Source organism: Pseudomonas farsensis, assembly GCF_014268805.2.
Taxonomy (GTDB): Bacteria; Pseudomonadota; Gammaproteobacteria; order Pseudomonadales; family Pseudomonadaceae; genus Aquipseudomonas; species Aquipseudomonas farsensis.
This window is the reverse complement of record NZ_JABWRF020000002.1, coordinates 977,592-1,034,743: the sequence shown is the minus strand read 5'-3', so window position 1 is coordinate 1,034,743 and position 57,152 is coordinate 977,592. Positions and strand designations below refer to the sequence as shown.

The 57,152-nt window shown below is 62.9% G+C and carries 49 protein-coding genes (2 of these 49 cut by a window edge); 16 read left to right on the top strand and 33 right to left on the bottom strand.

What is annotated here, in order from left to right:
• Positions 1-502 carry the 3' portion of a 1-acylglycerol-3-phosphate O-acyltransferase, YihG family gene (yihG, locus tag HU719_RS13955; RefSeq protein WP_186522445.1) on the top strand. 407 nt of this gene lie to the left of the window's left edge, so only the last 502 of its 909 coding nucleotides appear in the window; its start codon lies beyond the left edge, outside the window; it ends in the stop codon at positions 500-502.
• A 213-nt stretch (positions 503-715) separates the two neighbouring features.
• Here yihG and HU719_RS13950 read toward each other — a convergent pair whose 3' ends face one another.
• A complete protein-coding gene (locus HU719_RS13950) occupies positions 716-1,279 on the bottom strand; it encodes a DUF2780 domain-containing protein (RefSeq protein ID WP_186537221.1) in 564 nt (187 codons plus the stop codon).
• Positions 1,280-1,492: 213 nt separating this feature from the next.
• On the opposite strand from HU719_RS13950, the gene HU719_RS13945 reads away from it, so the two are divergent.
• Positions 1,493-2,392, top strand: coding sequence for an RHS repeat-associated core domain-containing protein (locus HU719_RS13945; RefSeq protein WP_186537222.1), 900 nt, complete (start codon positions 1,493-1,495; stop codon positions 2,390-2,392).
• Positions 2,393-2,437: 45 nt separating this feature from the next.
• Here HU719_RS13945 and fdhA read toward each other — a convergent pair whose 3' ends face one another.
• A complete protein-coding gene (fdhA, locus tag HU719_RS13940; RefSeq protein ID WP_186522442.1) occupies positions 2,438-3,637 on the bottom strand; it encodes a formaldehyde dehydrogenase, glutathione-independent in 1,200 nt (399 codons plus the stop codon).
• Positions 3,638-3,863: 226 nt separating this feature from the next.
• On the opposite strand from fdhA, the gene HU719_RS13935 reads away from it, so the two are divergent.
• Positions 3,864-4,817 carry an RHS repeat-associated core domain-containing protein gene (locus tag HU719_RS13935; RefSeq protein WP_186522441.1) on the top strand — a complete coding sequence of 318 codons (954 nt, stop codon included), beginning with the start codon at positions 3,864-3,866 and terminating at the stop codon, positions 4,815-4,817.
• A gap of 73 nt (positions 4,818-4,890) precedes the next feature.
• Here HU719_RS13935 and purU read toward each other — a convergent pair whose 3' ends face one another.
• From purU to HU719_RS13905, 6 genes are all read right to left on the bottom strand, one after another.
• Positions 4,891-5,748 (bottom strand): formyltetrahydrofolate deformylase, encoded by an 858-nt coding sequence (gene purU / locus HU719_RS13930; protein ID WP_186537223.1) that lies wholly within the window; start codon positions 5,746-5,748, stop codon positions 4,891-4,893.
• A gap of 12 nt (positions 5,749-5,760) precedes the next feature.
• Positions 5,761-6,393: a sarcosine oxidase subunit gamma gene (locus tag HU719_RS13925; RefSeq protein ID WP_186522430.1), complete on the bottom strand. Its 633-nt coding sequence runs from the start codon at positions 6,391-6,393 to the stop codon at positions 5,761-5,763.
• Between the two features lie 143 nt (positions 6,394-6,536).
• The gene (locus tag HU719_RS13920; RefSeq protein ID WP_186537224.1) at positions 6,537-9,554 is read right to left on the bottom strand and encodes a sarcosine oxidase subunit alpha; all 3,018 of its coding nucleotides are present in this window, start codon (positions 9,552-9,554) and stop codon (positions 6,537-6,539) included.
• The gene (locus HU719_RS13915; RefSeq protein ID WP_186537225.1) at positions 9,551-9,886 is read right to left on the bottom strand and encodes a sarcosine oxidase subunit delta; all 336 of its coding nucleotides are present in this window, start codon (positions 9,884-9,886) and stop codon (positions 9,551-9,553) included. Before HU719_RS13915 ends, HU719_RS13920 begins: the two co-directional genes overlap by 4 nt.
• Positions 9,887-9,902: 16 nt before the next feature.
• Positions 9,903-11,153 carry a sarcosine oxidase subunit beta gene (locus HU719_RS13910; protein WP_186522423.1) on the bottom strand — a complete coding sequence of 417 codons (1,251 nt, stop codon included), beginning with the start codon at positions 11,151-11,153 and terminating at the stop codon, positions 9,903-9,905.
• Positions 11,154-11,168: 15 nt separating this feature from the next.
• On the bottom strand, positions 11,169-12,422 hold the full coding sequence (locus HU719_RS13905) for a serine hydroxymethyltransferase (protein WP_186522421.1): 1,254 nt from the start codon (positions 12,420-12,422) through the stop codon (positions 11,169-11,171).
• Positions 12,423-12,662: 240 nt separating this feature from the next.
• Between HU719_RS13905 and HU719_RS13900 the strand changes: the two genes are divergently transcribed.
• Complete coding sequence (locus HU719_RS13900) at positions 12,663-13,703, top strand: threonine aldolase family protein (RefSeq protein WP_186522419.1); 1,041 nt, start codon at positions 12,663-12,665, stop codon at positions 13,701-13,703.
• Between the two features lie 331 nt (positions 13,704-14,034).
• Here HU719_RS13900 and HU719_RS13895 read toward each other — a convergent pair whose 3' ends face one another.
• Together HU719_RS13895 and HU719_RS13890 are read right to left on the bottom strand one after the other, a co-directional pair.
• Complete coding sequence (locus tag HU719_RS13895; RefSeq protein WP_186523601.1) at positions 14,035-14,337, bottom strand: cell division protein ZapA; 303 nt, start codon at positions 14,335-14,337, stop codon at positions 14,035-14,037.
• Positions 14,334-14,564, bottom strand: coding sequence for a hypothetical protein (locus HU719_RS13890; protein ID WP_186537492.1), 231 nt, complete (start codon positions 14,562-14,564; stop codon positions 14,334-14,336). The genes HU719_RS13895 and HU719_RS13890 overlap by 4 nt, the downstream gene beginning before the upstream one ends.
• 276 nt (positions 14,565-14,840) lie before the next feature.
• On the opposite strand from HU719_RS13890, the gene HU719_RS13885 reads away from it, so the two are divergent.
• Positions 14,841-16,466, top strand: coding sequence for a methyl-accepting chemotaxis protein (locus HU719_RS13885; protein WP_186537491.1), 1,626 nt, complete (start codon positions 14,841-14,843; stop codon positions 16,464-16,466).
• A gap of 318 nt (positions 16,467-16,784) precedes the next feature.
• On the opposite strand, the gene gbcB is transcribed toward HU719_RS13885, so the two are convergent.
• The gene (gbcB, locus tag HU719_RS13880; protein WP_186523439.1) at positions 16,785-17,885 is read right to left on the bottom strand and encodes a glycine betaine monooxygenase reductase subunit; all 1,101 of its coding nucleotides are present in this window, start codon (positions 17,883-17,885) and stop codon (positions 16,785-16,787) included.
• 297 nt (positions 17,886-18,182) lie between these two features.
• On the opposite strand from gbcB, the gene gbca reads away from it, so the two are divergent.
• Positions 18,183-19,475 carry a glycine betaine monooxygenase oxygenase subunit gene (gene gbca, locus HU719_RS13875; RefSeq protein WP_186523435.1) on the top strand — a complete coding sequence of 431 codons (1,293 nt, stop codon included), beginning with the start codon at positions 18,183-18,185 and terminating at the stop codon, positions 19,473-19,475.
• A 3-nt stretch (positions 19,476-19,478) separates the two neighbouring features.
• On the opposite strand, the gene HU719_RS23605 is transcribed toward gbca, so the two are convergent.
• From HU719_RS23605 to HU719_RS13835, 8 genes are all read right to left on the bottom strand, one after another.
• On the bottom strand, positions 19,479-20,255 hold the full coding sequence (locus tag HU719_RS23605; RefSeq protein ID WP_225917231.1) for an RHS repeat-associated core domain-containing protein: 777 nt from the start codon (positions 20,253-20,255) through the stop codon (positions 19,479-19,481).
• 920 nt (positions 20,256-21,175) lie between these two features.
• The gene (gene etfB / locus HU719_RS13865) at positions 21,176-21,946 is read right to left on the bottom strand and encodes an electron transfer flavoprotein subunit beta (protein ID WP_186537421.1); all 771 of its coding nucleotides are present in this window, start codon (positions 21,944-21,946) and stop codon (positions 21,176-21,178) included.
• A 10-nt stretch (positions 21,947-21,956) separates the two neighbouring features.
• Entirely contained in the window at positions 21,957-23,189 is a 1,233-nt protein-coding gene (etfA, locus tag HU719_RS13860; protein WP_186523424.1) for an electron transfer flavoprotein subunit alpha, read from the bottom strand.
• A complete protein-coding gene (dgcB, locus tag HU719_RS13855; protein ID WP_186537422.1) occupies positions 23,189-25,141 on the bottom strand; it encodes a dimethylglycine demethylation protein DgcB in 1,953 nt (650 codons plus the stop codon). Before dgcB ends, etfA begins: the two co-directional genes overlap by 1 nt.
• 205 nt (positions 25,142-25,346) lie before the next feature.
• Complete coding sequence (gene dgcA / locus HU719_RS13850) at positions 25,347-27,407, bottom strand: dimethylglycine demethylation protein DgcA (RefSeq protein ID WP_186523306.1); 2,061 nt, start codon at positions 27,405-27,407, stop codon at positions 25,347-25,349.
• 15 nt (positions 27,408-27,422) lie between these two features.
• Positions 27,423-27,953: a DUF5943 domain-containing protein gene (locus HU719_RS13845; protein ID WP_186523308.1), complete on the bottom strand. Its 531-nt coding sequence runs from the start codon at positions 27,951-27,953 to the stop codon at positions 27,423-27,425.
• Positions 27,954-28,031: 78 nt separating this feature from the next.
• Entirely contained in the window at positions 28,032-29,009 is a 978-nt protein-coding gene (locus tag HU719_RS13840; RefSeq protein ID WP_186535645.1) for a dipeptidase, read from the bottom strand.
• A 177-nt stretch (positions 29,010-29,186) separates the two neighbouring features.
• Positions 29,187-29,678: a hypothetical protein gene (locus HU719_RS13835; protein ID WP_186535647.1), complete on the bottom strand. Its 492-nt coding sequence runs from the start codon at positions 29,676-29,678 to the stop codon at positions 29,187-29,189.
• Between the two features lie 191 nt (positions 29,679-29,869).
• On the opposite strand from HU719_RS13835, the gene HU719_RS13830 reads away from it, so the two are divergent.
• Entirely contained in the window at positions 29,870-30,298 is a 429-nt protein-coding gene (locus HU719_RS13830; RefSeq protein ID WP_186535649.1) for a lysozyme inhibitor LprI family protein, read from the top strand.
• Between the two features lie 24 nt (positions 30,299-30,322).
• Here the strand turns inward: HU719_RS13830 and HU719_RS13825 are convergent, their stop codons facing one another.
• Positions 30,323-31,264 (bottom strand): GlxA family transcriptional regulator, encoded by a 942-nt coding sequence (locus tag HU719_RS13825; protein ID WP_186535651.1) that lies wholly within the window; start codon positions 31,262-31,264, stop codon positions 30,323-30,325.
• Between the two features lie 143 nt (positions 31,265-31,407).
• On the opposite strand from HU719_RS13825, the gene choX reads away from it, so the two are divergent.
• The 5 genes from choX (at position 31,408) to HU719_RS13800 (ending at position 35,670) form a co-directional block, all read left to right on the top strand.
• Entirely contained in the window at positions 31,408-32,352 is a 945-nt protein-coding gene (gene choX, locus HU719_RS13820; RefSeq protein ID WP_186523321.1) for a choline ABC transporter substrate-binding protein, read from the top strand.
• 407 nt (positions 32,353-32,759) lie between these two features.
• Positions 32,760-33,644, top strand: a complete 885-nt coding sequence (gene cdhC / locus HU719_RS13815) for a 3-dehydrocarnitine:acetyl-CoA trimethylamine transferase CdhC (RefSeq protein ID WP_186523322.1) — start codon at positions 32,760-32,762, stop codon at positions 33,642-33,644.
• Positions 33,645-33,685: 41 nt separating this feature from the next.
• On the top strand, positions 33,686-34,651 hold the full coding sequence (locus HU719_RS13810) for an L-carnitine dehydrogenase (RefSeq protein ID WP_186535652.1): 966 nt from the start codon (positions 33,686-33,688) through the stop codon (positions 34,649-34,651).
• An 11-nt stretch (positions 34,652-34,662) separates the two neighbouring features.
• The gene (locus HU719_RS13805) at positions 34,663-35,136 is read left to right on the top strand and encodes a thioesterase family protein (RefSeq protein WP_186523324.1); all 474 of its coding nucleotides are present in this window, start codon (positions 34,663-34,665) and stop codon (positions 35,134-35,136) included.
• Positions 35,137-35,412: 276 nt separating this feature from the next.
• The gene (locus tag HU719_RS13800; protein ID WP_186523326.1) at positions 35,413-35,670 is read left to right on the top strand and encodes a hypothetical protein; all 258 of its coding nucleotides are present in this window, start codon (positions 35,413-35,415) and stop codon (positions 35,668-35,670) included.
• Between the two features lie 139 nt (positions 35,671-35,809).
• Here HU719_RS13800 and HU719_RS13795 read toward each other — a convergent pair whose 3' ends face one another.
• The 7 genes from HU719_RS13795 to HU719_RS13765 form a co-directional block, all read right to left on the bottom strand.
• Positions 35,810-37,477, bottom strand: coding sequence for an ABC transporter ATP-binding protein/permease (locus tag HU719_RS13795; RefSeq protein WP_186535653.1), 1,668 nt, complete (start codon positions 37,475-37,477; stop codon positions 35,810-35,812).
• Positions 37,474-40,260 carry a M16 family metallopeptidase gene (locus tag HU719_RS13790; protein ID WP_186535654.1) on the bottom strand — a complete coding sequence of 929 codons (2,787 nt, stop codon included), beginning with the start codon at positions 40,258-40,260 and terminating at the stop codon, positions 37,474-37,476. Before HU719_RS13790 ends, HU719_RS13795 begins: the two co-directional genes overlap by 4 nt.
• Positions 40,261-40,287: 27 nt before the next feature.
• Positions 40,288-43,017, bottom strand: coding sequence for a TonB-dependent receptor (locus HU719_RS13785; RefSeq protein WP_225917229.1), 2,730 nt, complete (start codon positions 43,015-43,017; stop codon positions 40,288-40,290).
• A gap of 408 nt (positions 43,018-43,425) precedes the next feature.
• Positions 43,426-44,385, bottom strand: coding sequence for a FecR family protein (locus HU719_RS13780; protein WP_186535656.1), 960 nt, complete (start codon positions 44,383-44,385; stop codon positions 43,426-43,428).
• Positions 44,386-44,473: 88 nt separating this feature from the next.
• A complete protein-coding gene (locus HU719_RS13775; protein ID WP_189659849.1) occupies positions 44,474-44,989 on the bottom strand; it encodes a sigma-70 family RNA polymerase sigma factor in 516 nt (171 codons plus the stop codon).
• A 180-nt stretch (positions 44,990-45,169) separates the two neighbouring features.
• Positions 45,170-46,276 (bottom strand): choline metabolism transcriptional regulator GbdR, encoded by a 1,107-nt coding sequence (gene gbdR / locus HU719_RS13770; RefSeq protein ID WP_186521266.1) that lies wholly within the window; start codon positions 46,274-46,276, stop codon positions 45,170-45,172.
• Between the two features lie 390 nt (positions 46,277-46,666).
• Positions 46,667-48,043 carry an L-serine ammonia-lyase gene (locus tag HU719_RS13765; RefSeq protein WP_186535657.1) on the bottom strand — a complete coding sequence of 459 codons (1,377 nt, stop codon included), beginning with the start codon at positions 48,041-48,043 and terminating at the stop codon, positions 46,667-46,669.
• Between the two features lie 445 nt (positions 48,044-48,488).
• On the opposite strand from HU719_RS13765, the gene HU719_RS13760 reads away from it, so the two are divergent.
• From HU719_RS13760 to choV, 3 genes are all read left to right on the top strand, one after another.
• A complete protein-coding gene (locus HU719_RS13760; protein ID WP_186535658.1) occupies positions 48,489-49,436 on the top strand; it encodes a choline ABC transporter substrate-binding protein in 948 nt (315 codons plus the stop codon).
• An 81-nt stretch (positions 49,437-49,517) separates the two neighbouring features.
• The gene (gene choW / locus HU719_RS13755; protein WP_189659850.1) at positions 49,518-50,363 is read left to right on the top strand and encodes a choline ABC transporter permease subunit; all 846 of its coding nucleotides are present in this window, start codon (positions 49,518-49,520) and stop codon (positions 50,361-50,363) included.
• On the top strand, positions 50,360-51,538 hold the full coding sequence (gene choV / locus HU719_RS13750; protein WP_186521270.1) for a choline ABC transporter ATP-binding protein: 1,179 nt from the start codon (positions 50,360-50,362) through the stop codon (positions 51,536-51,538). Before choW ends, choV begins: the two co-directional genes overlap by 4 nt.
• Positions 51,539-51,659: 121 nt before the next feature.
• On the opposite strand, the gene hisF is transcribed toward choV, so the two are convergent.
• From hisF to HU719_RS13720, 6 genes are all read right to left on the bottom strand, one after another.
• Positions 51,660-52,430, bottom strand: a complete 771-nt coding sequence (gene hisF / locus HU719_RS13745; RefSeq protein ID WP_186535659.1) for an imidazole glycerol phosphate synthase subunit HisF — start codon at positions 52,428-52,430, stop codon at positions 51,660-51,662.
• A gap of 9 nt (positions 52,431-52,439) precedes the next feature.
• Complete coding sequence (gene hisA / locus HU719_RS13740; RefSeq protein WP_060494680.1) at positions 52,440-53,177, bottom strand: 1-(5-phosphoribosyl)-5-[(5-phosphoribosylamino)methylideneamino]imidazole-4-carboxamide isomerase; 738 nt, start codon at positions 53,175-53,177, stop codon at positions 52,440-52,442.
• 27 nt (positions 53,178-53,204) lie between these two features.
• Positions 53,205-53,465 (bottom strand): DUF2164 domain-containing protein, encoded by a 261-nt coding sequence (locus HU719_RS13735; RefSeq protein WP_186521272.1) that lies wholly within the window; start codon positions 53,463-53,465, stop codon positions 53,205-53,207.
• On the bottom strand, positions 53,466-54,104 hold the full coding sequence (hisH, locus tag HU719_RS13730) for an imidazole glycerol phosphate synthase subunit HisH (RefSeq protein ID WP_186521273.1): 639 nt from the start codon (positions 54,102-54,104) through the stop codon (positions 53,466-53,468).
• A complete protein-coding gene (gene hisB, locus HU719_RS13725) occupies positions 54,105-54,698 on the bottom strand; it encodes an imidazoleglycerol-phosphate dehydratase HisB (protein WP_186521274.1) in 594 nt (197 codons plus the stop codon).
• A 245-nt stretch (positions 54,699-54,943) separates the two neighbouring features.
• Positions 54,944-56,593: an OFA family MFS transporter gene (locus tag HU719_RS13720; protein WP_186521275.1), complete on the bottom strand. Its 1,650-nt coding sequence runs from the start codon at positions 56,591-56,593 to the stop codon at positions 54,944-54,946.
• A gap of 336 nt (positions 56,594-56,929) precedes the next feature.
• On the opposite strand from HU719_RS13720, the gene HU719_RS13715 reads away from it, so the two are divergent.
• Positions 56,930-57,152, top strand: the start of a protein-coding gene (locus HU719_RS13715; protein ID WP_186535661.1) for an AsmA family protein. It continues 2,027 nt past the right edge of the window; 223 of the gene's 2,250 nt are visible here — the first part of the coding sequence; its start codon is at positions 56,930-56,932; its stop codon lies off the right edge, out of view.

Sequence of the window (57,152 nt, the reverse complement as noted above, 5' to 3'; positions counted from 1 at the left end):
GAAGCGCTACAGCAAGGCGTTTCTTGAGAAGCACCCCGAGCTCAAAGGCAAGGACCTGGAAATCACCAAAGCGGCCTGCGAGCTGTTCAAGCGCCAGCCGGTCACCGTGGTCAACTACCTCGAAGGTACCCGTTTCACAGAGGCCAAACGCGCCCAGCAGCAGTCGCCCTACCGTAACCTGCTCAAGCCCAAGGCCGGTGGCGTGGCCTTTGTGCTGGCAGCACTGGGCGAGCAGCTCGATGCGTTGCTGGACGTCACCATCGTCTACCCCGGCAACCAGGCGCCGGGGTTCTGGGCACTGCTCGACGGCAGTATCAGCCGGGTGATCATCGACATCCGCGTGCGCGAGCTTGAGCCTGCGCTGTGCAGCGGTGATTACGAGAACGACCCGGCGTTTCGCCAGACGCTGCAGGCCTGGGTGAACGAACTGTGGGCGCAGAAGGATCAGCGGATCGACCAATTGCGTGCCGAGCAACGTGGGAGCGGGCTTGCCCCGCGATAGCGGCATATCAGCCAACGGGTGCGCACCTCTGGCGGGGCCCGCTCACATCGGTTATCTGCAACCCTGCGCCGGCCTCATCGCAGGCTAGCGCCAGCTCCCACAAAGACCGCGCACGACCACACTATCAAGGGCTGGCCCGGGTTCCTGTGGGAGCTGGCGACAGCCTGCGATGAGGCCAGACCGGCTGCACAAAACCATGGATCCCACAGCAGTTCAGACCGACGGCTGAGCTGATGGCGCTGGAACGGTCCACAGGCTCCCAAGGTTCTGCAACAACGACGCTGCGACCCCCTGCTGCCCCAGATACTGAAGAATCAACGGCGCAAACTGCCCGATCATGCCAGTGTCCATGCCCAGTGCCTTGAAGGCACTGTCGAGGTCGCTGCGGTCTTCCACTTCACTTCCCAGCGCGTTGCCCAACAGCGACGCGCTCTTGTCATCGCCCAGCAACTGCCCCAGCCCGCCCAGTGCGTTGGCGCCGGAGAGCAGGTCCAGCCCCGGTACCGCCTTGGTCAGTTGAGCATACTCGTCGCCGTTGAGGTTGTTGCGCGCCAGCCCCAGCATGGCCCCGGCACCGCCGATAGCTTGTTCGGGGGTGATTTTCAGCTCGCTGCCCAGCGTGTTGAGCAGGTTGGCCTGGGCCGCCGGGGCCTGCACCTGGGCGCCCTGATTGTGGTTTTGCGTCGCCGACACCGCATTGGCGACATCGCTCAGGTTGAAGGCGAACACTGGGCTTGCGGCCAGGGTCATCAGGGTTGCCAGGGTGAATGCTTTCATCGGGAAGGACCTCAACGGCCGGAATGGCCGGGAAACGAGGCATTCGACTGAGGGGCCGGACCTTTGTTCCAGGCCGGTGGTCGGCGGTGCCAGCGCGACAGCGGGCTTGCATCGCGACCACGCCTACCTAGCATTTTTGTCAGTAGCCGCAAGCCTGTTCCCTGTTCAATATCCTCTTGTAACGCCGCTCACCCACTGCAGAAGGAGATTCCCATGAAAGGGCAGTCGAATAATATGCTCTTCTTTTACAAGGGCAAAAATTTGGGCACTGTCATCCAAGGCCTGCAGCGGCGCTCCATCGTTCGCACTCGCGATATGTTGCTGGCCGAGCAACAGACTACAGATGCCGGCGGGGCGAATTTATTAGCTACGGACCAACAAGGGTCGGTCCTTACTGTGCAGGCAGATACCGACGATGAACACCACAGGTTCACGCCATACGGACACGATCCAACGTTAAATTCCGAGAAAAATCTCACAGGCTTCACGGGTGAGTATTTAGAAGCTCTGTCGCATTACTACTTGCTGGGTACTGGTTACCACCGTAGCTATCACCCAGCACTCATGCGCTTTGTGTCACCCGACAGTGTCAGCCCTTTTGCTGAAGGCGGAATAAATGCATATGCCTATTGCGGCGGCGACCCTGTGAACCGCATAGATCCCTCTGGCCAGAACTGGTTTACTAGCCTATTCAAAGGAATAGGAAACGCTTTACATTTCCGCAGGCCTGGCTCCTCCAAGGTTTCACCCACTGTTGGCCCGACGGCCGAGCAAAAAATAGCAACAGGCCAAAATAGCCCAAACTCTCGCGCCTTGCCGTCTTATACAGAACAACCCGGGGCCAATGAAACAACCATCACTAAAGCAAAAGACCTTCTACAGAAAGATCTAGACGCAAATCAAAAAGAACTACACCAACAGCAAATATCCAACAATAGATCTATACTCAAAATCCTGATAAAGGATCATAAAGGAAAAAAAATCAGCAAATCAGAAATAGCAGAACTAAACGAGCGTCTCAATGCTTCGAAAATTGCAAAAGATAAGGCAGCCATTATTAGGAGCAGGACTGACCCGGTACCACCTCCGCCCTATAGCCCCAATAATCGATAGGCCCGATAATAAAGCCCCTCAACAGAGGGGCTTTATTACTTCACATCACGCCGCACTAAACGTCTTGTGCGGATCAATCACAAACTTTTTCGGCACGCCGGCATCGAACTCGCCGTAGCCTTCCGGCGCCTGATCCAGGCTGATCACCTGCACGCCCACCACTTCGGCAATGTTGATGCGGTCCCACATGATCGCCTGCATCAGCTGGCGGTTGTACTTCATGGTTGGGGTCTGGCCGGTGTGGAAGCTGTGCGATTTGGCCCAGCCCAGGCCAAAGCGGATGCTCAGTGCGCCGATTTTGGCAGCGGCATCTACCGCGCCTGGGTCTTCGGTCACATACAGGCCCGGAATACCGATGTTGCCGGCTACGCGGGTCACCTGCATCAGCGAGTTCAGCACAGTGGCGGGGGCCTCGTGCTTGGCGCCTTCATGGCCGTGGCCGCGGGCTTCGAAGCCGACGGCGTCAACGGCGCAGTCCACTTCTGGCTCGCCCAGAATGTCGATGATCTGCTCGTGCAGCGGGGTGTCCTTGGACAGGTCGACCACCTCAAAGCCCTGGGACTTGGCGTGGGCCAGGCGCAGCGGGTTGAGGTCGCCGACGATCACGCAGGCCGCACCCAGCAGGCGCGCCGAGGCGGCAGCGGCAAGGCCGACGGGGCCGGCACCGGCTACATAGACGGTGCTGCCAGGGCCGACGCCTGCGGTAACTGCGCCGTGGTAACCGGTGGGCAGGATGTCTGACAGGCAGGTCAGGTCGCGGATTTTCTCCATGGCCTTGTCGCGGTCAGGCAGTTTCAGCAGGTTGAAGTCGGCATACGGTACCAGCACGTATTCGGCCTGCCCGCCGGTCCAGTCGCCCATGTCGACGTAGCCGTAGGCGCCACCGGCGCGGGCCGGGTTTACAGTCAGGCAGACGCCGGTGTGCATTTCTTTGCAGGAGCGGCAGCGGCCACAGGCGACGTTGAATGGCACCGACACCAGGTCGCCGATTTTCAAACGCTCGACGTCGCGGCCAAGCTCGATGACTTCACCGGTGATTTCGTGGCCCAGCACCAGGCCGACCTGGGCAGTGGTGCGGCCGCGGACCATGTGCTGGTCGGAGCCGCAAATGTTGGTGGAAACCACCTTGAGGATCACGCCGTGCTCGATCTTCTTGCCGCGCGGGTCCTGCATCTTGGGGTAGTCGATATTCTGTACCTCGACCTTGCCAGCGCCGCGATACACCACTCCACGATTACCAGACATGCTCTTACCTCGCTTGATTTGTATTTATGCAGCGTTGGTTGAACCCGCCGCCATCCATGGGCGGCATGTGTTACTGGATAAGGGAATTGTGGGCTTGATGGGGGACGGGGCAGTGACTGGTTGCGACAGGGGGATGCCTGTTTGCGGCGCGCCGCGCTGGCGCAGAGAGCGGGGACACGAGGCTGGCTGACTAGCATTTCTATCAGTACCCACTGGCCAGGCGTGCATGTACCATCCGACCAAGACCGCAAAGCGCCGCGGCAACAATCAGGAGCCTCTGGTGAAAGCGCAAGCGTGCATCACACAAGTTTTCTACCAGAATGGTATTCCGGTAACTGTAAGGCAGCAGGACCAACACCATGTACTCCTACGCGCCGCCAATATGCTCCTGGCCGAGCTGGCGGCCGGTGCCAGGCAGGCCACAGCCCTTCTGGAAAACGACCATAACGGCTCCGTCCTGCATGTGCAGCCCGGCAGCGGCGAGGGTGAAAACCATTGCTTCACAGCCTATGGGCATGCCGCGTCACAGCCTTCGACGCGCACGCTGGCAGGGTTCAACGGCGAATGCATCGACGCCCTGACGGCAGGTTACTTATTGGGAAATGGCTACAGGCTGTACATGCCCGCGCTGAGGCGATTCAACGCGCCGGACAGTTGGAGCCCTTTTGATGCGGGTGGCATAAATACTTACGCCTACTGTGGCTGTGACCCTGTCAATCGTGATGATCCTTCAGGCCACGTTATTGGATTCAAAACGCGAACCCATGGCTACAGGACGCAATTCCGTCCTTCTCTAGTACGAGCGCGCTCGCCCATCAAGATAAATGTCCCCAGAGAAATGGCCTTGCACGACGACCACTTGCTCGACAAGGTACTGGACTACCTGCCGGACGGAGCCCTCAACAATTTGAGCAAGGCCGACCCAGCACTAGAACCATGGATCGCAAAACGCTCTTCAAGAAACCTTGACGTTTTCATGGCGTCACCTCAATTCGAAGACCTCGCCTCAGTCATTGAAAACCCGGGGCTCGGCATCCGTAAAGAGGAGGCACGTGAAAGAGTGCATAGCCAGATCATGAAAAACCAGAACCCTGAGCTGACTGCTTATCTAAATCTGTTCAACCCGGCCGCCAACACATTGTCTCGAGGCACGAGCCGTATACGGGACCCGTCCCAATAATTCACGCTGGGCCGTGATAACGTGACAGCGCAAAACAGGACTCCATTAACCGGATCTGCTCGCGCCCCCAATTTCAAAGAACAACCGTCCGATTGGCGTTCAAGAACACCCGCTTCTCAATGTGATACCCCACCGCCCGCGCCAGGGTCAGGCATTCGATATCGCGCCCCTTGGCAATCAGGTCTTCGGGGTAGTGGCTATGGTCCACCACCTCGACGCCCTGGGCGATGATCGGGCCTTCGTCGAGGTCGTTGTTGATGTAGTGCGCGGTGGCACCGACCATCTTCACACCCTTGTTGTAGGCCTGGTGGTAAGGCTTGGCGCCCTTGAAGCCGGGCAGCAGCGAGTGGTGAATGTTGATTGCCCGGCCATCGAGCTGGCGACACAGCTCCGGCGACAGCACCTGCATGTAGCGGGCAAGGATCACCAGCTCCGCACCGGTATCCTCGATCACCTGCAACACCTTGCGCTCCTGCGCCGGTTTGTCATTGGGGTCGAGGGCGAAGTGGTAGTAGGGAATCTTGTGCCAATGCGCCAGGGGCTCAAGGTCGGGGTGGTTGGAGACCACCGCCACCACGTCCATGCCCAACTGGCCGATGCGCTGGCGATACAGCAAATCGTTCAGGCAATGGTCGGCCTTGGACACCATGATCACCACCTTGGGGCGGTGATTGGGCGCGATCAGCTCGAACGCCATGCCGAACGCTTCACTGCGCTCGGCAAGGCCTGCGCGAAACGCATGTTCGTCGAAACCGTCCGGGGCGCGGAATTCCACGCGAATGAAAAACCGCCCCGACAGCCGGTCGTCGAAGGAGTGGTGCTCGGTGACGTAGCAGCGCTGCTCATAGAGGTGACGCGTCACCACATCGACGGTGCCGAGCATGCTCGGGCAGTCGGCAGTGAGAATCCAGGTGTCCGGTGCCCGACTCATGCTGTGTACTCCTTAGGCTTCGATGGCCAGGCCGTACTCGGCCGAGGCGTCCTGCAACCACAGCCACCAGTAGTCGGAGAAGCTGCGGCGCACCACCAGTTCCCAGGTGTCTTCGCCGGTGCGGCGGATCACCAGTTGCGACTTGGCGAACACCGTGCCCACCGCCTTGCCCACCGGGAAGTTGTTTGGGTGAACATCATAGCTGGTGGATTTCATCAGCACTTCGCGTACGTTCGGGCCGCGCAGTTCCAGCAAGCTCTGCCCGCCACTGACGTTGACGATCTGAATGTGCTGGCCGTCGAGGGCCTCGCGCAGCTTCTGCTCGACCGCAAACTCCTGGCCGCCAGGCACGATCAACAGCCACTCGTCGGGGCCGACCCATTGCAACGACGTGTCGCCGTTGGCAACCACGGTCAGCGCCACCGGTAGCTCAAGGCCCAGGGCCTTGTGCACGCCGCCGGCGAAGGCCTGGTCATGGCCATCACCACGCAGGGTCAGGTGGCCGAGGAATTTCTTTTCACGCAGGGTCACGCCTGCGTTGTTGCGGCCTTTGCCGACCAGGCTGGCCAGGTCGGCGTGGTGCAGTGGCGACTGGGCCTTGGCGTCGGCGCCGGGGTTTTGCTGGTAGACGTTGATAGCGCTCATTTGTTACCTGCCTTGAATTCTTGTGGGTCAGATCGACATCGGCACCGTGGGAGCGGGCTTGCCCCGCGATGGGGGCGTCGAGGCCTCCATTGCATCGCGGGTCAAGCCCGCTCCGACAGTGTCCGCTGTCACCAGCCGGGGCCTTAGACGTTCTGCCGCTCACCCTTCGGATCGAAGAACACCGAAGACACGATTTCTGCCTCGATCACGCTGCCATCGGCCTGCGGCGAATACACCCGCTCGCCCATGCGCTTCAGGCCGCCCTTGACTACACCCATGGCGAACGAATAGCCCAGGGAGTTGGAGGCGTAGCTGGAGGTGACGTGGCCAACCATGTCCATCGGGATCGGCTGCTTGGGGTCGAACACCAACTGGGCGCCTTCGGGCAGCCACACGTTCGGGTCCACAGGCTTGAGGCCGACCAGCTGCTTGCGGTTCTCGCGCACCACGTCCTCACGGTTCATGCCACGCAGGCCAATCCACGAGTACGGTTTGTTGCGGCCCACACACCAGCTCATGTTGAGGTCATCGGCGGTCATCGAACCGTCGGTGTCCTGGCCAACGATGATGAAGCCCTTCTCGGCGCGCAGTACGTGCATGGTCTCGGTGCCGTACGGGGTCAGGTTGTACTTCTTGCCGGCCTCGACGATCTTTTCCAGTACGCCCATGGCGTAGTTGGCCTGCACGTTGACTTCGTACGACAGCTCGCCGGTGAACGAGATGCGGAACACCCGGGCCGGCACGCCGCCGACCTTGCCTTCCTTCCAGGTCATGAACGGGAAGGCTTCCTTGTCCATGTCGATGTCGGTCAGTTCGCTGAGCAGCTTGCGGCTGTTCGGGCCAGACAAGGTCATGGTCGCCCAGTGGTCGGTCACCGAGGTGAAGTACACCTTCAGCTCCGGCCATTCGGTTTGCAGGTACAGCTCCATCCACTGCAGTACGCGGGCCGCGCCGCCGGTGGTGGTGGTCATGATGAAGTGGTTGTCGGCGACGCAGGCAGTGACGCCGTCGTCGAAGACCATGCCATCTTCCTTGCACATCAGGCCGTAGCGCGCCTTGCCCACATCGAGCTTGGTCCAGGCGTTGGTGTAGATGCGGTTGAGGAATTCACGGGCATCCGGGCCCTGGATGTCGATCTTGCCCAGGGTCGAGGCGTCGAGCAGGCCGACGCTGTCACGCACGGCCTTGCACTCGCGGGCAACGGCGGCGTGGATATCTTCACCGGCTTTAGGGAAGTACCACGGGCGCTTCCACTGGCCGACGTCCTCGAACTCGGCGCCGTTCTTCACGTGCCAGGCATGCAGGGCGGTAAACCGCACCGGCTCGAACAAGTGGCCACAGTGACGGCCCGCGACCGCGCCGAAGGTCACCGGCGTGTAGTTGGGGCGGAACATGGTGGTGCCCATCTGCGGGATGCCGATGCCCAGCGAACGGGCGGCAATGGCCAGGCCATTGATGTTGCCCAGTTTGCCCTGGTCGGTGCCAAAACCCAGCGCGGTGTAGCGTTTGACGTGCTCGACCGATTCGAAGCCCTCGCGGGTCGCCAGCTCGATAGCTGCGGCGGTGACGTCGTTCTGCTGGTCGACGAACTGTTTGGGCGCACGGGCAGTGCCCTTGTCGTGCGGGACCTGGAACAGTGCCAGGGTGGCCTCTTCCTTGCGCGCCACGGTTTTCGGCACGTTGCCGACGCTGGCCTTGAAGCCTGCTTCGGTGGCCGCGCGAGCGCCGCCTTCAAAACCATCGGCAATGGCATCGGCCAGTGGATAAACGCCATTGATACCGCCGACACACACACGTTTTTGCGGCGCATCGCCCGGTACGAAGCCGAGGATGTCTTCACGCCACACCGGGCGGCCGCCCAGGTGCGAAGCCAGGTGGACCACCGGGCTGTAGCCGCCGGAAGTCGCCACCAGGTCGCAGTCCAGCCATTCGCCGGGGCTGGTGACTTTGTGCGCTTGCGTGTCGATGGCGGCAACGCGGGCACCGGTAACGTGCTTGCTGCCGCGCGACTCGATCACAGCGCTGGAGGTCAGGATACGGATGCCTTTGGCGCGGGCTTCTTCAACCAGCGAACCGCGCGGGTTGTGTCGGGCATCGGCGATGGCCACCACTTGCAGGCCGGCATCATGCCAATCCAGGGCTGCACGGTAGGCATGGTCGTTGTTGGTCGACAGCACCAGCTTGCGGCCCGGCGCCACGCCATAACGGCGCACGTAGGTGGAAACGGCGCCGGCCAGCATGTTGCCCGGCAGGTCGTTGTTGCCGTACACCAGCGGGCGCTCGTGGGCGCCGGCGGCCAGCACCACGCGGTTGGCCCGCACACGGTGCACACGCTGGCGCACCTGGCCAATCGGGGCGCGGTCGCCGAGGTGGTCGGTGAGGCGCTCGTGGATGGTCAGGAAGTTGTGGTCGTGGTAGCCGTTGACGGTGGCCCGTGGCAGCAGGGTGACGTCTGGCAGCGCTTCGAGTTCGGCAACCACCGCGGCAACCCACTCAGCGGCAGGCTTGCCGTCGAGGGTTTCGCGGGTGTCGAGCAAGGTGCCGCCGAACTCTTCCTGTTCATCGGCCAGAATCACCCGAGCACCGCTGCGCGCAGCCGCCAGGGCCGCGGCCAGGCCAGCAGGGCCGGCGCCGACGATCAGCACGTCGCAGTGCTGGTTCATGTAGTCGTAGCTGTCCGGGTCGTTCTGCAGCGGTGCACGGCCAAGGCCGGCTGCCTTACGGATGTACTTCTCGTAGGTCATCCAGAACGATTTGGGGTACATGAAAGTTTTGTAGTAGAAGCCCGGCGGCATCATGCTGCCGCCCACCTTGCCCAGGATGCCCATGACGTCGGTGTTGACGTTCGGCCAGCCGTTGGTGCTGGTGGCTACCAGGCCCGAATACAGCGCCTGCTGGGTGGCACGCACGTTAGGGATCTGGGTGGCTTCGCTGGAACCGATCTGCAGGATGGCGTTCGGCTCTTCGGTACCTGCGGCAATGATGCCGCGTGGGCGCGAGTACTTGAAGCTGCGCCCAACGATATCCACACCGTTGGCCAGCAGCGCGGCGGCCAGGGTGTCGCCGGCATAGCCTTGGTAGGTCTTGCCGTTGAAGCTGAAGTTCAGCACCTTGCTGCGGTCGATACGGCCGCCGCTGGCGAGGCGATAGGTCTGGCTCATACTTTTTCCCCTTGGCCCTTGGCGATCACAGGCGCGGCTTCTTGCTTGTCGGCAGCGGTGACCTGAGGCTTCTCGCCGATCTTGTAGGTTTCCAGAATTTCGTAGGTCACGGTGTCGCGGGTGACGTTGAAGTACTGGCGGCAGCCGGCGACGTGGTCCCACAGTTCGTGGTGGATACCACGCGGGTTATCACGGAAGAACATGTACTCGCCCCACTCCTGGTCGGAGCAGGAAGCCGGGTCCAGCGGGCGCGCGATATGCGACTGGCCCGAAGCGTGGAATTCTTCCTCGGAGCGCAACTCGCCGCAGTGGGGACAGAAAATGTGCAACATGACGGTTGTCTCCGGGTCAGTGGGCGACGGCAGCAGCGCCGTGTTCGTCGATCAGTGCGCCGTTGTAGAAGCGGTCCATGGAGAACGGCGCGGCCAGCGGGTGCATCTCGCCTTTGGCAAGGCTTGCGGCAAACACGTTGCCCGAGCCCGGAGTCGCCTTGAAGCCGCCGGTACCCCAGCCGCAGTTGAAGAACAGGTTCTTCACCGGGGTCTTGGAGATGATCGGGCAGGCGTCCGGCGAGGTGTCGACGATCCCGCCCCATTGGCGGTTCATGCGCACCCGCGAGAGGTTGGGGAACATCTCGACGATGGCTTGCAGGGTGTGCTCGATGACCGGGTACGAACCGCGCTGGCCGTAGCCGACCCAGCCGTCGATACCGGCGCCGATCACCAGGTCGCCCTTGTCGGACTGGCTGATGTAGCCGTGCACGGCGTTGGACATGATCACGCTGTCGATGATCGGCTTGATCGGCTCGGAAACCAGCGCCTGCAACGGGTGCGACTCAAGCGGCAGGCGGAAGCCGGCAAGCTTGGCCATGTGCCCGGAGTTACCGGCAGTGACCACGCCGACGCGCTTGGCGCCGATGAACCCCTTGTTGGTCTCGACGCCAATCACCGCGCCGTTTTCCTTGCGGAACCCGGTCACTTCGGTCTGCTGGATCAAGTCCACGCCCAAGGCGTCTGCGGCCCGGGCAAAGCCCCAGGCCACGGCGTCGTGACGGGCCACGCCGCCACGGCGTTGTACGGTGGCGCCGAGGATCGGGTAGCGGGTGTTCTTGGAGCAGTCCAGGTACGGAATCTCGGCCGCCACCTGGGCGGTGTTAAGCAATTCGCCATCTACGCCGTTGAGGCGGTTGGCCGAAACCCGGCGCTCCGAATCACGGATGTCCTGCAGGGTGTGGCACAGGTTGTAGACGCCGCGTTGGGAGAACATCACGTTGTAGTTGAGGTCCTGGGACAGGCCCTCCCACAGCTTCATGGCGTGCTCGTACAGGTGCGCCGACTCGTCCCACAGGTAGTTGGAACGCACGATGGTGGTGTTACGGGCGGTATTGCCGCCGCCCAGGTAACCCTTCTCGATCACCGCGACATTGGTGATGCCGTGTTCCTTGGCCAGGTAGTAAGCCGTCGCCAGGCCGTGGCCGCCACCGCCGACGATAATCACGTCGTAGACCTTTTTAGGGGTCGGCGTGCGCCACATGCGCTGCCAGTTCTCGTGGTGGCTGAGGGAGTGCTTGAAAAGGCCGAAGCCCGAATAGCGTTGCATGGTGTTTTGCTCCACTCAGCGGTAGACCGGGAAGTCGGCGCACAGGGCGGCGACGTTCTTGGCAACATCGGCTTCAACGTCCGCATCCCCCAGGTTGTCCAGCACATCGCAGATCCAGCCGGCCAGCGCGACGCACTGGGCAACCTTGAAACCACGGGTGGTGACAGCCGGGGTGCCGATGCGCAGGCCCGAGGTAACGAAGGGCGACTGCGGGTCGTTGGGCACGGCGTTCTTGTTGACGGTAATGTGCGCGCGGCCCAGGGCGGCGTCAGCGTCTTTACCGGTGAGGCCCTGGCGGATCAGGCTGACCAGGAACAGGTGGTTGTCGGTACCGCCGGACACCACGTCATAGCCACGGTCGATGAACACCTTGGCCATGGCTTGGGCGTTTTCGATGACCTGCTTCTGGTAGGCCTTGAAGCCTGGCTCCTGGGCTTCCTTGAAGCACACCGCCTTGCCGGCGATGACATGCATCAGCGGGCCGCCCTGGGCGCCTGGGAATACCGCCGCGTTGAGCTTTTTCTCGATTTCTTCGTTGGCCTTGGCCAGGATCAGGCCGCCACGCGGGCCGCGCAGGGTCTTGTGGGTGGTAGTGGTGACCACATCGGCAAACGGGATCGGGTTGGGGTAGAGGCCCGCGGCAACCAGGCCGGCCACGTGGGCCATGTCGACGAACAGCAGGGCGCCGACCTTGTCGGCGATCTGGCGAAAGCGCGGGAAGTCGAGGGTCTTGGAATACGCCGAGAAGCCGGCAACGATCATCTTCGGCTTGTGCTCGACGGCCAGGCGCTCGACTTCGTCGTAGTCGATCAGGCCGGTATCGGTGTTGATGCCGTACTGCACAGCGTTGTACAGCTTGCCCGAGGACGACACCTTGGCGCCGTGGGTCAGGTGGCCGCCGTGGGCCAGGCTCATGCCCAGGATGGTGTCGCCGGCCTGCAGCAAGGCCAGGTACACCGCGCTGTTGGCGGAGGAGCCGGAGTGCGGCTGAACGTTGGCGTAGTCGGCGCCGAACAACTGCTTGGCACGCTCGATGGCCAGCGCCTCGACCTTGTCGACGTGCTCGCAGCCGCCGTAGTAGCGCTTGCCTGGGTAGCCTTCGGCGTATTTGTTGGTGAGGCCGCTGCCTTGGGCCTGCATCACGCGCTTGCTGGTGTAGTTTTCCGAGGCGATCAGCTCGATGTGATCTTCCTGGCGTTGTTCCTCGGCATTCATCGCCGCCAGCAGTGCGTCGTCGTAACCCTGGATCTGGTCTTGCTTGCTGAACATCGTGTATCTCCCGGCAGCGATCAGTTCTTGTTGGAGAGGGATCTGTGACCCTTTGCAGCGATGGTATGACTCGGCCGGTGGGCACAGATGCCTGCGCGCGCCTTGCAATGGCGCGTTTACGACATTGGCCCTGGTGCCTGCAAAGAGCGGGGCGCTGTGCGCCCCATCCACCGGTTGTATAGGCAACCGCCGAATCAATGGTTTAGAGTGCTTGCCTGCGTCGTATAAAGGACAGGCGTCATGACCGATAACACCCAGCAATTCGCCAGCGACAACTATTCGGGCATCTGCCCGGAGGCGTGGGCAGCCATGCAGCAGGCCAACCAGGGCCACGAGCGCGCCTACGGCGACGACCGATGGACCGAACGCGCCGCCGAATACTTTCGCAAGTTGTTCGAAACCGACTGCGAGGTGTTCTTCGCCTTCAACGGCACCGCCGCCAACTCACTGGCCCTGGCCTCGCTGTGCCAGAGCTACCACAGCGTGATCTGCTCGGAGACCGCCCACGTCGAGACCGACGAATGCGGCGCGCCTGAGTTCTTCTCCAACGGCTCCAAGCTGCTCACCGCAGCCAGCACCGATGGCAAGCTCACCCCCGAATCGATCCGCGAAGTGGCGCTCAAGCGCCAGGACATCCACTACCCCAAGCCGCGGGTGGTCACCATCACCCAGGCCACCGAAGTGGGCACCGTGTATCGCCCGGACGAGCTCAAGGCAATCAGCGCCACCTGCAAGGAGCTGGGCCTGAACCTGCACATGGACGGCGCACGCTTTACCAATGCCTGCGCATTCCTCGGCTGCTCGCCGGCTGAGCTCACCTGGAAAGCCGGCGTCGACGTGCTGTGCTTCGGTGGCACCAAGAACGGCATGGCTGTGGGCGAGGCGATTCTGTTCTTCAACCGCCAACTGGCCGAAGACTTCGACTACCGCTGCAAGCAGGCCGGGCAGCTGGCGTCGAAGATGCGCTTTTTGTCAGCGCCCTGGGTGGGGCTGCTGGAAGACGGCGCCTGGTTGCGCCATGGCACCCACGCCAATCACTGTGCACAACTGCTGGCATCGCTGGTCAGCGACCTGCCCGAGGTGCAGTTGATGTTCCCGGTCGAGGCCAACGGGGTGTTCCTGCAAATGCCGGAGCCGGCCATCGAAGCGCTGCGCAGCAAGGGCTGGCGCTTCTACACCTTCATTGGCAGCGGCGGCGCGCGCTTCATGTGCTCGTGGGATACCGAAGAGGCGCGGGTGCGCGAGTTGGCGGCGGATATCCGCAGCATTTTCGGCGCCTGAGGGCGCCTGGGCATGTTGACCCGGCAGTAACCTGTGCTGGCCTCATCGCAGGCTGTCGCCAGCTCTCATAGAACAAACGCTAACTATCTGATTTACATGGATAACGTGGGAGCGGGCTTGCCCCGCGATAGCGATAGCACTGCCAACATCGCATCGCGGGGCAAGCCCGCTCCCACGGTGCCCAGTTCTCTGCGCGGCAGCGCAGCCCAGATTCCTGGGTGATCTCCCACAGGAATCAGGGCCAAACCTCGAAATCGCGGCTGTGCGCGGTCTCTGTGGGAGCTGGCGACAGCCTGCGATGAGGCATGAACAAGCCTGCGCAGCACTGGAGCTATTGCTCGCCGATGCTCCGGCTGATGGCATCGACCGTGGCGTCGATCTGCGCCTGGGTACGTTCGAGGGTCTGCGCGTGCTCGCGCTGCAGCTCGATCTGCTTCGAACACAGGTTCAACGCCGCCAGCACCAGCAGCTTGTCGCCGATCAGGGTCGGGTAGCTGCGCTTGGTCTCGGCCAGCGTGACATTAAGCATGCGCACCGCCTGCGCCAGGGTTTCTTCCTGGCCTTCGGGCGCCTTCAGCGAATAGTCATTGCCCAGAATGGACACGACATTGACTGGCTGTGCGTGCAGCTTCATGCGCCGACGGTACCAGCGCTAGCGCGCTCGACCAGGGCCTGAATACGGGCAGCAGTGGCACCGTGCTTCTCTTCCTGCTCCATCAGCGACAACTGCAGCGTTTCGTTCTCTTCCTTGGCTTGAGCCAGTTCCTGGCCGAGGGTTACGTTCTGCTCGGTCAATTGTGCGTTTTTTTGCAGCAGGTCAGTGACCAGTTGCTCGAGTTGGTTCAGAGATGTTTCCAGCATGGCTTTGTCTCGGTTGTTGCAAGGGGCGCACACGATAAGGAAAAACCTGCGCCCCCGCCATTAAATATCGGATTCATAAGGTTTTAACCTGCGGCGATTGACCTGAGTTCGGTCATCTTGTTCCGATTCGGCACAACCGCCGGTCCGTTTACCTGCCAGCTGACCAGGAAATTTCATCAAACCGTGCTCAAGACTGACCGGTCACGACCGATACGCAGGCAGGTTCACTTCGCGCGCAAGGATTGCGGCCTCCTTCCCCATCTGGAACTGCCTTCCATGTCATTACGCAACATGAATATCGCCCCGCGCGCGCTGCTGGGCTTCGCGGTCATCGGCCTGCTGATGATCGGCCTGGGTATTTTCTCGCTGGTCCAGATGGGCAACATCCGCCAAGCCGGCGTGACCATCGAACAGGTCAACATCCCCAGCATCAAGACCCTGAACGAACTGACCGCACTCAACCTGCGCCTGCGCACCCTGTCGTACCGCCTGCTGACCAACCGCGAGCCTGCCGTGCAGCAGGACACCATGCGCCTGCTCGATGAGCGCAACGCGCAGATCGACAAGGCCCGCCGCGCCTACGAGCCGCTGATCGCCGCCCGCGACGAGCAGGCCGCCTTCGATGAATACAGCAAACTGCTCGGCCAGTACCGCCAACTCGAAGCGCGTATGCGCACCTTGAGCCAGGCTGACCGTGTCGATGAGCTGCGCGAGCTGCTCAACCGCGAGTTGATGGACAACTCCGAGCAGATCAACAAAGCCATGGACACGCTGTTGCAGTGCAACACCGACCAGTCCCGCGCCACCAACGCCGAAGCCGCCAGCCAGTATTCCAGCGCCTTCAGCCTAGTGATCGCGCTGTTGGTTGCTGCCACCGTGCTGACGTTCCTGTTCGCCTGGCTGCTGACCCGCAGCATCGTCAAACCCATCGATGAGGCGCTGCGTGCAGCCGAGCAGATCGCCGAAGGCGACCTGACCCACAACCTGCACCCAGAGGGCACCGACGAGGCCGCCCGCCTGTTGCAGGCCATGGCCAAGATGCAGGACAAGCTGCGCGACACCTTGCAGCTGATTTCCGGCTCTGCCAACCAGCTGGCCTCGGCCGCTGAAGAACTGAACAGCGTCACCGACGAAAGCGCCCGTGGCCTGCAGCAGCAGAACAACGAAATCCAGCAAGCGGCCACTGCCGTGACCGAAATGACCAGCGCGGTCGAAGAAGTGGCACGCAATGCGGTGAGCACCTCGGAGGCCTCCAGCGACGCCAGCCGTTCGGCCGGCGACGGCCGTGACCTGGTCATGGAAACCGTCAACGCCATCGAGCGCATGAGCGGCGACGTGCAGGCCACCGGCACGCTGATTACCCACCTGGCTGAGCAGTCGCATGACATCGGCAAGGTGCTCGATGTGATTCGCGGTTTGGCCGACCAGACCAACCTGCTGGCCCTCAACGCCGCCATCGAAGCCGCGCGCGCCGGTGAAGCTGGCCGTGGGTTTGCCGTGGTTGCCGATGAAGTACGGGCCTTGGCGCACCGCACCCAGCAGTCCACCAGCGAGATCGAGCGGATGATTGGCAGCATCCAGAGCGGGACTGGCCAGGCGGTGGACTCGATGCGCACCAGCACCGAGCGCGCCGAGTCGACGCTGAATATCGCCAAGGGCGCAGGCCTGGCGCTGGACACCATCGCCGCTGCGGTGGCGCAGATCAACGAGCGTAACCTGGTGATCGCCAGTGCTGCCGAGGAGCAGGCGCAGGTCGCCCGTGAAGTGGACCGCAACCTGGTGAACATCAACGACCTGTCGGTGCAGAGCGCCACCGGCGCGCATCAAACCAGCGCGGCGAGTGCCGAGCTGTCGCGTCTGGCGGTGGATTTGAACGGGCTGGTGGCGCGTTTTCGTACCTGATCGCTAAAAAGCGGGGCCGCCCTGCGGCCCTTTCGCAGGCTATCGCCAGCTCCTACAGGGATCCAGATCAGGCCTCGATAGTGTGGTTGGACGCGGTCCCTGGGGGAGATTCTATGGTTTCGGGCAAGTCGCTTTTGATGGTGTAGGAGCGGCCTTGTGTCGCGAAAGGGCTGCGAAGCAGCCCCAGCGATTCTGGTGGTTGCTCAGATCCTGGGGCTGCTTCGCAGCCCTTTCGCGACACAAGGCCGCTCCTACACTGACCGCGTAGACGGCATCGATATGGGGATGGGCTGCGCAGCAGCCCCGTGCGATCCCGGATCAATAATCGATGCGCACATCACCTTTCGGCACACTGCAGCACGACAGGATGTAACCCTCTGCTTCATCATCTTCGGTGATGCCGCCGTTGTGCTCCATGTCCACCTCGCCGCCCAGCTTGAGCACCTTGCAGGTGCCGCAAATACCCATGCCGCAGGCTTTGGGGATCATCAAGCCAACTTTCGCCGCAGCCGCATGCACCGTCTCGCCCGGGGCGATGCGGATGCTCTTGTCGCTGCCGACGAACTCCACCAGGTTGAGGTCGGCCAGGTCGACTTCTGGCGCATCCGCCGCCGCCTCGGCATGCTCCACCGCATCGGCCTTGGCCTCTGGCGGCGTCGCGCCGAACGACTCCTCGTGGTAGTTCTTCATGTCGAAACCGACAGCTTCGAGCATGCGCTTGACCGCACTCATGTAAGGCGTCGGGCCGCAGCAGAACACCGTGCGCTCCATGAAGTCCGGGGCGATCAACTCCATCAGCCGCTGGTTCAGGTAACCGCGGTAGCCGGCCCACGGCTCGCCCAGCCCGTGCTTCTCGCAAATGATGTGCAGGCTGAAGTTGGGAATGCGCGAGGCCATCTGCTCCAGCTCGCGGTGGTAGATGATGTCCTTCGGTGAGCGGGCGCTGTGCACGAACACCATGTCCACATTGGCGTTGGTGTCGTAGAACCAGCGCGACATCGACATCACCGGGGTAATCCCCACGCCGCCCGACAGGTACAGCACCTTGCCGGCCGGGAAATCGATGGCATTGAACAACCCCACCGGGCCGTGCACTGGCAGCTCGGCGCCCTCGTGCATGGTGTCGTGGAGGAAGTTCGACACCAGCCCCCCCGGCACCCGCTTCACAGTGATCGAGAAGCTGTAGGGCACCGACGGCGAACTGGAGATGGTGTACGAGCGCATCACCGGCTTGCCTTCGATTTCAAGCTCCAGGGTGACGAACTGCCCGGGCTTGAAGAAGAACATGATCGGCTGGTCGGCCATGAAGCAGAACGTGCGCACATCCCAGGTCTCCTGGATGACCTTGACGCAGCGCACGATATGGCGGCCATTGGCCCAGGTCTGGGTGGTGACCGGGTTGAGGAAAGTTTCGGACATGTTCATCTCCAGCAGCCGACGATCGGCCTTTCTTATGGCTGCGATAATGCTCACTCCACCGGCGCCGTACATTCCCATCCGCGACATCGGCGTACTTATCGCGACCAGCCCCACACGACAAGGGCTGGCGAGTCGGAATTCGATTCGGCCATGTCGCCCATGGGCATGGTTCGCAACAGGTTCGAACGCACACTCCACGGCAAAACAACGAGCTGTTTTTTCAACCAACAGCCTTGCGGCACCACAACAACGATTAGCCACCTTTTGCCGGCCGCACACGGCCCCGAGGAATACACGATGGACGTCACCGCAACCCTGAGCCTGGGCGATCCACTGGAACCTGCACGCAAGGCGACCGCCGAGATGCTGCAGACCCGCGAGCGCACCTACTCGCTGCCGCAACCGTTCTACACCGACGAACGTCTGTTCCAGATCGACATGCAGGAGATCTTCCAGAAGGAGTGGCTGATCGCCGGCATGACTTGCGAGATCCCGGCCAAGGGCAACTACATCACCCTGCAGATCGGCAAGAACCCGATCCTGGTGGTGCGCGGTGCCGAGGGCAAGGTGCATGCCTTCCACAACGTCTGCCGCCACCGCGGCTCGCGCCTGTGCGTCAGCGACAAGGGCAAGGTGGCCAAGCTGGTCTGCCACTACCACCAGTGGACCTACGAGCTGGACGGCCGCCTGTTGTTTGCAGGCACCGAAATGGGCGCCGACTTCGACATGAAGGAGTACGGCCTCAAGCCTGTGCACGTGAAGGTTGCCGGTGGCTATATCTTCATCAGCCTGGCAGAAAACCCGCCAGCCATCGACGAGTTCCTGGCAACGCTTGAGCACTACATGGAACCGTACGACATGGAAAACACCAAGGTGGCGGTGCACACCACCTTGATGGAAAAGGCCAACTGGAAGCTGGTGCTGGAAAACAACCGCGAGTGCTACCACTGCTCGGGTTCGCACCCAGAACTGCTGCAAACCCTGCTGGAATGGGACGACACCAACGATCCGCGCGCCAGCCAGGACTTCAAGGACCACGTCGCAGCTTCCGCCGCCGCCTGGGAAGCCGAGAAAATCCCGTACCTGCACAAGAGCCACGGCCTGCGCAACCGTATCGTGCGCATGCCGCTGCTCAAGGGCACCGTGTCGATGACCATGGACGGCAAGCAGGCCTGCCAGAAGCTGATGGGCCGTATCAAGAACCCGGACCTGGGCTCGATGCGCATCCTGCACTTGCCGCACTCGTGGAACCACTGCATGGGCGACCACATGATCGTGTTCACCGTGTGGCCGATCAGCGCCCAGGAAACCATGGTCACCACCAAGTGGCTGGTGCACAAGGACGCCGTTGAAGGCGTGGACTACAACCCTGAGCACATGCGCAAGGTGTGGGACGCCACCAACGACCAGGACCGCCGCCTGGCCGAAGAAAACCAGCGCGGGATCAACTCCACCGCCTATCAGCCTGGGCCGTATTCCAAGACCTACGAATTCGGCGTGGTGAACTTCATCGACTGGTACAGCCAGCGGGTGCTGGAGAACCTTGGGGCGGAACCTGCGGCGTATCTGAAGGAAGTGCAGGCGCAGTAGGCCTTACGTTAAGCGGATGGAAGCCGCGCTAGGGCGTCTGTTCTGCACGGCTGGCCCGCCCGAAAGCACGCTGGTGCGCGGGCGGTACACCTGCGGGTTCGACCCCAGCAGCTCCATACCGATTAACTCAACAGCGGGCTGCCACGGTCTCATCGCCGCCATGGTCCATGCTTCGTAGGCCGTCGTGCCAATTGACACAGCGGTCAGCGCAGCCAGCCCCCAGATCTGCCAATCCGTATTCGGTTCAGCGGTTCGGATCACGCCGACGACCAGGCCTGCTGCGGAGCTGGCCGCGCTTATGCCAGAGATCATCCAATCCGAGCGTTCTGGGGATGCCAGCGGGGCAGCACTGTCCACTCCCCTGCGCGAGACCACCCGCTGTTTGTGCAAAGACCGTAATCGCAGCCCGCTGACGAACAGCCCCAGGGCGTTGGCCAGAATAGCCATGGCCGGCAGTAGGTGATCCTCCGCCGAACGCCCAGAAGGGTCGCTTCTGTTGATAGGGTCGCCTTCGCAGTAGGCGTAGGCGTTTTTGCCCCCTCTTCCAAAAGGGCTGAGGGTGTCAGGGCTCGCAAAACGCATCAGGATCGGGTTGTAGCAGCGGTGACCATTGCCCAAAAGGTAGTAGCCCGTAAACGCGTCTCGGTGCTGGCCGCAAAACGCCAACCTTGGCCCCTGTGCGTCGTTGAGTGCACCGTAAGGGGGATACGCCCGCGCGATGTCGGGAGGGCCGTGCAGCAAGGACTGCTGCTGATCGATGTCAAACAGGTAGGTGGCCATGCATGGTTAGCCCTGGATGTTTGCAGATCACCCTAACAAGGAACATGACGCCGAGATACTGACAAATATGTCAGGTGCTCAATAATTGATCAAACGGCGCAAAGCCACGTTTCCTGAGGGCTAGCGAGGATCACCAACACTTTATCCACAACCAGGAGCACAGACTTTGTGCACAACTGGCAGAGTTACCCTCAAGGTAGATTTTGAAGGGGTTGATCAAAAAAAGACCAATCCGCTCAAGGCTACGTGGTGAAAGGGCTGCAGCCATTGCCGCACACCTTCTCCACAGAGAGACCAACAGCGTTTGTGGGCAATAACCACGCTCACGCCATAAACGCTGTGGATAAGCGAACTATCCCCATGATTTCAAGCGATCAGGTCGCCAACAAGGGCCATATGATCGTTTTTTGATCAAATCTTTGTAGGCCTTGATATCACTGGGCTGTAGAGATAGGCGAACATATTATCCACAGGGCAGCCAACAATGAATGTGGGCAACTATCGGAAAATAGGTAAGATCCTGTCGATGAGGGGCTGATCAATATTTGAACAATCCTGTGCAGGCCTTGATTTCAAAGGGCTGCAGCAAAGCACAAACATTTTACCCACAGTTTGGCGAACAGATTCGGTGGGCAACCTGCTGCGGGTGCAACGCGGTGCCATTCATCGCGGGGCAAGCCCGCTCCCACGACCCGTTTTGGGGCGTAGTTCTAGGCAGGCGTCTCCAGGCCTCATCGCAGGATGGCGCCAGCTCCCACGGGAGTCTGGGGCAGCCCTCGATATTGTGGCTGTGCGCGGTCTCTGTGGGAGCTGGCGACAGCCTGCGATGAGGCCATCACAAGCTTGCACAAAACCATGGAATCTCCCACGTTTGCATATAAGTCAGTTAGCTAGCAGCTGCTCTATCAGAGCGGCCTTGCTCAGCGCAAAACCCCCTCCTCCACCAGCAACTTCAGAATCGCCTCGGCGCCTTCCTGAGGCGACACATCCTTGAGCACCTTGCCGCCGCCGCCACTGGCCTTGGCCGTCGCCGCCTTCATGCGGTCCGCGCCGCTCTTGGCCTTGATCACCTTGAGCCGCTTGGGCCGTGGTCGCGCAGGTTGCAGGGCGTCATCGCCCAGCACAGGGTCTTCTACCACTGCCACTTGATGTTCAGCCAATACGCCACGGCGCGCCGGGCCAAACGCGCTTTGACGCGGCTTGGGCGCTGCGTTATCCACAGTCGCCAACAGCGGCAAGCGCACCTTCAGCCGGCGCCGCTGGCCGCGCGGCAACGCTTGCAGCACCTGAGCGGTGCCGTTTTCGATCGACTCCACCTCAGCCAGGCCCACCACCAGCGGCCAACCGAGTTTTTCGGCCAGCAAAAACGGCAACATACCCGACCCTTCACCGGTTTCGGCCTGGCTGCCGGTCAGCACCAACTGGGCGCCAGCCTGGCGCAGATAGTCGCCCAGTACCCCGAGCACGTCGGCGCCAGCAGGCTGTTCCAGCACATCCAGGTGTTCCAGGCCCATGCCTAGGTAGGCGCGCAGCGCCTCTTCACGGGGGTCACCGGCATGCACCACCTGCAAGTTATCCCCAGCCAGCTGCAAACCCAACTCCACGGCGCGTGCATCCTGCTCGGCGCGCCGGGCGCGGCCAGAGCTTGGGTGGGCACCGATCGAGACCAGGCTGATGACTTTCGTACTCATGCTCGTGCCCTTATGCCGCGTCGCGCTGAGCGCCGCTGCGGAAGTTTTCCACAGCCTCGATCAGCGCCTTGAGAATCGCCGAGCTGTCGCCAATCACCGACAGGTCAGCCCGTTTGATCATGTCGCAGCCAGGGTCCATGTTCACCGCCACTACCTTGTCGCAGGCACCGATACCCTGCAAATGCTGGATCGCTCCAGAGATACCCACCGCCATGTAGACCCGCGCCGTGACCCAGGTGCCGGTGGCACCGACCTGGCGGTTGCGCGGCATGAAGCCGTCGTCCACCGCCACCCGCGACGCACCTTCGGTAGCGCCAAGTGCTGCCGTGGCCTGGTGGTAAAGGTCCCAATCCTTGACGCCGTTGCCGCCCGAGACGATGAACTCAGCCTCGGCCATGGCGATGGCCGCAGGGTCGACCGCAACGGAACCGAGGTCCTCGATGCGCGACAGGCTGCGCGCCACGCCTGTGGACAACTCCACCGGCAGCGCTTCATGGCGGGTTTCGCTGACCGGCTCTGCGCATTCGGCAGCTGCCAGAATCAACCGTGGCACGGCGCGCTGGACATCCTGCTGGCCAGCGCCGGCGCGGCCGATGCACTGGCCGTCCTTGACCTGCCAGACTCGCGTCGCCGGGCGCTCGCCCAAGGCCGCAGCAAAACGCCGGCCCAGTTCGCCACCGCCGGTACGGCTGTCGGGCAGCAACCAGTGGCGCGGTGCAAACTGGTTATCCACAGCCCGCAAGCCTTGCACCAACTGCTCAGGTGCATAGCCTTCAAACGCCTCGCCCTCGACGACCAGCAAGCGGTCGACCCCGGCTGTGGAAAAGTTGCTTTCCTTGTGCTCGCCAAACACGATGGCCAGTACCGCGCCGTCGCTGCCGGCCAGGCTGTGGGCCAGGCCCAGCAGGTCGCGGTCGTGGCTGCCGAGGCGGCCACCGACCATGTCCGGCACCACGGCGATGTAGAACGCAGGCTCTGCCACCTGGTGCAGCGGCAGCTGCACCTCGGCAGCCGCCGCGCGCCGGCCGCCAACACCGGTGCCCTGCTGGGCCCCGCTGCGGTCGATACGCTTGATCCCCGCAGGGCCGATAAACCCTGCAGCCAGCGCATGGGGGTTCTTGCGCAGCAGCCCATTGGGGCCCATCCAGCTGGTTTGTTGCGTCTGCATGGCCGCATGCAGCGGGTGCAGGCGGTTACGGGCGATCCACTCGGCGCGTGGGTCGCGGCGGATGATGTCGCTCATCAATGCACCTCCGCAGGTTCACGTTTGGCAGCAGGGGACGTTGCCGGGGCCGGGGCGTCTTGTTCGATCAGCACATCGGCCACAAGCTCCGCAAGGTCCTTGATCTGTGGGCGCGGTTCGACCACGCCTTCGAGCATCGCGGTGCACTGCGGGCAACCCACGGCCACAAGCTCTGCCGCGGTTTCGCGGATGTCGTCCATGCGCATGTCGGGAATACGCTGCTTGCCGGGAATGTCGGTGATCGGCGCACCGCCGCCGCCGCCGCAGCAACGGGACCGGAAGCCGGAACGTTCCATTTCCCGCACTTCGATACCCAATGCCCTGAGCACTTCACGCGGGGCTTCGTACTCACCGTTGTAGCGGCCCAGGTAGCAGGGGTCGTGATAGGTGACGCTGCCGCCCTTGTGCTGGCCAAGGTTGAGCTTGCCTGCTGCAATCAGTTCAGCGATGTAGGTGCTGTGGTGCTGCACCTGGTACTCGCCACCCAAGGCGCCGTATTCGTTCTTCAGCACATGGAAGCTGTGCGGGTCGCAGGTGACGATACGTTGGAAGCGGTACTGGGCCAGCGTCTGGATGTTGCGCCTGGCCAGTTGCTGGAAGGTCGCCTCATCACCCAGGCGCCGCGCCACATCGCCGCTGTCGCGCTCTTCGAGGCCCAGCACGGCAAAGTCCACGCCCGACGCTTTAAGCACTTTGACGAACGCGCGCAGGGTGCGTTGGTTGCGCATGTCGAAGGCGCCGTCGCCGACCCAGAACAGCACTTCGGTGGTTTTCACATCGGCCATCAGCTTGAGGCTGAGGTCCGCCGCCCAGTTCATCCGCCCGCCCGGAGCGAAGCCGCCTGGGTTGTCGGTGGCGATCAGGTTGTCGAGTACCTCGGCGCCTTTGTTCGGGGTGGCGCCTTTCTCCAGGGTCAGGTGGCGGCGCATGTCGACGATGGCGTCAACGTGCTCGATCATCATCGGGCACTCTTCAACGCAGGCGCGGCAAGTGGTGCACGACCACAGGGTTTCGGCATCGACCAGGCCGTTGACGATCGGCTGATGCGGGTGGCCGCCATGCTCGCCCAGCGGTTTGCCCGGGTACGGGCTGCCGGCAAAGTTGGCGTCGGTGCCACCGGCCAGGCCAATGACCATGTCCTGGATGAGTTTTTTCGGGTTAAGCGGCTGGCCAGCAGCAAACGCCGGGCACATCGCTTCGCACTTGCCGCACTGCACGCAGGCGTCGAAGCCAAGCAGTTGGTTCCAGGTGAAGTCAGCCGGTTTTTCCACGCCCAGCGGCGCGCTGCGGTCTTCGAGGTCCAATGGCTTGAGGCCGGTGGAGCGGCCGCCGCCGAAGCGTTCGGCGCGGCGGTGCCAGGCCAGGTGCAGGGCGCCGGCGAAGGCGTGCTTCATCGGCCCGCCCCAGGTCATGCCGAAGAACAGCTCGGACACACCCCACAGCACGCCAACCCCCAGCAGCGCGACCAGCACCCAGCCGCCGGTGCCTTCGGGCAGGATGCCGGCCACCGGCAACGTCGCAATGAAGAAGCTCGCGGCAAACATCAGCAGGCTTTTCGGCAGGCGCATCCACGGGCCTTTGGACAGGCGCGATGGCGGGTTCAGCCGGCGTTTGAAGACGAACAGCGCGCCGCTGAACATGATGACGGTTGCCACCAGCAGGGCGTAGCCGAGGATCTGGTTGTGCAGGCCAAAACCATGCACCAGCACCGCCAGCACCGCCGACAACACAAACCCGCCGGCCGTGGCGACGTGGGTCTTGGACATGTACTTGTCGCGCTCGACCACATGGTGCAGGTCCACCAGGTAGCGACGCGGCATGGCCAGCAAGCCGGCCAGCAGGTTGACCGGGCTCGGCCGGCCCCGCCGCCACATGCGCACCCGGCGCAGGGCGCCGAGCACCGCCAGCGCGAGGGCGGTGAACAGCAGGATGGGTAGAAGGGTGTTCAACATGGGAGGCTCCCACAACAGCTAGATTCTTGCGCCGGCCCAAAGGCCAGCGTGGAGCCCTGTAGGAGCGGCCTTGTGTCGCGAAAGGGCAGCGCAGCGGCCCCAGCATTTTGTCAGGCCTGAGAATGCTGGGGCCGCTGCGCCGCCCTTTCGCGACACAAGGCCGCTCCTACAGGGGGCCAGTCCCGCCTCTACAAAGGCGGTGCGATCAGAAATCCTTGCACAGCCGCAAGGCGTCGTAGATCGCCGCATGCACGTTGCGCTGGGCCACGCAGTCGCCGATGCGATACAGCAGGTAGCCCTCGCCCGGCTGGCTGAGGATCGGCTGTGGCTTGATGGCAAACAGCGCCTCCACGTCGATCTGGCCTTTGTTGCGCGAGCCATCCTTGAGCGCGTAATACAGCTGCTCGTCCGGGCGCACACCGTTTTCGATGACCACCTGGTCGACCACTCGCTCCTCTTTGGCGCCGGTGTATTCGTTCTCCAGCACCGCCACCAGCTTGTCGCCCTCGCGGTAGACCTTTTCCAGCATCATGTCGCCGGTCATGATCACTTCTTTGGGGTACATGCTGCGGTAGTAGGTCGGGAAGGTGGTGCCGCCCATGGCGACGCCCGGCTTGATATCGTCGGTGACGATTTCCACCTGGCTGCCCTTGTCGGCAATGAAGTCCGCCGTAGACATGCCGGTGAATTCGCAGATGGTGTCGTACACCAGTACGTTCTTGCCCGGCGCAACCTTGCCGTCGAGTACATCCCAGCTGCTGACCACCAGCCCTTCGGCGGCGCCCCAGTGCTCATTCTGTTCGACGAACGGGTGCCCACCCACGGCCAGCACGATCACATCCGGGCGCAGGTCCTGGATAGTCGCGACATCGGCAGCGGTGCCCAGGCGCAGGTCGACCTTGAGGCGCGCCAGCTCCAGCTGATACCAGCGGGTGATACCGGCGATCTGGTCGCGCTGCGGCGCCTTGGCAGCAATGGTGATCTGCCCGCCAATCTGGTCTTTCTTCTCGAACAGGGTCACATCGTGGCCACGCTCGGCCGCCACGCGGGCGGCTTCCATGCCCGCAGGGCCGGCGCCAACCACTACCACCTTGCGTTTCACGCCGGTGGTCTTCTCGATGATGTGCGGCACGCCCATGTATTCACGGGAGGTGGCAGCGTTCTGGATGCACAGCACATCCAGCCCTTGGTACTGGCGGTCGATGCAATAGTTGGCACCGACACACTGCTTGATCTGGTCGATCTGGCCCATCTTGATCTTGGCGATCAGGTGCGGGTCGGCCATGTGCGCACGGGTCATGCCGACCATGTCGACGTAGCCGCCTTCCAGAATGCGCGTGGCCTGGTTGGGGTCCTTGATGTTCTGCGCGTGCAGCACCGGGACCTTGACCACTTCCTTGATGCCCGCCGCCAGGTGCAGGAACGGCTCCGGCGGGTAGCTCATGTTGGGGATGACGTTGGCCAGGGTGTTGTGGGTGTCGCAACCCGAGCCGACCACGCCGATGAAATCCAGCATGCCGGTGCCATCGTAGTAGGCCGCGATCTGCTTCATGTCTTCGTGGCTGAGGCCATCGGGGTGGAACTCGTCACCGCACAGGCGCATGCCCACGCAGAAGTCGTCGCCCACCTCGGCACGTACCGCCTTGAGCACTTCCAGGCCGAACTTCATGCGCCCTTCGAAGCTGCCGCCCCATTCGTCGGTACGTTTGTTGACCCGTGGGCTCCAGAACTGGTCGATCATGTGCTGGTGCACAGCTGACAGCTCCACGCCGTCCAGGCCACCTTCCTTGGCGCGGCGGGCAGCCTGCGCGTAGTTGCCGATGACGCGCCAGATCTCTTCCACCTCGATGGTCTTGCAGGTAGCGCGGTGCACCGGTTCACGGATACCCGACGGCGACATCAGCGTCGGCCAGTTGAAGCCGTCCCAGCGCGAGCGACGGCCCATGTGGGTAATCTGGATCATGATCTTGGCGCCATGCTTGTGCATGGCATCAGCCAGGTTCTGGAAATGCGGAATGATGCGGTCGGTCGACAGGTTGACCGAGGCCCACCATTCCTGCGGGCTATCGATAGCAACCACAGACGAGCCGCCGCAGATGGCCAGGCCTATGCCGCCCTTGGCCTTCTCTTCGTAATACTTCACGTAGCGGTCGGTGGTCATACCGCCGTCAGTGGCGTAGACCTCCGCGTGCGCGGTGCTGAGCACACGGTTGCGGATGGTCAGTTTGCCGATCTGGATCGGCTGGAACATTGCTTCGAATGCCATGACGCTCTCTCCGGCTTACAACGGCTTTGTAACGAACAGGCCATCTTCGTGGCCTTCTTCCGACCCGCCGTAGACCTGTTCGGCCACGGTGCGGATCGAGCTGCCGCGGGCAGCGAGAATCTGGTCCATGGCACCGGCAAACCAGCCAGTGAACATGTAGTCGACCTTGCGCCCGACCTTGCCATACACATACACGAACGCCGAGTGCTTCAGGCGCACGCTGCAGGTGCCCTTGTCCAGGTCGATGGCTTCGATCTCGAACAGCCCCCAACCACGCTGGCTCAGGCGCTTCATGTAGTGCTCGAACACCGCCACGCCTTCCAGGCCATGGCATTCGGCTTCTTTTTCACACCAGTGCCAGGCTGATTTGTAACCGGCCTTGTAGAGAATCTCGGCATAGGCCTCGGCGCCCAGCACTTCTTCGATACCCATGTGGTTATTGACGAAGAAATGGCGTGGCACGTACAGCATGGGCAAGGCGTCGCTGGTCCAGACACCGGTTTCGCTGTCGACTTCGATTGGCAATTGCGGGGCGATCTTGGCCATGGAAACTCAACTCCAGAAAATTTTTGTATTGGGATGCCCCGGCGTTGCTGGCAGGGGCTTGCAGGCTTGGAGTGCGGCTTATTCGCCCCACACATCCTTGAGGACGTTGACCCAGTTCTCACCCATGATCTTGCGCACCACACGTTCGGAATGGCCGCGTTTGAGCAAGGTTTCGGTGAGGTTGGGGAATTCCCCGACGGTGCGAATGCCCAGCGGGTTGATGATCTTGCCGAAGTTGGTCAGGCGGCGGGCGTAGCCCTTGTCGTGGGTCAGGTATTCGAAGAACTCCTGGCCATGGCCCTGGGTGAAGTCGGTGCCGATACCGATGGCGTCTTCACCGACGATATTCATGGTGTACTCGATGGCTTCGGCGTAGTCGTCGATGGTCGATTCAATGCCCTTGGCCAGGAACGGCGCGAACATGGTCACGCCGACGAAACCGCCGTGGTCGGCAATGAACTTGAGTTCTTCATCGGACTTGTTGCGCGGGTGCTCCTTGAGCCCCGACGGCAGGCAGTGCGAGTAGCACACCGGTTTTTTCGATTCGAGGATGACTTCTTCGCTGGTTTTCGAACCGACGTGGGACAGGTCGCACATGATGCCGACACGGTTCATTTCGGCGACGATCTCGCGCCCAAAGCCCGACAGGCCGCCATCACGCTCGTAGCAGCCAGTGCCGACCAGGTTCTGGGTGTTGTAGCACATCTGCACGATGCCCACGCCCAGCTGCTTGAACACGTCTACGTAGCCAATCTGGTCTTCGAAGGCATGGGCGTTCTGGAAGCCGAAGAGGATGCCGGTCTTGCCCAGTTCCTTGGCCTTGCGAATGTCAGCGGTGGTGCGCACCGGCATCACCAGGTCGCTGTTTTCGCGGATCAGTTTCTGGCTGGCTGCGATCTGGTCAACCGTGGCCTTGAAGCCCTCCCACACCGACACCGTGCAGTTGGCAGCCGTCAGCCCGCCTTTGCGCATGTCTTCGAACAGCTCGCGGTTCCACTTGGCAATGATCAGGCCGTCGATGACGATGCTGTCGGCGTGAAGTTCGGCTGGGCTCATCAGGCTGTCCCCTTTTATAGAGTTGGGCTGCACCGAATCGTGTGTCGGCGCTTTGGGGCCAGCATATGCCTGTGCTCGCAGACGACCCGATGCAAAAACGACAGGGGGCTTGCCGAAAGCGTCAAAGGGGCGCGCGGGGTGAAATGCAGGCCCTCCACCAGAAGGCCTGCAGGGCGGCTAGCGGGTGATGGGTCGACGGTCCAGATAGGGCTGCATATGGAGTGTGCGCACGTTCTCATTCAAGTCGGCATCACCACCGATGAACATGTCGTCCGGTGGCGGGCTGGGCGGGGTGGTGAGGCTGGGGATATCCAGCTTTCCGTTGAAGGTGTTACTTGCGTACATTACCTCGTCTCTCCAATGGCTGCCTCGGAAAAACAGCATTTGCCATTGATTGAACGCAGGTACGCGTGCAGAAGAAACTCGGCGGCTCCACCCTGCACCACAGGCTGCATCGACCGAAACAGACTGCTCCGCAGGCACGTAAACCGTGCATGACTCGCCCTTCATGTCCGTATGCTCAAACAGTATTACGGTAAGACCTTGAAAACCGCCTTGCACTGGTGTGTTTTTTGAACCATCGGTAGTGCTACTGGAGCAACCCGCAAGCATCGAAAAGCCTGTCACCAGCAGCCCACGCCCTAACCTGCCGTATCGTTTGACCGACATTGGAGTCTCCTTGAAAGAGTGAATGCCGCTCTTACCCTAAAGGCCGACGCGAAGCCCCGAAACTGGCAAATCTGCCAGTTGCAGCCGCCCCATCGAACCGCGCAATTTTGCGGTTTATTCACTGTTCGTCCCCGCCTCTGTGAGCGAGAATCGCCGTCGGCCACTTGTGTGCCCGTTTCAGGAGATGACCGATGAAATCAATGGCATGGCTGGTTCTGCTGGCCGTCGCATGCGGCGCCCACGCCGCCGAAGAAGACAGCACGCCCTGCGACAACGTCGAAACCGACCAGCAAGGTTATGCGTGCGCCGCTTACAACAAGAAAACTGCCGAGCGTGAGTTGCAGGCAGCCTATGACGATCTGGTACAGCGCATCCGCGACCAATATGCCGACGATAACGTCAAGGCTACGGCCCTGGTGGGGCGCATGGACGCCGCCAGGAAGCTGTGGGCACAGCTGCGCGATGCCGACTGCAAGGTCGAGACCTACGCCGAGAAAGACGCCAGCCAGGCGTACCAGACCGCCTGGAACACCTGCATGGCGCAACGCAGCGACGAGCGCTCGGATTACCTGCGCAACCTGTGGTCGCAAAATAGCGATGAACTGCCAGCAGAAGACTGATCAGGCAGCGCCGCAGGCTCAAGGCTAACGGTTCTGCCGCCGTTCTTCGCGGGGGCAATTGCCAAAGCGCAGTTTGTAGCGCCGGGTGAAATACGACGGCAGTTCAAAGCCGCACGCCAGGCTGACCTCGGTGACACTCATGTCGGTCTGGGCCAATAACTGGCGCGCCTTGTCCAGCCGCAACGCCACATAGAAGTTGCTCGGTGTTTCGTTCAGGTAGGCGCGGAACAAGCGCTCAAGCTGGCGCCGCGTGACTTTGATGGCCGCGGCCAGCTCCAGCGTGCTCAGTGGCGGCTCGAGGTGTTTCTCCATTTCACCAATGGCATGGATCAGCTTCTTGTTGCTGATGCCATACCGTGCGCCGATCTGCAGGCGTTGGTGGTCCTGGCGCTGGCGAATGCGGCCGAGCACGAACTGTTCGGACACCTTCACCGCAAGCTCACTGCCGTGGGCCTGGCCGATCAGGTGCAGCATCAGGTCGATCGACGCGGTACCACCTGCGCAGGTAATGCGCCTGCGGTCGATCTCGAACAGCTCTTGTGTCGCCACAAGCCTTGGGTAGCGCTCTTTGAAGGCTTCAAGCGCCTCCCAGTGCAGCGTCGCCCGATAGCCATCGAGCAGGCCGGCCTCGGCCAGCACCATCGCGCCGGTATCGATGCCGCCCAGCATCACGCCCGAATGGTCCAGCCGGCGCAATGCCGCGAACAGCTTCGCCGTGGCCTGTGCCAAGGGCTCGAACCCCGCCACCACCAGCACGATGCTCGCCGGCTCCGCCTGCGCCAAAGCGGCATCGGCGTTGACCGACATGCCATTGCTGGCCTGCACCGCTGCGCCGTCCAGGCTCAGCACCTGCCAGCGGTACAGCGGCCCGCCAAACCGATTGGCTACCCTCAGCGGCTCCAGCGCCGAAATGAACCCCATGGCGGAAAAGCCCGGCATCAGGAAAAACGCAATCGTCTGCGGCATCGATGACTCCAGCAATCTGGTCGCCTGGGTGCTAGTTCCGGTCGCCAGCGTGCGCTTGGCCCGATGGGGGCCAGCGTAGCGTATTCCTACGGTCCGCAGAGGCCGCCTTTCATAACAATCCGTACTGCCGATGGAGAGCCACCATGCATCGCTTGATCCGCCGCAGCCTCTTGCCCCTCGCGCTGAGCAGCTTCGTTGCCGCTCCGCTGTTTGCCGCAGAACCCGCCACTTGCAAGGACGTGCGCCTGGGCGTGGTCAACTGGACCGATGTCATGGCCACCAGCGCCATGGCCCAAGTGCTGCTGGACGGCCTGGGCTACCAGACCAAGCAGACCACTGCGTCACAGCAGATCATCTTCGCCGGCATTCGCGACAAGCGCCTGGACATGTTCCTCGGCTACTGGAACCCGATCATGACCCAGACCATCACCCCGTTCGTCAGCGCAGGCCAGGTCAAGGTGCTCGACAAGCCCAGCCTGGAGGATGCCCGCGCCACGCTTGCGGTGCCCAAGTACCTGGCCGACAAGGGCCTGAAAACCTTTGCCGACATTCACAAGTTCGAAAAAGAACTCGGCGGCAAGATCTACGGCATCGAGCCTGGCTCGGGGGCCAACACGCAGATCAAGGCCATGATTGCCAAGAACCAGTTCGGGCTGGGCAAGTTCCAGTTGGTCGAGTCCAGCGAGGCCGGCATGCTCGCCGCCGTGGACCGCGCCGTGCGCCGCAAGCAGGCGGTGGTGTTCTTCGGCTGGGCGCCGCACCCGATGAACGTGAACATCGACATGGCTTACCTGGGCGACAGCCAGGATGCCCTTGGGCCTGACGAGGGCCGCGCCACGGTGTGGACCGTCACCGCGCCCGACTACGCCCAGCGCTGCCCAAACGCCCAGCGCCTGCTGAGCAACCTGACATTCAGCGCCGAAGACGAGAGCCGCATGATGCAACCGCTGCTCGACCACAAGGATGCCCTGGAATCGGCGCGCCAGTGGCTCAAGGACCACCCCCAGGACAAGGCCCGCTGGCTCGAAGGGGTGACCACCTTCGACGGCAAGCCCGCCGCCGCAAACCTCAAGCTCACCGCCAACTGACAAAACCTTTCGCGGGGCAAGCCCGCTCCCACAGAGATCGCGCACCGTCGCAATGTTGAGGCCATCCCCAGGTGCCATGGGAGATTCTATGGTTTTGTACAACTCTGTTTTCGCCAGGCATATCTCCTTGTGGCGAGCGGGCTTGCCCGCGTTGGGCTGCGCAGCAGCCCCTGGGGTTTCAGGGCTGCTGCGCAGCCCAACGCGGGACAAGCCCGCTCGCCACAGCTCTCTATCGTTTCTCACAGGATTGGGTCCCACCAGCAATATTGCGGTTGAGCACCGCCTCTGTGGGAGCTGGCGATAGCCTGCGATGGCCTGCGATGAGGCCGGTGCAGGGTTGCACATAACCGACGTGGGAGCGGGCTTGCCCCGCGAAAAGGCCACCACCGACACCCAAGGAACACGCCATGAACCAAGACGTCATCATCACCTGCGCCCTCACCGGCGCCGGCGACACGGTCGCCAAGAGCCACCTGGTCCCGGTCACCCCGCAACAGATCGCCGCCGCCGCCGTCGAGGCCGCCAAGGCCGGCGCCACCGTGGTTCATTGCCACGTCCGCGACCCGCAAACCGGCCGCTTCAGCCGTGACGTGGCGTTGTACCGCGAGGTCATGGAGCGCATCCGCGAGGCCGATGTGGACATCATCGTCAACCTCACCGCCGGCATGGGCGGCGACCTGGAAATCGGCCCCGGCGAGAACCCCATGGCGTTTGGCCCAGGCACCGACCTGATTGGCCCACTGGAGCGCCTGGCCCACGTCGAGGCGCTGCTGCCGGATATCTGCACCCTGGACTGCGGCACGCTCAATTTCGGCGACGGCAACGCGATCTACGTGTCCACGCCGGCGCAACTGCGCGCCGGGGCCAAGCGCATCACCGAACTGGGGGTAAAAGCCGAGCTTGAAATCTTCGACACCGGGCACCTGTGGTTTGCCCGCCAGATGATCAAGGAAGGGCTGCTGCACGACCCGCTGTTCCAGCTGTGCCTGGGCATCCCCTGGGGCGCGCCGGCGGACACCACCACCATGAAAGCCATGGTCGACAACCTGCCCGCCAACGCCACCTGGGCCGGTTTCGGCATCGGCCGCATGCAGATGCCCATGGCCGCCCAGGCGGTGCTGCTGGGCGGCAACGTGCGGGTGGGCCTTGAAGACAACCTGTACCTGGACCGCGGCGTACTCGCCAGCAATGGCCAGTTGGTGGAGCGCGCAGTGGAAATCATCAGCCGCCTCGGCGCCCGCGTGCTGACCCCGGCCGAAGGCCGCGAAAAAATGAACCTCAAGCGCCGCTGAGCCTTTTGCCCATCACCTTCAGCCCCAAGCGAGAACCCGACATGCCTTTGATCAGCACCATTCGAACCTTCGCCGCCCTCGGTAGCGGCGTTATTGGCAGCGGCTGGGTGGCCCGCGCCCTGGCCCACGGCCTTGACGTGATCGCCTGGGACCCGGCGCCCGGCGCCGAAGCCGCGCTGCGCCAGCGCGTCGCCAATGCCTGGCCGGCCCTTGAGAAGCAAGGCCTGACGCCAGGTGCCAGCCAGGGCCGGCTGCGCTTCGTCGATACCGTTGAGGCCTGCGTAGGCGATGCCGACTTTATCCAGGAAAGCGCGCCCGAGCGCCTTGACCTCAAGCTCGACCTGCACGCCAGGATCAGCGCCGCCGCCAAGCCCGACGCGATCATCGCCTCCAGCACGTCAGGCCTGCTGCCCAGCGAGTTCTATGCCTCGGCCAGCCACCCTGAACGCTGCGTGGTTGGCCACCCGTTCAACCCGGTGTACCTGCTGCCGCTGGTGGAAGTCGTCGGCGGCCAGCACACCAGCGCCGAGGCCATCGAAACAGCCAAAACCATCTACACCGCGCTCGGTATGCGGCCGCTGCATGTGCGCAAGGAAGTCCCGGGGTTCATCGCCGACCGCCTGCTCGAAGCGCTGTGGCGCGAGGCCTTGCACCTGGTCAACGATGGCGTGGCCAGCACCGGCGAAATCGACGATGCAATCCGCTTCGGCGCCGGGCTGCGCTGGTCGTTCATGGGCACCTTCCTCACCTACACCCTGGCCGGAGGCGATGCCGGCATGCGCCACTTCATGGCTCAGTTCGGCCCGGCCCTGCAGCTCCCCTGGACCTACCTGCCAGCCCCTGCCCTTACCGAGCAACTGATCGACGCCGTGGTCGATGGCACCTCGCAGCAACTGGGCGAGCGCAGCATCGCCGCACTTGAGCGCTACCGCGACGACACCCTGCTGGCGGTATTGCAGGCAGTGAGCGAGAGCAAGGCCCGGCACGGCATGAGCTTCGGCGAATAAAGGAGGCGGCGATGCCAGCACTGATCACCTACCGCACGCAGGTCCAACAGGATTGGGTCGACTACAACGGCCACCTGCGCGACGCCTATTACCTGCTGATTTTCAGCTATGCCACCGATGCGCTGATGGAGCGCATCGGCCTGGACGCCGACGCCCGCGGGCAAAGCGGGCATTCGCTGTTTACCTTGGAGGCGCATATCAACTATTTGCATGAGGTGAAGCTTGATACCGACGTGTGGGTGCAGACGCAGATCATCGGCTTCGACAAGAAGCGCCTGCACCTCTACCACAGCCTGCACCGCGAGGGGTTTGACCAGGCGCTGGCCGCCAGCGAGCAGATGTTGCTGCATGTGGACCTGGCGGGGCCAAAATCTGCGCCGTTCGGCAGCCGAAGCGTCGAGTTGCTAGAGGATCTGCAACGTGGGCAGCAGGATCTGCCGGCGGGTGAATACGTCGGCAGAACCCTCCGGTTAGCGGCTGCCTGAGCGCAAAAGCGGACAAAAAATAACCCCGGATGCCGTGAGCATCCGGGGCCAAGAGCGAGCAACATCCACTGTGCGAGAAGGGAGGGTGACCAAACCCTCGGTGCCGTGAATGACTCCAGTGTGCTGGCTCGTGGTCGAGCTGATTTAGCCGTAAACGACCTGTTCTTAGCCAAAGCAGCCATCCCCACAATCAGCCCTTGCCGGCGTGTCGCTGGCGACACAGAATCGGTCGCAAACAACAGCAGCACTCTCTTAGCGACAGAAGGGACAACAGCCATGATGCATGCGGATCTGATTGACCAGGACGACCTGCTGGGCCACCTGCGCGCCCGGGGTTTCGACATCCCCGCCGGGGCCAGCGCCGAGCAAGCCTGTGAAGTGGTCGTACGCGGGCTCACCGAACCCAACGCCCGTGCGCTCAAGGGCATGGTCGAGCAGATGTACACCGGCAGCGCGACCATTTTGCCGGCGGTGCGCCAGGCCATCGAACAGCAACTGCTGCCAGCGTTGGCAGCGTTCAAGAACCGCGCCTGAAAAACTCCGACTGTAGGAGCGGCCTTGTGTCGCGAAAGGGCTGCGTAGCAGCCCCAGGGTCGCTGCCCCATGTTGGATCGCCGGGGCTGCTACGCAGCCCTTTCGCGACACAAGGTCGCTCCTACACGGGGCGGTTTGGCTATGCTGGCTGGGGCAACTGGCCAAGCTCCAGCGTGCGCTCGAACAGCGGCGCCAAACCCTCTTGGTGCGTGACCCCCACCACCGTACAACCGGGTAGCGCGCGCCTGAGCATCTGCAGCAATGCCTTGGCGCTGGCCAGGTCCAGCTGGCTGGTGGCTTCGTCCAGGTACAGCGTGTCGGGCCGGTACAACAAGGCCCGCGCCAGCCCCAGGCGCTGCTGCTCGCCGCCCGACAGCACCCGCTCCCACTCCTGCTCGTCATCCAGCCGCCGGCTCAACGCCGCCAGCCCGACCTTGCCCAAGGCATCCAGTAAGCTGGGCTCATCGAAACCCTCCAACTGCGGGTAAGCCAGCAAACCACGCAGGGTCATGCGCGGCAGATACGGCTTTTGCGGCAGCAACAAGCTGCGCCCGGCAGGCAACTGCCAGTCGCCCCGGCAATACGGCCACAAGCCCTGCAAGGTGCGCAGCAAGGTCGATTTGCCCAGCCCGCTGCGCCCGGCAAGGCGCAACCACTGGCCGGCTTGCGCCTGCAGGTGCACATCACCGAGCATCACACTGCCGTCTGGGCGGCACAGGGTCAGGCCCTGCGCACACAGGCATTCACCCTGTGGCGCCGGCGCAACGCCTCGGCGGCTGGCGGCGATGGCCTGCTCGAACTGGTCGAGCCGCTCCAGCGCCGCACTCCAGCGCACCAGTTTGTTGTACAGCTTGATGAACCAGCTTAACGAATCATGCACCGCGTTGAACGCGCTGCGGATCTGCATCAGCCCGCCCAGGGTGATGGCCTTGGCCATGAACGCCGGCAAGGCCGCGAACACCGGGATGATCAGGCTAAGGCGCTGATAGGCCACGGTGAACAAACTCAAATCACGTTCGCGCCCCATCAGTTGCCGCCAGTTATGGGCAATGGCAGCAAACCGCTGGGCCAGTTGCTCGCGCTCCACCTGCTCACCCCGGTACAGGGCAATCTGCTCGGCATGGTCGCGCTTGCGCAGAAGGCTTGCGCGAAAATCCGCTTCGCGATGCTCGCGCTCGTAGTTCAGGCGGTGCAGCGGTTTGCCGATCAGGTGGGTCAGCACACTGCCCAGCAACGTATAGATGAGCACGATCCACACCAGATAGCCGTGCACGGTAAAACGCTCGCCAAACAGGCTGAAGGTCTGCACGCCCGAGAGGTTCCACAGAATCACCACGAAGGCGCCCACCTGGGCCAGGTTGATCACCAGCGACGCCACCAGCTCGATCGACAGGTCCACCATCACGTCGACATCCTGGGCGATGCGCTGGTCGGGGTTATCCGGCTCGCCGTTGAGCCCCAGGCGATAGAACGCCTGGTCACTCAGCCAGGCATCGGTCAGCCGCCCGGTCATGGCCTGGCGCCAGCGCAGCACCAGGCCTTTGCGGATGTAATCGAGGAACACGATGATCAGCACGTACGCCCCCAGGTAGATCGCGTACTGGCCGACCAGCCCGTACAAGGCGCTGGTGTCGAACGCCGTCAGGGTGTCGTAGAACGTCTTGCTCCAACTGTTGATCAGCACGTTGATTTGCACCACCAGCAGGCCAAGGCCGATCACCGCAGCCAGCATCGCCCAGGCCGGCCATTGGCCACGGTCGCGCCAGAATGGCCGGCTCAGCCGGTAGAACCTGCGCAAGGTGTTCAACGCGCCTGCTCCAGCGCGCCAGCCGTGGGCAACAGGCGCAGTTGCACCTGGTTTTCAAGGGGGAACAAATGCATGGCCTGCTGTTGCAGTTCAGGCACGGTCAACGCCTCGGGCAGTTGCGCCTGGGTTTTCAGATAGCGCGGGTCCTGCCAGCGGCGGTCGCTGAGGGCCAGGCGCTTGAACTGGGTCTGTGCGTCGTCACGGCGTTTGCTTTCCTGGCGCAGCAGCTCGCGGCGTTCGCCAGTGACCCAGGCCTGAGCGACGTCAAGGCCGGCCAAGGTGCGCTGGGCCATGGCCCAGAGCTCATCGACCCGGGCCGGGTCGCAGGTGAAGGTCAGGCTGCTCTCGATACGCTGGGTATCGGGGTTCAGCTCGCTGTCAAAGCGCAGGCGATACACGCCCGACGCTTCACCGCGCAGTTGGGCTTTCAGGCGCTGGTTGGCCAGGTCGCGCAGCACCGCTACACGCACCGCCGCCTGCGGGCTCCAGGGCTGCGGGTGGTAGCTGCTGGCTTGCAGCACCGCGCGCGGCTCCAGGGCGATGGCAAGGTCGGCACGGCGCTGGCCTGGCTGCTGCAACACAGGCTGGCTGGCCACAGGCTCGGCGCGCCGAGGGATGGTCGCCAGCAGGCTGCGTACCATGGTTTCAAGCTGCTCAGCGGGCGCATCGGCCATCAGGTAGTAGGTGACCGGCGAGCCAGCCAGTTGCTGCCAGTCGGCGTTCAACTGCTCGACAGTCAATGCCTCGACCGCCTCGGCGGTTGGCGTCTGCCAATGGTCGGCGCCGTATTTCAGCTGGCGCAGGGCGGCCTCCTGACGGCTACGCACGTCGTCCGGGCGGCTGCGCAGGCGCTGTAAAAGCTCAGCACGGGATTCGCCGAACAGCACCGGGTCGATGCTCGCCGTCTGGCTGATGCGATAGCTTTGCAGCAAGGCCTGCAACTGCTCGGGCGGTGCGCCCAGGCTCAGTTGCAAGCGTTGCGGCTGGTGATCGAGGCTCAGGTTGGCGCGCTTGGCCTGGCGCCAGTTGGCCAAGGCCTGTGGGGCCATGCCCACCGCGCCGCTGCGCACGGCCAGTTGCGCGGCCATCTGCACCCGCCACACCGGTGCGCCGTCCAGGCGGTAGCCTGCGGACGACTCAGCCTGCAGCTGCACCTGGCCCTCGGCGCCGGGGCGCTTGAGCCACACCAGGCGGTCGCCGTTGCTCAGCCGCCACTGCTCGACCTGCTGATCGGGGTAGGTCGCGCGCTCGACGACAGTGGCCGAAGCGGGCGCGGCGGGTAACGCCAGCGCGGCAGCCGGCGCCGCAGGCGGGGCCTTGCGCACTGGCTCGGGCAGCGGGCTGGCGGCCAGCGCGGCCTGCTGCGCCTGGACCGCAGCGACGCTTGGCAGGGTGACTGCCGAGGTGCCCGGTGCACTGATTTGCAGTACCCGGTCCGGGCTGTTCAGCCACAACGCCAGGCGCTCGTTCAGATCGCGCAGCGACACAGTGCGCAGCACTTTCTGGTAACGCCTGCCAACTGCGGCACGCTCGCTCACGGGGCGGCCCTGCACAGCGGCGTTGTTGAGTTGCTCGACCCACTGTTCAAACGTGCGCGGGGTCTGGTTGTTGACCGTTTTAGTAGCCAGGCGGGCGATGGCGGTACGCTCGCGCTTGTGGTCGGCTTTGCTGAAACCGTGCTGGCGCAGCCGCTCGATTTCGGTCAACAGGCCTTGCAGCGCCTGTTCGTGGGCCTGGCCATCAACGCCAGCGGCAATGCCGAGCACCGTGGAATGCTCGCCGATCAGCGTTTTCTGCGCCGTCAGGCTGCGTACCCCGGCGCTGTGCGGCTGGCGGCGCAGGGTGTCGACCAGTGCGCTGAGCGTCATGCGGTCGATGAGCTTTTCGCGCAGCGCCGTGTAGGTGGTACCGCGGCTGTCCGGCTCGTGCAGGCGGAACAACAACGCCACTTGGTTGCTGCCCGACTGCGGGTCTTGCAGACGGAAGATTTTCAGTTTGTCGTCCAGCCGCAGTTCGCGCTGCGCGCGGCTTGGCACCGTGCCGGCCTGGGCCTTGCCGAACGCCTGCTCGATTTGCGCCTTGAGTTGCTGCGGGTCGAAGTCCCCCACCGCCGACAGCACCATGTTGTCAGGCAGGTACCAGCGCGACTGAAACGCTTTCAGGCGCTCAAGGCTGGCCGAGCGAATGGCCGCCTCGTTGCCGATGGTGCGGTGGCCGGGGTAGGCCGAGCCGACCCGCTGCGAGGCGGTACGCTGCTCATTCATGCGCTGGGCGACACCCAGGCCGCCGCGCCATTCTTCGATGACAATGGGCCGCTCGCGCTCAAGGTCGGCGGCCGTGTAGTCGCCGGCGAACACCAGGTCGGCCAGCGCTTGCAAGGCCTGCGGCGCCTGGCGCACACCGGCGGGCGGGCCGATCAGGTACTGGGTCCGCTCGTAGCTGGTCATGGCATTGAAATGGCGCCCCTGCACCCAACCCAGCTCGGCCATGCGCTGGCGCAGGTTGTGCTCGCCCCCGGCGCGGCTGTGAAAGGCCAGGTGCTCGACCATGTGCGCCACGCCGACCTGGTCGTCGGCTTCGTCCACGGAACCGGCCTTGACCGTCAGGCGCAAGTCCAGGCGGCCCGGCTGCGAGGTTTCGCGCACCAGGTGGTAGGCCAGGCCGTTGGGCAACTGGCCGTGGACTACCTGGCTGTCCCAGGGCAGCGGCGCATCGGGGTTGGGGATCGACGCGCAGGCGCCGAGCAGCAGCGGGCCGAGCAGGCCGGCCAAGAGCTTTTTCATCAGGGCATCCAATTTTTTATGGGCAAGTCAGAAGCGGTAGCCGACTTCAAGCCAGTACTGGCGGCCGACTTCGTAGCTGACCACGCTGGTGGAGGAACGGCTGGCGATCTGGTTGACCTGGTCGGTCACGTTGGTTACATCGACATTGACGAAGAACGCCTGCTCTTTGCCGGTGGGGATATCCCAGGCAAAGCGCATGTCCCAGGTGGGCGCGCCGGCGACGGCCACGGTTTCGTAGCGGCTGTAGCTCTTGCCGTCGACTTCGACATCCGGTGTAACGCGCACCACTTGGTCGTAGGGGCCGCGATAACGGAAGAAGTTGCTCACCGAAAGGTTCCAGCGTGGAATATCGGTGATGGTCACAAGGCGCGCCGTCCAGGGCCGGTTGAAGTCGCTGGGCGGCAGCTCTTCGTAGGGCACCAGCTTGCCGTCGTAGACCACGTCATCGTTGTCCATTTCTTCGCGGTCGACACCGGACTCGTAGGTCTCGCCGTGGGCGCCCTTGCTCTTGGACCAGTCCAGCGCCAACTGCACGCTGGTGCTGGTGCCCTGAAAGCGTAGCGGTTGCAGTGGCATCACGGTCAGCGTGACGTTCTCCGTCTCGCTGGTGCCGGCGTTGAGGTAGACATAGTGATCCTTGCTGTAGCCCGCCGGGATCTGCGACTGGTCAAGGCTGTAGTACGGCCGGGTACGGTAGATCTGGTCATGCCCCTTGCGGTTGACGTATTTGAGCTGGAACTCGGCGCCAAGCATCCGCTGGTTGAAGCCGAGCATCAGTTCGTCGTCATAGGGGATGTCCATGGTGGTGAACTTGCTCATGTTCAGGTTGCTGCTGGCCAGTTTCCAGTCGTCGGTCTGGTTGACCCGGGTATAGCGCGAGTTGAATGCCTGGCGACCGTCTGCCAGGCGGTACTTGAAGAGGTTGCGGCCGTAATAACGGTTGGCCCCAAACACCAGCACCGAGCTGCGGTCGCCAAAAAAGTCATAGTCACCGGCAAAACGCGGCGCCAGGGACTTCTGCTCCATGTAGTCATCACCTTCGTAGCGCAGGCCAGGGCGCAGGGTGAGGTTGCCGTAGCCGATCTCGTCCTCGACGAACAGGGCGTACTTCTTCTGCTGCATGTCGAGCTTGCCGGCGCTGTACACCATCATCGCCGAGCCGAATTGGCGGTTCTGCAAATTGAGCAGGGTGCCGATGGAGCAGTACGGGTCATTGCCGCAGACGGTGCCGTTGTCGCGCTTGAACGTGGTGACCGCCAGCGCGTCGTCTTCACGCTCCCAAGTGGCGCGCTGGTAGCCCAGCTCCAGGCCTGTGGTCACGGTGTGCAGCGAGGAACCGAAATTGAAGGTCTGCCACTGCGCCTTGAGCTTGTAGTCGATGCTGCGCTGGGTCTGCGCCAGGCTGCCGAACGAGCCTTCGCTGCTGCGCGCGGTGGCGCGGTCAGGATGACCCCAGTTCTTTACATCCGACCAGTACCAGTTGATCAGCGTGTCGGTGTCAGCTTCACGCGAGGCATACAGGTCGCTCACGGCCAGTTGCTGAGTCCAACGGGCGCTGTCACCTTCATAGATAGCCTTGATAGAACTTTGCCAACCGCCATTGATGTTGGTGTACTCCGAATCGCGGTAGTCCTCGCGAAAGTACACGTTTTCCTGCGGTGCATAGACAACCGAGGTGTCCAGCGTCAGGCGGTCGTTGACGGTCCAGTAGGTCTTGAGCAGGAAGTTGTCCAGCGCACGGGTCTGCTCCTGCTCGTTGTCATTGTTCGGGCTGTTGTAACCGTTGGCGTAAGTCCGCAGCGGCAGGTAGGAGCGCTTTTGCGAGAAGTTGAACAGCGCGCCGAAGTCCTCGGTGAAGTGCCCTTCAAGGGTGCCACGCAGGGTGGTTTTCTTGAAGTCTGGCTGGTTCTTCTCGTTGGAGGAGTTCTTGAAGCTTTCCTTGTCTTCGCCGCTGATGTGATACCGCGTCCACTCCGAACGGCTCATGGCGTAGGAGATCTTGCCGTGCAGGTCCTGGGTCGGGCGACGCGTGACGGCATCGACCACACCGCCGTTGAAGCCGCCGTACTCGACCGGCACGTTGCTGTCGTAAACCTTGATTTCTTCGAGCAGGTCGGCGTCCAGGGCAATGCCGTGGGAGCGGCTCGGCGCCGAGTCGAACTGCCGGGTTTCGCCATAACCGTGCGCGCCGGGGTCGAGGTCATTGTTGATCGAGATGCCATCGATCATGAAGTTGTTCTGGTAGAACTTGGCGCCGTTGATGCTGATATCGGCCGGGTCGATTTCACCGGGGGTGTTGGAGCTTTTCTGATCGGTACTGAACTGCACGTTGGGGTGCATCTGCAGCATGGTGGTGATGTCACCGTTGGCACCGGGGAAAGCCTGAATGGCTTTGCGGTCAATGACGGTGGCGCCCATGAAGCTGTTTTCCTGGGTGTCGCCCAGGATCAGTGTGTTGTGCAGTTCTACGGCGCCGGTCTCGGCTTGCAGCAGGCGAAACGTCAGCGCGCCGTATTCGTAGTCCCAGGTAATGCCGGTGCCGAGCAGCAGTTGTGCCAGCGCCGCTTCGCTGCTGAGCTGGCCGCTGATGGCCGTGGAGTTGAGGCCGTCGAGCAGGTCGGGGTCGACACTGACCTGCAGGCCGCTCTGCTGGCCGAAATTGATCAGTGCGATGGCCAGCTTCTGCGCCGGAATATCGAACGAGTGCGCCTGGCCCAGCACTGCGCGCGCTGCCAGGCCCTCGGCATGGGCGTACATCGCCGCGCCTGCGCAGCAGAGGCCGAGCAATGCTGCACAGCTCACCTGTTTGAGGTGCTGCGGCCAAGCCCGCAGAGTCAGCGGTTTCCGGCTTGTTGTATCAGTCATCCCACATCCCCGCCCCGGACAGTCGCCGGGCAGCAAAATTGAATACGAATCGCTATCAGTTATTGCGCGCGGAGGAGAAGACGGGGCAGTGCGAGGGTTTTTCAGAAAATTGTGAAAAAAAGTTCAATGCGCGGGTTTACCGCAAGACTCGCGGTCTGGCGTAGGAGCGGCCTTGTGTCGCGAAAGGGGTGCGCAGCGCCCCCAGGGATGGGAGTTTCAAGCTGATAGAGCTGGGGCCGCTTTGCAGCCCTTTCGCGACGCAAGGCCGCTCCTACAGGCCGAGCGACTGCCGCAGGTCGTTCAAGGTTTGCTCAAGACCATCAGCCAAGGCCCGTAGCTGCGCACTTCGCCACCGTGCGGGCGGATGACCGCGCGCAGCGCAGCCTCGGGCTTGCGCAGGTCATACACGCCGGTCACCCGCTTGGCGCCCAGCGTGTCATCGCGCAGCAGCACCTCGGCAGGCAGGTAGTTGGCAAGCTCCTGCACCAACTCGGCAATGGGCTGGTCATCGGCGATCAACTGGCCCTGGCGCCAGGGCGCAGCCTGCGATGGCGAAAACCCGCTGACCTGCGCCTGCCCATCGCGATAACGCAGACGCTGGCCGGCGGTCAGGGCAGCGGCCAGCACCTGCGCCGAGTCCTCGACGCGCACCGACCCATGCTGCACATCCACCCCTACCCGGCCTGGGCGCAGCACCACGTTGAAGGCCGTGCCAGTCACGGTCACCCGCACGCCATCGGCGCGAACATGGAAAGGCTTGGTTTTATCCGTCACCACTTCAAAAAACGCCTGCCCGGCCAACAGCCGCACATCGCGCTGGCTGGCGCTGTAATCCACGGCGATGGCGGTATCGCTGTCCATCTGCACCACGCTGCCATCGGCCAGGGTGACTTCGCGGGTCTCGCCTTGGGCGGTGCGGTAATCGGCTTCCAGGCGCAGGCTCAGCGACGGGGCCAGCGCCAGCATCAGGCACGCCGCCGCCGCAGCGCCCAGCCACCAGCGGCGCGGGGTTTTGCGCCGCACCGGCAACTGCACCACCTCGGCCGGGGTTGGCCAGCGCTCGGCCGTGGCCGGAGCCAACTGCCCGCTCAGACGCCACAGGCGCTCGGCTTTGCGGTACGCCTCGGCATGAGCCGGCTCACTGGCCAGCCACTGCTCGAACTGCTCGCGCAGGGCCTGGTCGTGGGGTGCCTGCTGCAAGCGCAGCAGCCAGTCCAGCGCCTGCTCGCGGCAGTTGGCGGTGAGGTCTGCTGACGTCATGGCCGGCAAGTCTCCTGGGGGCTCGGGGGCGCGAAGGGTCGCACAGAGTCGGCCCGTTGAGCAAAAGACGCAGCAGCCACGGCTTTTTTCACAAATCATCCTCCAACCGCTCCATGCAGTGGCGCAAGGCGTCACGTACCAGCTGGTGAACGAGGCTTACCGAGATATCCAGGTGTGTCGCGACATGTTGCAGGGTGTAGCCGCCCAGGCGATGCATCTCGAAGGCGGTACGAGTGCGCAGCGGCAGTTCTTCAAGGGCCCGGCTGATGGCGCTGAGTTCGTTCTGCTGGCTCACCGTATGTTCGGGCGAGGCGGTGCTGGCCGGCAGCTCGGCGAGAATTTCCTCGCTGCCAGGCTGCGTTTTTTCGGTGGCGGTGCGGCGTGTGTGGTCGAGGGCCAGGTTGCGCACGATGCGGTAGAGGTAGCTGGCGGGGTGGCGGATGTCGGCCTCTAGCGCCTGGCCGCTGAAACGCAGCCAGGCTTCCTGAACCACATCCTCGGCGCGGGCGCGGCAGCCAACGATCGGCGCGGCGTAGTCGACCAGTGCCGGGCGGTGGGCCAGGTAGAGCTGCAGTTTATCGTCCGCCACAGTGTGGTATGCCAAGGATGTTTCAAGGCCGGCGATGTTACCTGCTGTCGAGAATCATTATCAATAGTGAAGTGTAAACACATCGCCCCGCGATGGCGTCGGCCCAGGCAATGGGGTTGTCCAAGCTAACGCCATCGCGGGGCAAGCCCGCTCCCACAAGCAGCAAGCCTGCTCCTCGCAACCCAATAGCCTGGCCTACAGCCTCACACTGGCAAAGGTCGACTCGTTGCGCGCCTGGCTGAGCGCGGCCATCGGCCCGCTGTGGGGCGACAGGGTCATGGCCTGCGGGATCGGCATCATCGCCACCTGCTGGGTGGTGTTGGAGCCCACACGCTCATCGCGCGGCGGAATACCAAAGTACTCGCGGTAGCACTTGGAGAAATGCGGCGTGGACACAAAGCCACACACCGAAGCCACCTCGATGATCGACATCGGCGTCTGCTTGAGCAACTGGCGGGCGCGGATCAGCCGCAGCTTCAGGTAGTAGCGCGATGGCGAACAATGCAGGTACTTCTGGAACAGTCGCTCAAGCTGGCGACGCGACACCGCCACGTACACCGCCAGTTCGTCGAGGTCGATCGGCTCTTCGAGGTTGGCCTCCATCAGCGCGACGATTTCCTGCAACTTCGGCTGGTTGGTGCCAAGCATGTGCTTGAGCGGCACGCGCTGGTGGTCCTGCTCGTTGCGGATACGCTCGTAGACAAACATCTCGGAGATCGCCGCCGACAGCTCACGGCCGTGATCACGGCTGATCAGGTGCAGCATCATGTCCAGCGGCGCCGTACCGCCGGAGCTGGTGAAGCGGTTGCGGTCCAGGGTGAACAGCCGGGTGCTCATGTTGACCCGTGGGTAGGCCTCCTGCATGGCGGCCAGGCATTCCCAGTGCACGCTGCAATCGAAGCCGTCGAGCAGGCCGGCACAGGCCAGCGCCCAGCTGCCGGTACACACCGCACCCAGGCGGCGCGACTGGCGGGCCTGGGCCTGCAGCCAGGTGACGTGTTCGCGGGTGACGGTACGCTGGATGCCCACCCCGCCGCAGACGATCACGGTGTCGATGGGCGGGGCGCTGTGCATGGCGGCGTCGGGGGTGATTTGCAGGCCGTCACTGGCCCACACCTGGCCGCCGTCGACGGTGAGGGTATGCCAGCGGTACAGCTCGCGGCCGGAAAGCTGGTTGGCCATGCGCAGCGGTTCTACCGCCGAGGCCAGGGAAATAAGGGTGAAATTGTCCAGCAGGAGAAACCCGATGGATTGTGGAGCTGTGCGGTTCTGGGTTGGGGTCCCGGAGGTGTACGACGTCATCGTGGTTTCTCCTCACACTAATGCTGGGCGTGCCTCAGGCGGGCACCGTTTTATTGTTAGCGCCCCGGTTCTGATGCCGGGGCTTTGTCAATCACAACGCAAACGCCGTGCCTGAAATTGAACGGCTATCCGAAAAAACCCAAAAACGACCTCATGTGAGTGCCGTGTGGGGGCTTCTTCATGCGTTGTGAGTTTTCGCAAAGCGCCGGTCTAGCGCGTTTGCGTGTCAATGCTGAGCAGTTCGGTAGCACAAGTGGGAAGGTTGCCCAGAAGCGACAGACATTAGTGTCACCGACAATGCCGTGGTTGGTAACGACAACCGACAGCCGGTTGCGCCAGCCGCTGCGCCATAACACGGCACAACGGCCAGCGACGGGCCAAAACGGCGCATCAGCATTCGATGACGCTGACCGCCAGGCCGCCGCGCGAGGTTTCCTTGTACTTGTCGTGCATGTCGGCGCCGGTGTCACGCATGGTGCGGATCACCTGGTCGAGGGAAATGAAGTGTTCGCCATCACCACGCAGGGCCATCTGCACAGCGTTGATTGCCTTCACGGCAGCAATCGCGTTGCGCTCGATGCATGGCACCTGGACCAACCCGCCGACCGGGTCGCAGGTAAGCCCAAGGTTATGCTCCAGGGCAATTTCGGCGGCGTTTTCAAGCTGTTCCGGGGTAGCGCCGAGCACTTCGGCAAGGCCCGCAGCGGCCATGGCGCACGCCGAACCCACCTCGCCCTGGCAGCCGACTTCGGCACCGGAAATGGACGCGTTCTTCTTGCACAGGATGCCCACGGCGGCTGCGGCCAGCAAAAAGTCGACGACGTTGCTGTCGTCCACCACATCGGAAAAACGCATGTAGTAGTGCAGCACCGCCGGGATTATGCCCGCCGCGCCATTGGTAGGTGCGGTGACCATGCGCCCGCCGGCGGCGTTTTCTTCGTTGACCGCCAAGGCGAACAAGTTGACCCATTCCATGGCGCTCAAGGTCGAGCCGATCACATTGGGCTTGCCCAGCTCTTGCAGGCTGCGGTGCAGCTTGGCGGCACGGCGGCGCACATTGAGCCCGCCGGGCAGAATGCCTTCGTACTTGAGGCCGTTGTTCACGCACTCCTGCATGGCGTGCCAGAGCTTCACCAGGCCTGCGCGGATTTCGGCTTCGCTGCGCCAGACCTTCTCGTTGGCCATCATCAATTGCGACACGCTGAGGTCGTTTTGCTTGCACAGCTGCAGCAGCTCGGCGGCGCTGTTGAAATCGTACGGCAGCACGGTCTGGTCGGCGTCCAGCACACCGCTGGCGGCCTGGGCTGCGTCCACCACAAAGCCACCGCCCACCGAGTAATAGGTGTCGCTGTGCAGCTCACCGCCCTCGCCTTCGGCCACCAGGGTCATGGCGTTGGGATGGTAGGGCAGGTTCTCTTCGAGCAGCAGCATGTCGCGGCGCCAGTCGAAGGCGATGGGCAGGCGGTTGTCGAGCTGCAGCACACCAGTTTCGCGCAGGTCGGCAATGCGTGGGGTGATCTGCGTGGGGTCGATGGCGTCTGGCCATTCGCCCATCAGCCCCATGATCGTGGCGTTGTCGGTGCCGTGGCCAACACCGGTCGCCGACAGCGAGCCATACAGCCTGACTTCGATGCGCCGCACCTGCTCCAGCTGGCCGCGTTCACGCAGCCCTTGGACGAACAGCGCGGCGGCGCGCATGGGGCCGACGGTGTGTGAGCTGGAAGGCCCGACACCGATCTTGAACAGGTCGAACACGCTGATGGCCATTGTTGCAGCACCTCTTGATGGGCTTGTCTGGGCACGCCATGCGACACCTTGCGCAACTGCTAGGCTGAATCGTCGAGCGGCCTTAGGAATGCTCGCATCATCGGGCTTTTGCCCTACCCCTCGCCGTCTGCAACCGACGTACTTTTGTCCGGCAGCGCCGCTGCTGATCCGCTGTCGTTTGCGCCGCTTTCCCATGGCTGGGCGACGCAAAAACGGGGGCGCGGGGGTGGAATCACCCAGTTGCGACATCGCCCGTACTGGATGCGACCCGTCCTGTACTGGATACGACTCCACCAGTAGGCGATTGCCGAACGCTGGAGGATTATCAAAACCGACTCGTATTGCACGGCCTCGCAACCTGCCCTCTGCAGGCCTGGCTAATCGACACCTTGACCGGCGTCGATAGCCCCCGCGAACCCGAAGATAAAATCACAGGAGTCCACCTATGAAATGTTCACCCTCGCTGTTGCTGGTCGCGATGTTGTCCACCCCTCTGCTGGCCCAGGCTGCAGAGCCTGAGCAGTGCCAGACGGTACGCTTCTCCGATGTCGGCTGGACTGACATCACGGTCACCACCGCCACCACCAGCGTTGTGCTCGAAGCGCTGGGCTACAAGACCCACACCACGATGATCTCGGTGCCGGTGACCTACAAGTCGCTGGCCAACGGCAAGGACCTCGACGTGTTCCTCGGCAACTGGATGCCGACCATGGAGAACGACATCAAGCAGTACCGCGACGCAGGTACTGTCGACACCGTGCGCGCCAACCTGGAGAACGCCAAGTACACCCTGGCGGTGCCCCAGGCGCTGTACGACAAAGGTCTGAAGGACTTCTCCGACATCCCCAAATTCAAGCAGGAGCTGGGCGCCAAGATTTACGGCATCGAACCTGGCAACGACGGCAACCGCACCATCCAGAGCATGATCGACAAGAACGCCTTCGGCCTCAAAGACGCCGGTTTCAAGATCGTGCAGTCCAGCGAAGCGGGCATGCTTTCGCAGGTCGACCGCTCGCAGAAGCGCGGTGAAGCGGTGGTGTTCCTGGGCTGGGAACCGCACCCGATGAACACCCGTTTCAAGATGCAGTACCTCACCGGCGGGGACGAGTTCTTCGGCCCCGACTTTGGCAAGGCCACCGTGCTGACCAACACCCGCAAGGGCTATGTGCAGGAATGCAGCAACGTCGGCCAACTGCTGAAGAACCTGGTGTTCGAACTCAAGGATGAAAGCACCATGATGGGCTATGTCCTGGACGACAAGATGAAGCCCGACGCGGCCGCGAAGAAGTGGCTCAAGGACAACCCCGGCAAGCTCGATACCTGGCTCGCTGGCGTGACGACCGTGGATGGCAAGCCTGGCCTGGAGGCGGCCAAGGCAAAGCTTGCGCAATAACACTACGCAGTAGCGCTATCTCGGGGCGGGACCGTGCCGCCCCGGACTGATTTCAATCTTTGCAGGTGGAAGCTCGCTATCATGCTGATCGAACAAAAAATACCGCTGGGGCAGTACATGGCCTCATTCGTCGAATGGTTGACCCAGAATGGCGCCAATTACTTCGACGCTATCGCTCAGGGCCTGGAGTTCATGATCCATGGCGTCACCAGCGCCCTGACCTGGTTCAACCCACTCGTGCTCATCGCGCTGTTTGCCGCCCTGGCGCACCTGATCCAGCGTAAATGGTCGCTGACCGCCTTCGTTGCGTTTTCGTTTCTGCTGATCCTCAACCTGGGTTACTGGCAGGAAACCATGGAAACCCTGGCGCAGGTTTCCTTCGCCACCGTGGTCTGCGTGGCCTTTGGCGTGCCGCTGGGCATCCTCGCCGCGCACAAACCGATGTTCTACACAGGCCTGCGCCCGGTCCTCGACCTGATGCAGACCGTTCCTACATTCGTCTACCTCATCCCTACGCTGACCCTGTTCGGTCTCGGCGTGGTGCCGGGGCTGATCTCGACGGTGGTGTTCGCCATCGCCGCGCCGATCCGCCTTACCTACCTGGGCATCTGCGACGTGCCGCAAGAGCTGATGGACGCCGGCAAGGCGTTTGGTTGCTCGCGCCGCCAACTGCTGACCCGCATCGAACTGCCCCACGCCATGCCGAGCATCGCTGCCGGCGTGACGCAATGCATCATGCTGTCGCTGTCGATGGTGGTGATCGCCGCCCTGGTGGGCGCCGATGGCCTGGGCAAACCTGTGGTCAACGCACTGAACACCGCTGATATCTCGCTTGGCTTCGAAGCTGGCCTGGCCATCGTTCTGCTGGCAATCATGCTCGACCGTATCTGCAAGCAACCGGAGCTGCCGGCAAGGGGTGAGGCATGAGCATCATTCGTTTCGAAGACGTCGACGTCATTTTCTCCAACAAACCGCGCGAGGCGCTGCAACTGCTGGACGAGGGCAAGACCCGCGAGCAGATACTCAAGCAGACCGGCCTGGTGGTGGGGGTCGAAAAGGCCAACCTGGACATCAACAAGGGCGAGATCTGCGTGCTCATGGGGTTGTCCGGCTCGGGCAAGTCGAGCCTGCTGCGCTGCATCAACGGCTTGAACACGGTCAGCCGCGGCAAGCTGTTCGTCGAGCATGAAAACAAGCACATCGACATCGCCCACTGCACCCCGGCGGAGCTGAAGATGATGCGCACCAAGCGCATCGCCATGGTGTTCCAGAAGTTCGCCCTGATGCCTTGGCTTACGGTGCGCGAGAACATCAGCTTTGGCCTGGAAATGCAGGGCCGCCCCGAGAAGGAGCGGCGCAAGCTGGTGGACGAGAAGCTTGAGCTGGTGGGCCTGACCCAGTGGCGCAATAAAAAGCCCGACGAACTGTCGGGCGGCATGCAGCAGCGCGTGGGCCTGGCCCGTGCCTTGGCGATGGACGCCGATATTCTGCTGATGGACGAGCCGTTCTCGGCGCTCGACCCGTTGATCCGCCAGGGCTTGCAGGACGAGCTGCTGGAGCTGCAACACAAGCTGAACAAGACCATCGTGTTCGTCAGCCACGACCTGGACGAGGCGCTCAAGCTGGGCACGCGCATCGCCATCATGAAGGACGGGCGGATCATCCAGTACAGCAAGCCTGAAGAGATCGTGCTTAATCCGGCCGATGAATATGTGCGCACCTTCGTGGCCCACACCAACCCGCTCAACGTACTGTGCGGGCGCAGCCTGATGCGCACACTGGACCAGTGCAAGCGGGTCAACGGTTCGGTGTGCCTGGACCCAGGCGGCGACTCGTGGCTCGACCTTGGCGAGGGCAACTCGATCACCCGCGCCCGCCAGGGGCAGAACGGCCTGGACATGCAGAACTGGGCGCCTGGCCAGTCGGTGGAAGGGCTTGGCCGCAGGCCGACGCTGGTCCACGCCGACATCGGCATGCGCGAAGCACTGCAGATCCGTTACCACACCGGCAACAAGCTGGTGCTGCAGGAAAACGACAAGGTGGTGGGGATTCTGGGGGATACCGAGCTGTACCACGCGCTGCTCGGCAAGAATCACGGCTAGACAATTGGGGCCGCTATGCGGCCCATCGCGACACGAGGCCGCTCCTACACAGGAAACGCGTATCCAGGTGTAGGAGCGGCCTTGTGTCGCGAATGGAGGGCAAAGCCCTCCCAGCAATCTATCAGCGCACGACAATCCCGCGCGATGCCATATAAGCCTTGGCCTCTGGCACCGTGTACTCGCCGAAGTGGAAGATGCTCGCCGCCAACACCGCGCTGGCATGCCCTTGCAGAATGCCATCGGCCAAATGCTGCAGGTTGCCAACGCCGCCCGAAGCAATCACCGGAATGCCCAGCGCATCGCTGATGGCACGGGTTACGCCCAGGTCGAAGCCATTTTTCATGCCGTCCTGGTCCATGCTGGTCAGCAAGATCTCACCGGCACCCAGGCCTTCCATCTTCTTTGCCCACTCCACCGCATCCAGCCCGGTAGGCTTGCGCCCGCCATGGGTGAAAATTTCCCAGCGCGGCGTTTCACCGGGGCCGGAAACCTTCTTGGCGTCGATGGCAACCACAATGCACTGCGAGCCAAAACGGTCGGCCGCCTCGCCGACGAACTCCGGGGTGAACACCGCGGCGGTGTTGATCGACACCTTGTCGGCGCCAGCATTGAGCAGGTTGCGGATGTCCTGCACGGTGCGCACGCCACCGCCGACGGTCAGCGGGATGAACACTTGGCTGGCCATGCGCTCGACGGTATGCAGCGTAGTGTCCCGGCCATCGACGCTGGCGGTGATGTCGAGGAAGGTGATCTCGTCGGCGCCCTGCTCGTTGTAGCGACGGGCGATTTCCACCGGGTCACCGGCATCGCGGATGTTCTCGAACTTGACGCCCTTGACCACCCGGCCGTTATCCACGTCCAGGCAAGGGATGATGCGCTTGGCCAGTGCCATGGTCGTTCCTCAGCCTTGGTAGTTGTCGCAGAAGGCCTGGGCCTCGGCGACGTCGAGGGTGCCTTCGTAGATGGCACGGCCAGTGATGGCGCCGACGATGCCTGGCGCCTTGGCGTCCAGCAGGGCCTTGATGTCACCCAGGTTGTGAATGCCGCCCGAGGCGATCACCGGGATGCGCGTGGCTTCGGCCAGGGCCTTGGTGAAGGGCACGTTGCAGCCCTGCATCATGCCGTCCTTGGCGATGTCGGTGTAGACGATCGCCGAAACGCCATCAGCCTCGAAACGCTTGGCCAGGTCGATAACCTGAACGCTGCTGACTTCAGCCCAGCCGTCGGTGGCAACGAAACCGTCCTTGGCATCCAGGCCGACGATGACCTTGCCTGGGAACGCCTTGCAGGCCTCGGCAACGAACTCAGGCTGCTTGACCGCCTTGGTGCCGATGATCACGTAGCTGACGCCGGCCTTGACGTAGTGCTCGATGGTTTCCAGCGAACGGATGCCGCCGCCGATCTGGATCGGCAGGGTCGGGTAGCGCTTGGCGATGGCGGTGACCACCTCGCCGTTGACCGGCTGGCCTTCGAAGGCGCCGTTCAGGTCGACCAGGTGCAGGCGGCGGCAGCCACCTTCGACCCACTTGGCGGCCATGCTCACCGGGTCATCGGAAAATACCGTGGAGTCTTCCATGCGGCCCTGGCGCAGACGCACGCAGGCGCCGTCCTTCAGATCGATAGCGGGAATAATCAGCATGTTGGCAACCTGTCCAATTCGTTGAGTTCAGGGCTTTTCGAGCGACCACAAGTCGCTTTCGATACTCTCGAAGCGTTCCTTGAGGTGCAGCTGAACATCGGCAATCGCCCTGTTGTAGTAATGGGGTGCAATTTCCTTGCTGAACAGGTCGAGCACCTCGGCCACCTCGAACGACCCCAGCTGCAGCTCGAAACGGTCTTCGAGAAAGCGCTTGAGCACATCGAGCGCTTCGCGCTCCTGCTCGGGGGCCAGGGTGATGACGGGGGCCTTGGTTTTCGACCGGCTCATTTACCAGCGCCCGTCCCAGGCGACGAAGTTCTGCAGCAGCTGCAGGCCATGGGTATGGCTTTTCTCCGGGTGGAACTGCACGGCAAAGCGCGAGCCGTCGGCCAGCGCTGCGGCAAAGTCGTTGCCGTAGTGGCCACGACCGACCACCTGGCCAGGCTTGCCGGCATTGATGTAGTAGCTGTGCACGAAATAGAAACGCGCGCGGTCGGGGATGTCGTGCCACAGCGGGTGGTCGATGCTCTGGCTGACTTCGTTCCAGCCCATGTGCGGCACCTTCAGGTGCTCGCCGTCTTCTTGCAGGCCTTTGCCGAAGAAGCGCACCTGGCCTGGGAACAGGCCAATGCAATCGACGCCGTTGTTTTCTTCGCTGTGCTCGAGCAGCGCCTGCATGCCGACGCAGATGCCGAGGAAGGGGCGGTCCTGGCTGACCTCACGCACCAGGCTGTCAAAGCCCAGGCGGCGGATCTCGGCCATGCAGTCGCGGATCGCGCCAACGCCTGGGAACACCACGCGGTCGGCCTCGCGAATGACAGCGGCATCGCTGGTCACCAGCACCTTGCCGGCGCCAACGTGCTCAAGCGCCTTGGCCACCGAGTGCAGGTTGCCCATGCCATAGTCGATTACCGCTACGGTCTGCATTTACAGGCACCCTTTGGTCGACGGCATTTGCCCGGCCATGCGCGCATCCTGCTCGACAGCCATGCGCAGGGCGCGGCCGAAGGCTTTGAACACGGTTTCGATCTGGTGGTGGGTGTTGTGCCCGCGCAGGTTGTCGATGTGCAGGGTCACCAGGGCGTGGTTGACGAAGCCCTGGAAGAATTCCTGGAACAGGTCGACGTCGAAGCCGCCGACGCTGGCACGGGTGTACGGCACATGCATCTGCAGGCCTGGGCGGCCAGAGAAGTCGATGACCACGCGCGACAGGGCTTCATCCAGCGGCACATAGGCGTGGCCGTAGCGGAAGATGCCTTTTTTGTCGCCGATGGCCTGGGCGAATGCCTGGCCCAGGGTGATGCCGACGTCTTCGACCGTATGGTGATCGTCGATATGCAGGTCGCCCTTGCACTCGATATCCAGGTCGATCAGGCCGTGGCGGGCGATCTGGTCCAGCATGTGTTCAAGGAAAGGCACGCCGATATCGAATCGGGCCTTGCCGCTGCCATCGAGGTTGATCGAGCACTTGACCTGGGTTTCCAGGGTATTGCGCTCGACGGAAGCCTTACGTTCGACCATCACCAGCTCCGCTAAATCATTGGGCGAAAAGGGCTGCATTATAGGCCCAGAACGCGCCCGCTTGAAACGCGGATGACATATGGCAACGTGAGTAATTACGGGGGCTGGAGGGGTCTACAGGTCTATACAAGTGGGGGCGGCATCGAGGGAGCGGGCCTGGCGGCCGTATCGATGCGGCTTAACGCGGCCAGCGTGGGAGCGGCCTTGTGCCGCGATGGGGGCGCACAGCGCCCCCAAGGCTTGCATCAATGGAACAACACCGCCGTCTTCTGCAGGGTAATCCAAACGCCCCAGGCCAGCGGAATCACCACCACAGCCCAGGCCAACACCACCAACGGCAGGCTGCCAGGCGCTGCTTTCCACTCCAGCGAACGCGCACCGTCAGCGCCCTTGTCGTGGCTCAGGGCGCGCTCGGCAGCAAGCTCGGCGTCGGTCATGAAGTGCTTGTCGGCCACCGGGCGCACCAGCATGTTGCAGATAAAGCCCAGCGCCAGCAGGCCTGCCAGGATATACAGCGTCATGTCGTAAGCCGCAGCCCGCTCCACACCCGCTTTGAGCTGCGCTTCACGCAGGTAGGTGATCAACAGCGGGCCAAACACACCCGCAGCGGCCCAGGCAGTGAGCAAGCGGCCGTGAATGGCGCCGACCATCTGCGTGCCGAACAGGTCGGCCAGGTACGCCGGCACAGTGGCAAAGCCACCGCCGTACATCGACAGGATGATGCAGAACGCCGCCACGAACAGCGCCACGTTGCCGATATGGCCCATGTTCGGCACCAGGCTATAAAGGCCCACGCCCAGCGCAAAGAAGGCAAAGTAGGTGTTCTTGCGGCCGATGTAGTCCGAGAACGACGCCCAGAAGAAGCGCCCGCCAATGTTGAACAGGCTCAGCAGACCGGTGAAGCCTGCAGCAATGGCGGCAATCTGCGCCAGTTGCGCGGTGTTCAACTGGCTGAAGGTCAGCTCGTTGCCCAACAGCTTGCCGGCGAACACTTCCTGCAACAGCGGCGAAGCCATGCCCAGAATGCCGATACCGGCCGATACGTTCAGGCACAGCACCAGCCACACCAGGGCGAACTGCGGGGTCTTCCAGGCAACACTGACGTGCACGTGGCGGTCAGTGACCATGGCGCTGCTCTTCTTCGCCGGCGGGGTCCAGCCTTCAGGCTTCCAGCCGGTCGGCGGCACGCGGTAAGTCAAGGCACCGGCGGTCATGAACACGAAATAGATCGCCGCCATGGCGATGAAGCTCTGCCACACACCCACTTCAGTGGCGCTGCCGAAATGGCCCATCAATGCAGTGGCCAGAGGAGCGCCCACCATGGCACCTCCACCGAAGCCCATAATTGCCATGCCGGTCGCCATGCCGCGCTTGTCCGGGAACCACTTGATCAGGGTCGAAACCGGCGAGATATAGCCCAGGCCCAGGCCGATACCACCGATCACACCCGAACCCAGCCACATCAGCCACAGCTGATGGGTCTTGACGCCAATCGCCGAGATCAGCAGGCCGCCGCACCAGCACAGCGCCGATACCAGGCCGGCCTTGCGTGGGCCTGCATGTTCCAGCCAGCCACCCAGCACCGCAGCCGAGCAGCCCAAGAAGACGAAGAACAGGGCGTAGGTCCAGGTAAGCATGGAAATCGGCCAATCGCACTCGGCGCTGAACAGACGGGCGATGTAGCTCATATCTACGGCGCATTCCACAGGCGCGGTGACGCCCAGGGCTTGCGACAGCGGCAGCCAGAACACCGAAAAACCGTAGGCCATGCCGATGCACAGGTGAATGGCCAGGGCTGCCGGTGGCACCAGCCAACGGTTGAAGCCCGGGCGGGCGATGATGCGCTCCTTCGTCAGGAAGCCGGGCTTGGCTCCTGGCGTGATACTGCTGTTCATGGGTTGTTCCTTATTAGTGGCGGGCTTTTGCTTGCAGACTGGCTGCCCGGCTCTGAATGGCTGCACGCAAGGCAGCCCGGCCGCTGTGGCGATCATCCGCGACAATGGGTCGCGGGCCGCAAGCGGGCGCAAGAGTACCAGCACCCTATGCAATGGAAGCAATCTGATATCGTTATTTTTTCGCAAGCTGAATCGGTAATTCCCTGAATACGGCCGCCAAAGCCGACAGAAGGAACCCCTGCCTCACATACTGTCGAACTCTCGGACACGCAGAGCCAACCATCACGGCGCTATACTCGCCGCAGAATTCATTTATCGGACTACAAGGACTCGCCCATGAAAGCGTTCGGCAAAATCCTGGGGCTGGGGCTTCTCGGGTTGTTGCTGATCATCGTGGCGCTGGGCTTCGCCCTGACGCACCTCTTCGATCCCAACGACTACAAAGACGAAATCCGCCAGCTGGCACGCGACAAGGGCCACGTTGAACTGACCCTCAACGGCGACATCGGCTGGAGCCTGTTCCCATGGCTGGGCCTTGAGCTGCACGACGCCAGCATCG

What these genes read in the sequence shown, in the direction of transcription:
- HU719_RS13950 (WP_186537221.1), bottom strand. Translation starts at nt 1,279, where the DNA reads ATGAAAGCATTCACCCTGGCAACCCTGATGACCCTGGCCGCAAGCCCA.
- HU719_RS13945 (WP_186537222.1), top strand. Translation starts at nt 1,493, where the DNA reads ATGAAAGGGCAGTCGAATAATATGCTCTTCTTTTACAAGGGCAAAAAT.
- fdhA (WP_186522442.1), bottom strand. Translation starts at nt 3,637, where the DNA reads ATGTCTGGTAATCGTGGAGTGGTGTATCGCGGCGCTGGCAAGGTCGAG.
- HU719_RS13935 (WP_186522441.1), top strand. Translation starts at nt 3,864, where the DNA reads ATGTACCATCCGACCAAGACCGCAAAGCGCCGCGGCAACAATCAGGAG.
- purU (WP_186537223.1), bottom strand. Translation starts at nt 5,748, where the DNA reads ATGAGTCGGGCACCGGACACCTGGATTCTCACTGCCGACTGCCCGAGC.
- HU719_RS13925 (WP_186522430.1), bottom strand. Translation starts at nt 6,393, where the DNA reads ATGAGCGCTATCAACGTCTACCAGCAAAACCCCGGCGCCGACGCCAAG.
- HU719_RS13920 (WP_186537224.1), bottom strand. Translation starts at nt 9,554, where the DNA reads ATGAGCCAGACCTATCGCCTCGCCAGCGGCGGCCGTATCGACCGCAGC.
- HU719_RS13915 (WP_186537225.1), bottom strand. Translation starts at nt 9,886, where the DNA reads ATGTTGCACATTTTCTGTCCCCACTGCGGCGAGTTGCGCTCCGAGGAA.
- HU719_RS13910 (WP_186522423.1), bottom strand. Translation starts at nt 11,153, where the DNA reads ATGCAACGCTATTCGGGCTTCGGCCTTTTCAAGCACTCCCTCAGCCAC.
- HU719_RS13905 (WP_186522421.1), bottom strand. Translation starts at nt 12,422, where the DNA reads ATGTTCAGCAAGCAAGACCAGATCCAGGGTTACGACGACGCACTGCTG.
- HU719_RS13900 (WP_186522419.1), top strand. Translation starts at nt 12,663, where the DNA reads ATGACCGATAACACCCAGCAATTCGCCAGCGACAACTATTCGGGCATC.
- HU719_RS13895 (WP_186523601.1), bottom strand. Translation starts at nt 14,337, where the DNA reads ATGAAGCTGCACGCACAGCCAGTCAATGTCGTGTCCATTCTGGGCAAT.
- HU719_RS13890 (WP_186537492.1), bottom strand. Translation starts at nt 14,564, where the DNA reads ATGCTGGAAACATCTCTGAACCAACTCGAGCAACTGGTCACTGACCTG.
- HU719_RS13885 (WP_186537491.1), top strand. Translation starts at nt 14,841, where the DNA reads ATGTCATTACGCAACATGAATATCGCCCCGCGCGCGCTGCTGGGCTTC.
- gbcB (WP_186523439.1), bottom strand. Translation starts at nt 17,885, where the DNA reads ATGTCCGAAACTTTCCTCAACCCGGTCACCACCCAGACCTGGGCCAAT.
- gbca (WP_186523435.1), top strand. Translation starts at nt 18,183, where the DNA reads ATGGACGTCACCGCAACCCTGAGCCTGGGCGATCCACTGGAACCTGCA.
- HU719_RS23605 (WP_225917231.1), bottom strand. Translation starts at nt 20,255, where the DNA reads ATGGCCACCTACCTGTTTGACATCGATCAGCAGCAGTCCTTGCTGCAC.
- etfB (WP_186537421.1), bottom strand. Translation starts at nt 21,946, where the DNA reads ATGAGTACGAAAGTCATCAGCCTGGTCTCGATCGGTGCCCACCCAAGC.
- etfA (WP_186523424.1), bottom strand. Translation starts at nt 23,189, where the DNA reads ATGAGCGACATCATCCGCCGCGACCCACGCGCCGAGTGGATCGCCCGT.
- dgcB (WP_186537422.1), bottom strand. Translation starts at nt 25,141, where the DNA reads ATGTTGAACACCCTTCTACCCATCCTGCTGTTCACCGCCCTCGCGCTG.
- dgcA (WP_186523306.1), bottom strand. Translation starts at nt 27,407, where the DNA reads ATGGCATTCGAAGCAATGTTCCAGCCGATCCAGATCGGCAAACTGACC.
- HU719_RS13845 (WP_186523308.1), bottom strand. Translation starts at nt 27,953, where the DNA reads ATGGCCAAGATCGCCCCGCAATTGCCAATCGAAGTCGACAGCGAAACC.
- HU719_RS13840 (WP_186535645.1), bottom strand. Translation starts at nt 29,009, where the DNA reads ATGAGCCCAGCCGAACTTCACGCCGACAGCATCGTCATCGACGGCCTG.
- HU719_RS13835 (WP_186535647.1), bottom strand. Translation starts at nt 29,678, where the DNA reads ATGTCGGTCAAACGATACGGCAGGTTAGGGCGTGGGCTGCTGGTGACA.
- HU719_RS13830 (WP_186535649.1), top strand. Translation starts at nt 29,870, where the DNA reads ATGAAATCAATGGCATGGCTGGTTCTGCTGGCCGTCGCATGCGGCGCC.
- HU719_RS13825 (WP_186535651.1), bottom strand. Translation starts at nt 31,264, where the DNA reads ATGCCGCAGACGATTGCGTTTTTCCTGATGCCGGGCTTTTCCGCCATG.
- choX (WP_186523321.1), top strand. Translation starts at nt 31,408, where the DNA reads ATGCATCGCTTGATCCGCCGCAGCCTCTTGCCCCTCGCGCTGAGCAGC.
- cdhC (WP_186523322.1), top strand. Translation starts at nt 32,760, where the DNA reads ATGAACCAAGACGTCATCATCACCTGCGCCCTCACCGGCGCCGGCGAC.
- HU719_RS13810 (WP_186535652.1), top strand. Translation starts at nt 33,686, where the DNA reads ATGCCTTTGATCAGCACCATTCGAACCTTCGCCGCCCTCGGTAGCGGC.
- HU719_RS13805 (WP_186523324.1), top strand. Translation starts at nt 34,663, where the DNA reads ATGCCAGCACTGATCACCTACCGCACGCAGGTCCAACAGGATTGGGTC.
- HU719_RS13800 (WP_186523326.1), top strand. Translation starts at nt 35,413, where the DNA reads ATGATGCATGCGGATCTGATTGACCAGGACGACCTGCTGGGCCACCTG.
- HU719_RS13790 (WP_186535654.1), bottom strand. Translation starts at nt 40,260, where the DNA reads ATGAAAAAGCTCTTGGCCGGCCTGCTCGGCCCGCTGCTGCTCGGCGCC.
- HU719_RS13785 (WP_225917229.1), bottom strand. Translation starts at nt 43,017, where the DNA reads ATGTACGCCCATGCCGAGGGCCTGGCAGCGCGCGCAGTGCTGGGCCAG.
- HU719_RS13780 (WP_186535656.1), bottom strand. Translation starts at nt 44,385, where the DNA reads ATGACGTCAGCAGACCTCACCGCCAACTGCCGCGAGCAGGCGCTGGAC.
- gbdR (WP_186521266.1), bottom strand. Translation starts at nt 46,276, where the DNA reads ATGACGTCGTACACCTCCGGGACCCCAACCCAGAACCGCACAGCTCCA.
- HU719_RS13765 (WP_186535657.1), bottom strand. Translation starts at nt 48,043, where the DNA reads ATGGCCATCAGCGTGTTCGACCTGTTCAAGATCGGTGTCGGGCCTTCC.
- HU719_RS13760 (WP_186535658.1), top strand. Translation starts at nt 48,489, where the DNA reads ATGAAATGTTCACCCTCGCTGTTGCTGGTCGCGATGTTGTCCACCCCT.
- choW (WP_189659850.1), top strand. Translation starts at nt 49,518, where the DNA reads ATGCTGATCGAACAAAAAATACCGCTGGGGCAGTACATGGCCTCATTC.
- choV (WP_186521270.1), top strand. Translation starts at nt 50,360, where the DNA reads ATGAGCATCATTCGTTTCGAAGACGTCGACGTCATTTTCTCCAACAAA.
- hisF (WP_186535659.1), bottom strand. Translation starts at nt 52,430, where the DNA reads ATGGCACTGGCCAAGCGCATCATCCCTTGCCTGGACGTGGATAACGGC.
- hisA (WP_060494680.1), bottom strand. Translation starts at nt 53,177, where the DNA reads ATGCTGATTATTCCCGCTATCGATCTGAAGGACGGCGCCTGCGTGCGT.
- HU719_RS13735 (WP_186521272.1), bottom strand. Translation starts at nt 53,465, where the DNA reads ATGAGCCGGTCGAAAACCAAGGCCCCCGTCATCACCCTGGCCCCCGAG.
- hisH (WP_186521273.1), bottom strand. Translation starts at nt 54,104, where the DNA reads ATGCAGACCGTAGCGGTAATCGACTATGGCATGGGCAACCTGCACTCG.
- hisB (WP_186521274.1), bottom strand. Translation starts at nt 54,698, where the DNA reads ATGGTCGAACGTAAGGCTTCCGTCGAGCGCAATACCCTGGAAACCCAG.
- HU719_RS13720 (WP_186521275.1), bottom strand. Translation starts at nt 56,593, where the DNA reads ATGAACAGCAGTATCACGCCAGGAGCCAAGCCCGGCTTCCTGACGAAG.